54 protein-coding genes and 2 pseudogenes (1 of these 56 cut by a window edge) are annotated in these 55,984 nt (G+C 70.2%); 24 read left to right on the top strand and 32 right to left on the bottom strand.

Annotated features, from left to right (window positions below):
• Positions 1 to 2,180, bottom strand: the 5' portion of a protein-coding gene (locus tag ACH4OW_RS11005; RefSeq protein WP_398026745.1) for a GMC oxidoreductase. It extends 202 nt beyond the left edge of the window; only the first 2,180 of its 2,382 coding nucleotides appear in the window; its start codon is at positions 2,178 to 2,180; its stop codon lies off the left edge, out of view.
• A 150-nt stretch (positions 2,181 to 2,330) separates the two neighbouring features.
• Here ACH4OW_RS11005 and ACH4OW_RS11000 point away from each other — a divergent pair, with 150 nt between their 5' ends.
• The gene (locus tag ACH4OW_RS11000; protein ID WP_360132470.1) at positions 2,331 to 2,747 is read left to right on the top strand and encodes a CBS domain-containing protein; all 417 of its coding nucleotides are present in this window, start codon (positions 2,331 to 2,333) and stop codon (positions 2,745 to 2,747) included.
• A 19-nt stretch (positions 2,748 to 2,766) separates the two neighbouring features.
• Here the strand turns inward: ACH4OW_RS11000 and ACH4OW_RS10995 are convergent, their stop codons facing one another.
• A complete protein-coding gene (locus tag ACH4OW_RS10995; RefSeq protein ID WP_398026743.1) occupies positions 2,767 to 4,455 on the bottom strand; it encodes a hypothetical protein in 1,689 nt (562 codons plus the stop codon).
• Between the two features lie 350 nt (positions 4,456 to 4,805).
• Between ACH4OW_RS10995 and ACH4OW_RS10990 the strand changes: the two genes are divergently transcribed.
• On the top strand, positions 4,806 to 5,288 hold the full coding sequence (locus ACH4OW_RS10990) for a hypothetical protein (RefSeq protein ID WP_398026741.1): 483 nt from the start codon (positions 4,806 to 4,808) through the stop codon (positions 5,286 to 5,288).
• Positions 5,289 to 5,468: 180 nt separating this feature from the next.
• Here ACH4OW_RS10990 and ACH4OW_RS10985 read toward each other — a convergent pair whose 3' ends face one another.
• A complete protein-coding gene (locus ACH4OW_RS10985) occupies positions 5,469 to 7,055 on the bottom strand; it encodes a UvrD-helicase domain-containing protein (protein WP_398026739.1) in 1,587 nt (528 codons plus the stop codon).
• Between the two features lie 272 nt (positions 7,056 to 7,327).
• Here ACH4OW_RS10985 and ACH4OW_RS10980 point away from each other — a divergent pair, with 272 nt between their 5' ends.
• The 3 genes from ACH4OW_RS10980 to ACH4OW_RS10970 all read left to right on the top strand — a co-directional run bounded on the left by ACH4OW_RS10980 (position 7,328) and on the right by ACH4OW_RS10970 (position 10,263).
• Complete coding sequence (locus ACH4OW_RS10980) at positions 7,328 to 8,089, top strand: MerR family transcriptional regulator (protein WP_398026737.1); 762 nt, start codon at positions 7,328 to 7,330, stop codon at positions 8,087 to 8,089.
• A gap of 119 nt (positions 8,090 to 8,208) precedes the next feature.
• The gene (locus ACH4OW_RS10975; RefSeq protein WP_360132484.1) at positions 8,209 to 8,574 is read left to right on the top strand and encodes a DUF6479 family protein; all 366 of its coding nucleotides are present in this window, start codon (positions 8,209 to 8,211) and stop codon (positions 8,572 to 8,574) included.
• Between the two features lie 39 nt (positions 8,575 to 8,613).
• Positions 8,614 to 10,263 (top strand): cytochrome bc complex cytochrome b subunit, encoded by a 1,650-nt coding sequence (locus tag ACH4OW_RS10970; RefSeq protein WP_398026735.1) that lies wholly within the window; start codon positions 8,614 to 8,616, stop codon positions 10,261 to 10,263.
• Positions 10,264 to 10,275: 12 nt separating this feature from the next.
• Here the strand turns inward: ACH4OW_RS10970 and ACH4OW_RS10965 are convergent, their stop codons facing one another.
• The 6 genes from ACH4OW_RS10965 to ACH4OW_RS10940 all read right to left on the bottom strand — a co-directional run bounded on the left by ACH4OW_RS10965 (position 10,276) and on the right by ACH4OW_RS10940 (position 14,457).
• Positions 10,276 to 10,926: a hypothetical protein gene (locus ACH4OW_RS10965; RefSeq protein WP_398026733.1), complete on the bottom strand. Its 651-nt coding sequence runs from the start codon at positions 10,924 to 10,926 to the stop codon at positions 10,276 to 10,278.
• Positions 10,923 to 11,366 (bottom strand): hypothetical protein, encoded by a 444-nt coding sequence (locus tag ACH4OW_RS10960; protein WP_360132492.1) that lies wholly within the window; start codon positions 11,364 to 11,366, stop codon positions 10,923 to 10,925. Before ACH4OW_RS10960 ends, ACH4OW_RS10965 begins: the two co-directional genes overlap by 4 nt.
• Before the next feature lie 76 nt (positions 11,367 to 11,442).
• Positions 11,443 to 11,859 carry a cytochrome c oxidase subunit 4 gene (locus ACH4OW_RS10955; protein WP_398026731.1) on the bottom strand — a complete coding sequence of 139 codons (417 nt, stop codon included), beginning with the start codon at positions 11,857 to 11,859 and terminating at the stop codon, positions 11,443 to 11,445.
• Positions 11,856 to 13,508 carry a cytochrome c oxidase subunit I gene (gene ctaD, locus ACH4OW_RS10950; RefSeq protein ID WP_398027208.1) on the bottom strand — a complete coding sequence of 551 codons (1,653 nt, stop codon included), beginning with the start codon at positions 13,506 to 13,508 and terminating at the stop codon, positions 11,856 to 11,858. Before ctaD ends, ACH4OW_RS10955 begins: the two co-directional genes overlap by 4 nt.
• Before the next feature lie 233 nt (positions 13,509 to 13,741).
• The gene (locus ACH4OW_RS10945) at positions 13,742 to 14,023 is read right to left on the bottom strand and encodes a hypothetical protein (protein WP_360132497.1); all 282 of its coding nucleotides are present in this window, start codon (positions 14,021 to 14,023) and stop codon (positions 13,742 to 13,744) included.
• Positions 14,024 to 14,094: 71 nt separating this feature from the next.
• Positions 14,095 to 14,457, bottom strand: a complete 363-nt coding sequence (locus ACH4OW_RS10940) for a hypothetical protein (protein WP_398026729.1) — start codon at positions 14,455 to 14,457, stop codon at positions 14,095 to 14,097.
• Positions 14,458 to 14,566: 109 nt separating this feature from the next.
• On the opposite strand from ACH4OW_RS10940, the gene ACH4OW_RS10935 reads away from it, so the two are divergent.
• Together ACH4OW_RS10935 and ACH4OW_RS10930 are read left to right on the top strand one after the other, a co-directional pair.
• Positions 14,567 to 15,391 (top strand): SDR family oxidoreductase, encoded by an 825-nt coding sequence (locus ACH4OW_RS10935; protein ID WP_398026727.1) that lies wholly within the window; start codon positions 14,567 to 14,569, stop codon positions 15,389 to 15,391.
• 42 nt (positions 15,392 to 15,433) lie between these two features.
• Complete coding sequence (locus tag ACH4OW_RS10930) at positions 15,434 to 16,813, top strand: cytochrome P450 (protein WP_398026725.1); 1,380 nt, start codon at positions 15,434 to 15,436, stop codon at positions 16,811 to 16,813.
• A gap of 48 nt (positions 16,814 to 16,861) precedes the next feature.
• On the opposite strand, the gene ACH4OW_RS10925 is transcribed toward ACH4OW_RS10930, so the two are convergent.
• Entirely contained in the window at positions 16,862 to 17,194 is a 333-nt protein-coding gene (locus ACH4OW_RS10925) for a DUF6233 domain-containing protein (protein WP_360132508.1), read from the bottom strand.
• Positions 17,195 to 17,249: 55 nt separating this feature from the next.
• On the bottom strand, positions 17,250 to 18,059 hold the full coding sequence (locus ACH4OW_RS10920) for a hypothetical protein (RefSeq protein ID WP_398026723.1): 810 nt from the start codon (positions 18,057 to 18,059) through the stop codon (positions 17,250 to 17,252).
• A gap of 393 nt (positions 18,060 to 18,452) precedes the next feature.
• Between ACH4OW_RS10920 and ACH4OW_RS10915 the strand changes: the two genes are divergently transcribed.
• Positions 18,453 to 18,821 (top strand): helix-turn-helix domain-containing protein, encoded by a 369-nt coding sequence (locus ACH4OW_RS10915; protein WP_360132513.1) that lies wholly within the window; start codon positions 18,453 to 18,455, stop codon positions 18,819 to 18,821.
• A gap of 115 nt (positions 18,822 to 18,936) precedes the next feature.
• On the opposite strand, the gene ACH4OW_RS10910 is transcribed toward ACH4OW_RS10915, so the two are convergent.
• The 13 genes and pseudogenes from ACH4OW_RS10910 to vanH all read right to left on the bottom strand — a co-directional run bounded on the left by ACH4OW_RS10910 (position 18,937) and on the right by vanH (position 33,237).
• Entirely contained in the window at positions 18,937 to 20,313 is a 1,377-nt protein-coding gene (locus tag ACH4OW_RS10910; protein ID WP_398026720.1) for an FAD-dependent oxidoreductase, read from the bottom strand.
• 152 nt (positions 20,314 to 20,465) lie between these two features.
• A complete protein-coding gene (locus ACH4OW_RS10905) occupies positions 20,466 to 21,269 on the bottom strand; it encodes a TetR/AcrR family transcriptional regulator (RefSeq protein WP_398026718.1) in 804 nt (267 codons plus the stop codon).
• A 432-nt stretch (positions 21,270 to 21,701) separates the two neighbouring features.
• Complete coding sequence (locus tag ACH4OW_RS10900) at positions 21,702 to 22,118, bottom strand: hypothetical protein (protein WP_398026716.1); 417 nt, start codon at positions 22,116 to 22,118, stop codon at positions 21,702 to 21,704.
• Between the two features lie 249 nt (positions 22,119 to 22,367).
• The gene (locus ACH4OW_RS10895; RefSeq protein ID WP_398026714.1) at positions 22,368 to 23,069 is read right to left on the bottom strand and encodes an ANTAR domain-containing protein; all 702 of its coding nucleotides are present in this window, start codon (positions 23,067 to 23,069) and stop codon (positions 22,368 to 22,370) included.
• A gap of 64 nt (positions 23,070 to 23,133) precedes the next feature.
• The gene (locus ACH4OW_RS10890) at positions 23,134 to 23,874 is read right to left on the bottom strand and encodes an ANTAR domain-containing protein (protein WP_398026712.1); all 741 of its coding nucleotides are present in this window, start codon (positions 23,872 to 23,874) and stop codon (positions 23,134 to 23,136) included.
• 449 nt (positions 23,875 to 24,323) lie between these two features.
• Positions 24,324 to 25,025, bottom strand: coding sequence for an ANTAR domain-containing protein (locus ACH4OW_RS10885; RefSeq protein ID WP_360132523.1), 702 nt, complete (start codon positions 25,023 to 25,025; stop codon positions 24,324 to 24,326).
• 73 nt (positions 25,026 to 25,098) lie between these two features.
• The gene (locus ACH4OW_RS10880) at positions 25,099 to 25,839 is read right to left on the bottom strand and encodes an ANTAR domain-containing protein (protein WP_398026710.1); all 741 of its coding nucleotides are present in this window, start codon (positions 25,837 to 25,839) and stop codon (positions 25,099 to 25,101) included.
• Between the two features lie 315 nt (positions 25,840 to 26,154).
• On the bottom strand, positions 26,155 to 27,393 hold the full coding sequence (locus ACH4OW_RS10875) for a PAS domain-containing protein (protein ID WP_398026708.1): 1,239 nt from the start codon (positions 27,391 to 27,393) through the stop codon (positions 26,155 to 26,157).
• Between the two features lie 1,075 nt (positions 27,394 to 28,468).
• Positions 28,469 to 29,287, bottom strand: a pseudogene (locus tag ACH4OW_RS10870) (IS5 family transposase).
• A 543-nt stretch (positions 29,288 to 29,830) separates the two neighbouring features.
• Entirely contained in the window at positions 29,831 to 30,622 is a 792-nt protein-coding gene (locus tag ACH4OW_RS10865; protein ID WP_398026706.1) for a hypothetical protein, read from the bottom strand.
• Positions 30,594 to 31,202 (bottom strand): D-Ala-D-Ala dipeptidase VanX, encoded by a 609-nt coding sequence (vanX, locus tag ACH4OW_RS10860; RefSeq protein WP_398026705.1) that lies wholly within the window; start codon positions 31,200 to 31,202, stop codon positions 30,594 to 30,596. Before vanX ends, ACH4OW_RS10865 begins: the two co-directional genes overlap by 29 nt.
• The gene (gene vanA / locus ACH4OW_RS10855) at positions 31,199 to 32,239 is read right to left on the bottom strand and encodes a D-alanine--(R)-lactate ligase (protein WP_398026703.1); all 1,041 of its coding nucleotides are present in this window, start codon (positions 32,237 to 32,239) and stop codon (positions 31,199 to 31,201) included. Before vanA ends, vanX begins: the two co-directional genes overlap by 4 nt.
• On the bottom strand, positions 32,227 to 33,237 hold the full coding sequence (gene vanH, locus ACH4OW_RS10850) for a D-lactate dehydrogenase VanH (protein WP_398027206.1): 1,011 nt from the start codon (positions 33,235 to 33,237) through the stop codon (positions 32,227 to 32,229). The genes vanA and vanH overlap by 13 nt, the downstream gene beginning before the upstream one ends.
• 408 nt (positions 33,238 to 33,645) lie before the next feature.
• On the opposite strand from vanH, the gene murF reads away from it, so the two are divergent.
• Positions 33,646 to 35,028: a UDP-N-acetylmuramoyl-tripeptide--D-alanyl-D-alanine ligase gene (gene murF / locus ACH4OW_RS10845; RefSeq protein WP_398026701.1), complete on the top strand. Its 1,383-nt coding sequence runs from the start codon at positions 33,646 to 33,648 to the stop codon at positions 35,026 to 35,028.
• 8 nt (positions 35,029 to 35,036) lie between these two features.
• Positions 35,037 to 36,155 carry a lipid II:glycine glycyltransferase FemX gene (locus ACH4OW_RS10840; RefSeq protein WP_398026699.1) on the top strand — a complete coding sequence of 373 codons (1,119 nt, stop codon included), beginning with the start codon at positions 35,037 to 35,039 and terminating at the stop codon, positions 36,153 to 36,155.
• A gap of 48 nt (positions 36,156 to 36,203) precedes the next feature.
• Here ACH4OW_RS10840 and ACH4OW_RS10835 read toward each other — a convergent pair whose 3' ends face one another.
• Both ACH4OW_RS10835 and ACH4OW_RS10830 read right to left on the bottom strand, forming a co-directional pair.
• Positions 36,204 to 37,313, bottom strand: coding sequence for a sensor histidine kinase (locus tag ACH4OW_RS10835; RefSeq protein WP_398026697.1), 1,110 nt, complete (start codon positions 37,311 to 37,313; stop codon positions 36,204 to 36,206).
• A complete protein-coding gene (locus ACH4OW_RS10830) occupies positions 37,306 to 38,001 on the bottom strand; it encodes a response regulator transcription factor (RefSeq protein WP_398026695.1) in 696 nt (231 codons plus the stop codon). Before ACH4OW_RS10830 ends, ACH4OW_RS10835 begins: the two co-directional genes overlap by 8 nt.
• Before the next feature lie 86 nt (positions 38,002 to 38,087).
• On the opposite strand from ACH4OW_RS10830, the gene vanY-N reads away from it, so the two are divergent.
• Positions 38,088 to 38,639, top strand: coding sequence for a D,D-peptidase/D,D-carboxypeptidase VanY-N (gene vanY-N, locus ACH4OW_RS10825; RefSeq protein WP_398026693.1), 552 nt, complete (start codon positions 38,088 to 38,090; stop codon positions 38,637 to 38,639).
• Between the two features lie 112 nt (positions 38,640 to 38,751).
• Here the strand turns inward: vanY-N and ACH4OW_RS10820 are convergent, their stop codons facing one another.
• Positions 38,752 to 39,345 (bottom strand): TetR/AcrR family transcriptional regulator, encoded by a 594-nt coding sequence (locus ACH4OW_RS10820; RefSeq protein ID WP_398026691.1) that lies wholly within the window; start codon positions 39,343 to 39,345, stop codon positions 38,752 to 38,754.
• Positions 39,346 to 39,644: 299 nt separating this feature from the next.
• On the opposite strand from ACH4OW_RS10820, the gene ACH4OW_RS10815 reads away from it, so the two are divergent.
• The 4 genes and pseudogenes from ACH4OW_RS10815 to ACH4OW_RS10800 all read left to right on the top strand — a co-directional run.
• Entirely contained in the window at positions 39,645 to 40,583 is a 939-nt protein-coding gene (locus ACH4OW_RS10815) for an alpha/beta fold hydrolase (protein WP_398026689.1), read from the top strand.
• A 361-nt stretch (positions 40,584 to 40,944) separates the two neighbouring features.
• A complete protein-coding gene (locus tag ACH4OW_RS10810; protein ID WP_360132563.1) occupies positions 40,945 to 41,706 on the top strand; it encodes a hypothetical protein in 762 nt (253 codons plus the stop codon).
• A gap of 67 nt (positions 41,707 to 41,773) precedes the next feature.
• Positions 41,774 to 42,085, top strand: coding sequence for a CU044_2847 family protein (locus ACH4OW_RS10805; RefSeq protein ID WP_360132566.1), 312 nt, complete (start codon positions 41,774 to 41,776; stop codon positions 42,083 to 42,085).
• Between the two features lie 7 nt (positions 42,086 to 42,092).
• Positions 42,093 to 44,189, top strand: a pseudogene (locus ACH4OW_RS10800) (CHAT domain-containing protein); the annotation flags it as partial.
• Here ACH4OW_RS10800 and ACH4OW_RS10795 read toward each other — a convergent pair.
• From ACH4OW_RS10795 to ACH4OW_RS10775, 5 genes are all read right to left on the bottom strand, one after another.
• Positions 44,133 to 45,515, bottom strand: a complete 1,383-nt coding sequence (locus tag ACH4OW_RS10795; protein WP_398026687.1) for a beta-ketoacyl-[acyl-carrier-protein] synthase family protein — start codon at positions 45,513 to 45,515, stop codon at positions 44,133 to 44,135. The pseudogene ACH4OW_RS10800 and the gene ACH4OW_RS10795 sit on opposite strands and share 57 nt — an antisense overlap.
• Positions 45,512 to 45,772: an acyl carrier protein gene (locus ACH4OW_RS10790; RefSeq protein ID WP_360132572.1), complete on the bottom strand. Its 261-nt coding sequence runs from the start codon at positions 45,770 to 45,772 to the stop codon at positions 45,512 to 45,514. Before ACH4OW_RS10790 ends, ACH4OW_RS10795 begins: the two co-directional genes overlap by 4 nt.
• Entirely contained in the window at positions 45,742 to 46,896 is a 1,155-nt protein-coding gene (locus tag ACH4OW_RS10785) for an SDR family oxidoreductase (protein WP_398026684.1), read from the bottom strand. Before ACH4OW_RS10785 ends, ACH4OW_RS10790 begins: the two co-directional genes overlap by 31 nt.
• Positions 46,897 to 47,013: 117 nt before the next feature.
• A complete protein-coding gene (locus tag ACH4OW_RS10780; protein WP_398026682.1) occupies positions 47,014 to 47,247 on the bottom strand; it encodes a hypothetical protein in 234 nt (77 codons plus the stop codon).
• 60 nt (positions 47,248 to 47,307) lie between these two features.
• A complete protein-coding gene (locus tag ACH4OW_RS10775; RefSeq protein ID WP_398026680.1) occupies positions 47,308 to 48,246 on the bottom strand; it encodes a wax ester/triacylglycerol synthase domain-containing protein in 939 nt (312 codons plus the stop codon).
• A gap of 404 nt (positions 48,247 to 48,650) precedes the next feature.
• Here ACH4OW_RS10775 and ACH4OW_RS10770 point away from each other — a divergent pair, with 404 nt between their 5' ends.
• From ACH4OW_RS10770 to aceA, 9 genes are all read left to right on the top strand, one after another.
• Positions 48,651 to 49,013, top strand: a complete 363-nt coding sequence (locus ACH4OW_RS10770) for a hypothetical protein (protein WP_398026678.1) — start codon at positions 48,651 to 48,653, stop codon at positions 49,011 to 49,013.
• A 284-nt stretch (positions 49,014 to 49,297) separates the two neighbouring features.
• Positions 49,298 to 49,705 carry an adenosylmethionine decarboxylase gene (gene speD, locus ACH4OW_RS10765; RefSeq protein WP_398026676.1) on the top strand — a complete coding sequence of 136 codons (408 nt, stop codon included), beginning with the start codon at positions 49,298 to 49,300 and terminating at the stop codon, positions 49,703 to 49,705.
• 64 nt (positions 49,706 to 49,769) lie between these two features.
• Positions 49,770 to 50,888, top strand: a complete 1,119-nt coding sequence (locus ACH4OW_RS10760; protein WP_398026674.1) for an NAD(P)-dependent oxidoreductase — start codon at positions 49,770 to 49,772, stop codon at positions 50,886 to 50,888.
• A 1-nt stretch (position 50,889) separates the two neighbouring features.
• A complete protein-coding gene (locus tag ACH4OW_RS10755; protein ID WP_398026672.1) occupies positions 50,890 to 51,747 on the top strand; it encodes a class I SAM-dependent methyltransferase in 858 nt (285 codons plus the stop codon).
• On the top strand, positions 51,744 to 52,466 hold the full coding sequence (locus ACH4OW_RS10750) for a hypothetical protein (protein WP_398026670.1): 723 nt from the start codon (positions 51,744 to 51,746) through the stop codon (positions 52,464 to 52,466). Before ACH4OW_RS10755 ends, ACH4OW_RS10750 begins: the two co-directional genes overlap by 4 nt.
• A gap of 63 nt (positions 52,467 to 52,529) precedes the next feature.
• Positions 52,530 to 53,657 (top strand): aromatic ring-hydroxylating dioxygenase subunit alpha, encoded by a 1,128-nt coding sequence (locus ACH4OW_RS10745; protein WP_398026668.1) that lies wholly within the window; start codon positions 52,530 to 52,532, stop codon positions 53,655 to 53,657.
• A gap of 68 nt (positions 53,658 to 53,725) precedes the next feature.
• A complete protein-coding gene (gene mtnC / locus ACH4OW_RS10740; RefSeq protein ID WP_398026666.1) occupies positions 53,726 to 54,439 on the top strand; it encodes an acireductone synthase in 714 nt (237 codons plus the stop codon).
• A 69-nt stretch (positions 54,440 to 54,508) separates the two neighbouring features.
• Positions 54,509 to 55,300, top strand: coding sequence for an S-methyl-5'-thioadenosine phosphorylase (locus ACH4OW_RS10735; protein WP_398026664.1), 792 nt, complete (start codon positions 54,509 to 54,511; stop codon positions 55,298 to 55,300).
• Positions 55,301 to 55,328: 28 nt separating this feature from the next.
• On the top strand, positions 55,329 to 55,984 hold a 656-nt coding region (gene aceA, locus ACH4OW_RS10730), incomplete at its 3' end, for an isocitrate lyase (protein ID WP_398026662.1).

The following is a 55,984-nucleotide window of genomic DNA, read 5'->3' as shown; positions in this document are numbered from 1 at the left end:
TCCACGGCCAGCGTGGTCGTGTCCGCCCACAGATCGGCCCCCGGGTCGTCACCCACCTCCTTGCGGCCGGTCAGCGTCAGCGCCCGCCCCTGCGGACCGTCCAGATGCAGGTGGTACAGCATGCGCCGGCGCCCCGGCAGCCCGCTCGGCACGAACAGGTTGAACCAGCCCTCCCGTACGGGCAGCCGGCCGCCCAGCGGCTCGCACACCACCTCGCCCCGCGCGGACGCCCGGTGGTCCGGCGCGTCGACGAAGGCGTCGACGTCGTCGACGGCGATGGTCAGGCGCAGCGTCAGCTTCGGCCCGTCGGCCAGCGCCCCGCGCATGACCTCGGCGAACGACAGGGCCGTCGCGGGCGCGGGAACCGGCCAGTGCGCCCGCCGGGGCGGCCGGTTCTCCAGCAGCCGGGTGCACATCCGGTCCGCCAGCGCCGCGATCGTCAGCGACGGGTTGACACCGACCGGGCCAGGCAGCGCCGCCGCGTCCGCCACGTACAGGCGCGGGTGCCCGAACACCTCGCCGTACGGGTCGCACACCGCCTCCTCCGGCCGGTCGCCGATGGGCGCGCCGCCCACCGGGTGGACGGTGACGACCCGCCGCCACCACCAGATCGGGTTGTCCAGGTACCCCGCCCCCATCCCGGCGGCGAGCTGCCGCATCGTGGTGCGGACCCCTTCGTAGTACGCCCGGCTGGTGGCCGTGGTCCACCGGATGTCCAGCCGGCCGTCGCGCAGCCCCATCACCCCGTCGGGCACGTCCCGGCCCACTCCCAGCAGCGGCAGCACCCCGGGGAAGCCCCCGCCGGGACCGAGGAGCGCGGCGATCTCGCCGGACATGTTGCCGTCCGGCGAACCGAGGGCACGGTCCAGCGCGAGGCCGGCGGCGAACGCGGCCAGCCGGCCGGCGCCCCCGGCGAGCCGTACGCCCTCCGCCAGCCAGTTCAGGAAGCCCGGGTAGCCGCCGTCCTGGACGATGTGCCCCCGGCCCGTACCGCCGTCCGCCGCACCCGGCACACCGACCACACCGGTGATCACCGGCCCCAGGTCGGGCCGCGGCACGGGCGCTTCCCTGCGGCCGTACAGGAACGTCAGCAGGTCACCGTTGCCGCAGAACCGGGTGCCCAGCGCCGGACCGAGGCCCGGCAGCCGCGCCCGGTTGCTCAGCAACAGGTGCGCGGTGCCGTACGTGCCGGCCGCCAGCACCAGGCGGTCGCAGTCGATGTGACGCCGCGGCAGGTCGGCGGTCCGCACCGCGCCGCCGTCCAGGTCGTGCACGACATACCCCACGCGGTAACCGCCGCCCTCCAGCGGCTCCACCGTCACGGCCTGGTGCCCGGTCCGCAGATCGGCGCCGTGATGGCGGGCGGCGGACAGGTAGGTGTGGTCGAGGGTGTTCTTCGCGCCGTTGTTGCAGCCGAAGTCGCAGGCGCCGGTGAGCCCGCAGGTGCTGCGCGGCACGCCGTGCAGATTGCCGTACGGGGCGTCCGCCAGCGGCAGCCCCGGGCCGGGCGGCGCGCCGGGGCCGGGCGAGAAGCTGACGGCGAGCGGGGCCGGGGACCACGGCAGCCCGGCCCGCTCGGCCGCCTCCCGCATCGCCAGGGTCTTCGGGGTCCTGGCGTACGGTTCGGCGTCCACCGGGTACGGGACCGGGCGCAGCACCGCCTCCACCGCGTCGTAGTGCGGGTCGAGGTCCGCCCGCGTCAGCGGCCAGGACTCGTGCCCGCCGCCGGGCAGTTCCTCCCGCACGAACCAGTGCGCTTCCTTGCGGAGCAGCACGTTGGCGTAGATCAGCGAACCGCCGCCCAGCCCGCTGGAGACGAGGGAGTCGCAGCCACGGAAGCGCCAGACGTCGAACAGCCCGTACAGCCCCTCGCCCGGGTCCCACAGGGCGCGCCCCAGCTCCGCCGGCGTACGGGGGAAGCTCCCCGGCGGGTAGGCCCGGCCGCGTTCCATGACGACGACGGACAGCCCCGCTTCCGCCAGCCTGTACGCCGCCACGGACCCGCCGAAACCGGAACCGACGACCAGCACGCCGACCCGCTCGGGCGGCCCCGTCCCGCTCGCTGCCGACGCCTTGCCCACGGCCCGTCCTCCCAGCTCGGCGGCGGCCGCCGCACCGTGCGGCGGCCGGCCTTCCCAGTAGGTCCCGCACGGCGTCACTCCGCCTGCGGCACCCGGCATCCGGCCCAATCCCGGCGGCTCCACGTTAGGGATCCCGCCAGACGGGAACGCGGATGCCGGCCCCGGAGCCGGGCCGTCCGTATCCACGGACCGCGGCTTCGCGGGCACGGCACACACGCGCACGACCACCGACAAGGAAGGCGGAACCCCATGCCTGCCGCACGCGACATCATGACCCCCGGCGCGGAATGCGTCGGCGCCGAGGAGAGCGTCCTCGACGCGGCCCGCAAGCTCACCGACCTCGGCGTCGGAGCGGTACCGATCTGCGGTACCGACGACCGGCTCAAGGGCGTCCTGACGGACCGCGACATCGTCGTCAAGGTCCTGGGCCAGGGCAAGGACCCCGCGCAGACCAAGGCCGGCGAACTGGCCCAGGGCGAAGCCGTGACCATCGGCGCGGACGACGGCGCCGACGAGATCCTCGCGACCATGACCCGGCACAAGGTCCGGCGCCTGCCGGTGATCGACGGCCACCGCCTCGTCGGCATGGTCGCCCTGGCCGACGTCGCCCGCGCCCTGCCCGACTCGAAGGCGGGCGACCTCCTCGAAGCGCTCTCCACCGACTGAGAGAGCGCCGCCCGGCTGCTCAGACGCCGCCCTGCCACGGGAACCCGAGCTCCTCGGCACGCTCGCGACTGCCGCCGCACACCCGTCCGTAGGTCTTCGGATCCTCGCCGGCCAGCCGGCGCAGGGCGGCGGCGGCCTGTTCCGCGGGCGGGGCGCCGTCGTCCGGCACGACCCAGAGGAACTGGAGGGGGATGCCGTCCGGTTTCCCGGCGGCGGGGCCCGGCTCGTACCAGAAGGTCACCACAACGCTGTCCGGGTCGTCGTGGCCGCTGCTGATCCAGCCGCGGCGCAAGTCCCACCGCCGCAACAGCTCCGGCCGTGCCACCAGCCCCGCCTTGACCAGGCGGGCCACGGTGCGGGCCGGCCAGGACCAGGAGAAGTCGGTCTCCGCCCGCGCGATCTCCGCGTCGTAGGCGGCGGCGTCGAACCGGTGGACGGGCGGCTCGGGCGCCGGCTTCCCCGTCCCCGGCAGGGCCGGCCGCCGCCAGTTCTCCCACACGACCTGGTCCCCGTCGCGCCGGATGGTGACGTAGAGCGCGCCACAGCACCCTTCGGTGCAACACGCCTCCGCGAGCTGCACCTCGCGGGGCTCAGGCCCGGCCCGGAGGCGGCCGTCGTCCAGGAGGTATTCGGGGCTGTGGGCGGGCCCACGCGCGAAGACCGCCGGGACCACGGGCCGCCCGTCGACCAGAACGCGGGTCTCCACGGGGGCCCGGTCCACGGGGTCGCCCGCCACGACCTCGACGCGCAGCCCGCCAGGCGCCGAACCCGGGAGGGCGAAGGGGCGCCGCCCAGTACGCCGGACCCACCCCGCCCGCAGCCGCTGGTCCGGCTCGCCCACGCCGGTGTCCGCCGGCGGCGCCCACCGGGGTTCGGCCAGCAGCCGCCCCAGCGACTCCAGCAGCATCGCGCGTCGCCCGGAAGGCCAGTCCAGCAGCACACCCGGGCCACTGTTCAGGTCCCAGGCGAGGGAGAGCAGGGTGGCGTGGTGGTCGAGAGCAGGCGGCAGGAGCCCGGCCCGGGTGACGACCCGTTCGTACAGAGCGAGCGCGTCACGGTACTCGAGGACGTCGGTCGCCCGGTCCTGCGCACACACCATCCTGGCCAGGATTCTGCCCGCCCGGGCGAGCAATGCCGTGTCGGAGGGGTGCCGGTCGAGCAGCTCGGTCAGCCGGGTGGCTTCCGCGATCCGGCGGGCACCCGTACTGCCGAGACACCGGGGCAGTGCGGGAAACGCCTCCAGCTCCGCACGCACGGCCTGCCGGTCGCCCGCCCACAAGGCGCCTACGAGCGGCCGCAGTTCGCTACGGGAACAGACGGTGAGCCAGACGACGGCGGCGGCCTGGCGGTCGATGGCGTCGAGAGCGTCGACCACCGCGGAAGTGAACTCCCGGAACAGGCCGAGAGCGGACAGACACGGGATGTCTTCGGCCTCGCCGAGACGGGCGAGCAGGGCGATACCGGTGGCGACGGCGGGCACGGTGGTGCCCGTACGGGTCAGCCGCCGGCCCAGCGACCGGGCCGCGTCGTCGGACAGCCGACCGAGCGCTTCCCGGGACGGTGGGGCAGCGTCGGGCGTGGACGTGTCGGGGAGGCGGTAACCGCGCCGGACCGGAACCCCGTCGGGGGACTCGCGGAGCAGGCGCAGGGCGTGGCCGTACAGGGCGGGCGGAAGGGCGAGCGCGTCGCGCTCTTCCCGGGCGCTCACCAGGCGGGGTGGAACTCGATTCCGTAGATCATGGACGCAGCCTGCCATCCCGACAGCGGTTTGTCGAAGAGAAAGCGGCCCGACGGGAGCCGGGGACGTGTCTGTGTCCCAGCCGGCTCATCTGCCGTGGGGTGCGCCTTGCCCGGGGTTCATGTCGGGGGGATGCGGTAGACGCGGCGTCGACATACCGCAGCACCACCACCCTCCGACCGCCACACCATCTTCCCCGGCTGCCCGAGAGACCGGAAGACACCGACGCCCTCCGCCCGCGACCCGCACACGTCAAGATCGGCACGCAGGCCGTGCGACGATGCGTTGGCCAATAGAGCCACGAGCGGGGACGAAGGACGATGAAGTACATCAATCTGGACGCACAGGTCGGCAACCTGTCAGGAGTCCTGTCCCCTGCTCGTTACCTGGAGCAGCTGCCCTCGCTGTCTGAGGACCTGCCGGCCGGAGCGCGGCGCTTCGCCACTGCCCCGGACCACTACGACTTCACCGGCAAGCGGTGTGTGAAGGACCTGGAACTCCAGCACGTCCGGGGTGTCGGAGCTGACGACCGGCAAGTGGAGATGCAGTTCCGGCACAACTGCTGGAAACACGACGAAGACCTGGTTATCCACTACACAGGCGTCTCCAGCTTCGATGCCGGGAGCAGCGAGGGCACCGAGGACGACGGCTGGGCGGGCCTCGGGACCGTGATCCTCGACGAAATCCTGCCCCACCAGAACGGCTGCAGCCACGAGATCGCATTCTGGAACGGCTCGCTCACCGTCGTCTGCCGAGACCTCACCGCGACCTGGACCAAGACCGACTGCCCCAGCAATCAATAACAACGCCGACTGCCCCAGCAATCAATAACAAGGCCGACTGCCCCTCCGGTTCTCCGGCAGCACGGCCGTCGTAGCCGACGCGGAGCCGGCCCGCGGCCTGGTGGCGGAGAGTCGGACCTGTTGGACCCAACAGGTCCAACAGGTCCGACTCCTCCGGACGGGTCCGGTCGGAGCAGCGGCTCAATCGGCGAGCGGAGGCTCGCCAAGGCTGCCCCACGGACTGCCCCACGGACTGCCCAACGGGCTGCCCAACGGACTGGGCTTCTCCGGCGCCTTCGGCGCGGCCTGCGTCTGGGGGTGGGACTTGAACCAGGCCAGGGAACCGTTGTCCAGGTGATGGCGGGCCCGGGTGACGGCGACGTAGGCCAGCCGCGCCTCGCCGCGGGGGATGGGGCCGGGGCGTCCGAGGGCGTCGGGTTCGGGCTCGGTGAAGTCCTCGCCGATCCGTACGGAGGACCACTCACGGCCCTTGGCCTTGTGCACGGTGGAAACCGTCACCTCGCACGCCCCCTCGTCGCCCAACCGGTCGACCGCCTCCAGTACGGTCTCGGTCCCGAGGTCGTCGATGAGGTCCACCCAGGGCAGCAGGTCGGCGCCGGCCGGGTCGTTCTCGGCGTAGTCCTGGAGCTCGCCCCACGACGTGAACAAGAACAGCTCGTGGTGGCGCGTTCCCTTCCCGGCTTTCAGGTCGCGGGCCGCCACGGCCAGGCTGCGCAGCGTGGCGCCGCCGCCGGCCATTGCCACCCGGCGTCCGGAGTCCAGCTGGTGGAGCGCCTCGGCCATCGCCCCGACGTTGGTGCGGCACAAGACCGCTTCCGGATTGTCGGCCCGCGCGATGCGGGTGGCGGTGGCCTGGTGTCCCGCCAGGCGAAGAGGGGAGCCGGTGAAGGCGAGCCACTGGTTGGCTTCTTCGGCAAGGGCGGGGCCGAAGCGGAAGGACTGCGTGAGGGTGAGCTGCGTTCCGTCGAAGCCGGTCATGATGTCGCGGGCGCCGCGCCACGAGTAGATCTGCTGGGCGGAGTCGCCGACCAGGACGAGCTGGGCGTGGTCCCGTTGCAGCATCAGGACGTATTCCAGCGCCGGGTTGGTGTCCTGGGCTTCGTCCAGGAGGATGTAGTCGCCCGGGATGTACGGATCGCTGAGCTGCCAGACCTTCAGGTAGTGATCGTGGTCGACGCGCAGCTTGTCGCCGCGCGGGTTGCGTACGTCGTCCCAGGCCCGCTGGGCGTAGGGCAGTACGGTACTGACCAGGACGCGGTGAACGTGCGGGTCTTCCGCGCCGCGCTGCCGGGGAACGTGGTGCTCGGCGAGGTGCGGGTCGGCGGACTGGCAGAACCGCAGTACGGTCTCCTTGGTGATGTAGGCCAGGTTCCGCGCCTCGAAGACGACCTTGCCCACTGTCAGGCTGTGGCGCAGCCCGAGCAGTTCGGCGGTCTTCCACGCGGGAACGCGGGCCCCGCCGAAGCGGTGCTTGTAGCGGAAGCCGACGGCGCCGAAGGCCAGTCCGTGGCCGGTGCGGCAGGTGACCCGCGGTGGGAAGCGATGGGCGGCCTCCTCTTTCACGGCCCGGTTGAACGCGAGGTAGACGCCGCGCCGGTCCGTGTCCGCCGCTGCCATCAACTCCAGTGTGGAGGTTTTGCCGGTGCCCGCGCCGGCCTGCAATACCAAGTCCCGGCCGACGGCGAATGCGCCACGCGCCGCCGCTTGCTCCTTTGTCGGCTCCAGCCTCGTCAATGTCCCAACCCCTCGTACGCAATCTGGCGGCACAGCCGCGGCCACGGCAGATGCCGGGCCGACCGGAGCGTGACAGACCTCACTGACAAAGCGTGAGGAAGAAATCGCACAGGCAAACAGGGGTGCGAGAATTGATATTCACATAGGCACTTTTAGTGCTTTTATGTCGAACGGCTCCGCCTCCTGTACGGCGCCCACCGGGAAAGGTGACCCGCCGCGGGCTTGAGGTTGCCGTAGCGGAAGCCTCTACCGTCTTGGGCAGGGCGGGAGATTCCGGCCCGGTGGAGCGCGCGGGGGAGGCGGCGATGGCCTGGCCGATCGCGGAGGTCGCCCGGATGTCTGGGGTGACGGCCCGGACCCTGCGGCACTACGACGCTATCGGCTTGCTGCCGCCGGCCTGGGTCGGGGGCAACGGTCACCGTTATTACGAGGAGCGCCAACTGCTGCGGCTTCAGCAGGTTCTGGTGCTGCGGGCGCTGGGCCTGGGGCTGCCCGAGATCGGCCGGGTCCTGGCGGCGCAAGTCGACGAGCTGGAGGCCCTGCGGGGCCACCGCCGCCGGCTGCTCGCCGAGCGCGACCGGCTGGATGTCCTGGCGGGCACCGTGGCCCGCACGATCGCCGAACTGGAGCAGTCCGGGAAGGACGGTACGAACATGATCAGCATTAGCCGGCCGGAGAACCTGTTCGAGGGAATCCGGTCCGCCCAGTGCATGAAGGCCCTGCACGGTTTCCCGGAGCTGGCCGGGGCCGTCGAGCGGCATACCGCGGCGTTGGGCAGGGCCGAGCGCGAGGCCGACGAGCGCGAGCGTACGGCGCAGATGATCCGGCTGGCGGAGCTGTGGGCCGCCGGCCTGCCCGCTGACGCCGATGCGGTGCAGGCCGAGATCGACACCCAGTACCGGACGCTGGCCCGGATCCGGGCCGCCACCGCCGAGGAGTACCGCGCGATCGGTCGTTGCTGCGTGGAGAATGAGCACTGGCGCGCGGCGTACGAGTCGATAGCGCCGGGCCTGGCCGCGTACCAGCGGGCCGCCATCGATGCGTACGCCGCAACTCGGCTGCGCTGAGCCGGGGCCGGGCCGCCGCCACGGGGGTGCGGCGGCCCGCCCGGGGGCACCGGCGGCCTTCCCCACCCGATTGGCGGTGCGTTTGATGGCAATCCGGGCCTAACGGGTAATCAGCCCCCATGTCTCTCGATGCGCCCCTGCCGGTCGAACCGCCCACGGCCGCCTCCCACCTGGTCATCGGCGTCGGCCCGCTGATCGCGGGCATCGTTGTCGTGCTCCTGCTGATCGGGGCCGTGGTATACGGATACCGGCGCCGCGCGACGCGCAAGGATCGTCCGCCGCGTGCCCACACCGGGCCCCGGCACGCGAGAAGAGGGGGCCGGAGCGGCACCTCGGCACGGGCGGCGGACGGAGTGTCCCGGGAGAGCCACGAGGACAAGCCGTCCGGTGTGCGGGACATGGGCGAGTACGGGACCCGCCCAGGGAGCGCGGACGAGCCGCCGCCGTGGGACGAGGGGAAGAGCGGCTCGTTCGGCAACGGCTGAGACCGGCGGCCCGTCGTGTTCCGCCGCCGAAAAGCCCGGGTGCGGACCCGTACCGCGGCACGCGCGCTCACCGGCTTCGACGTACTCGACCGGCGCCTGCCCGCGGCCGAGGGGGCGAAAGCCCTGCTGCGCAAGGCGTTTCCCGACCACTGGTCCTTCCTGCTCGGCGAACTCGCGCTCTACGCCTTTCTCGTCCTCGTCCTCACCGGTACGTACCTGACCCTCTTCTTCGACCCGGTGACGGCGCAGACCGTCTACCACGGGCGGTACGCCCCGCTGTCCGGGCTGCCCATGTCCCAGGCGTACTCCTCCACGCTGCGCATCAGTTTCGACGTGCGGGGCGGCCTGCTGATCCGGCAGATCCACCACTGGGCGGCCCTCGTCTTCGTCGCCGCGCTCTGCACCCACCTGCTCCGGATCTTCTTCACCGGCGCGTTCCGCAGGCCGAGGGAAGTCAACTGGGTCATCGGCGTGACGCTCTTCATGCTGGCGATGCTGGAGGGATTCGCGGGGTATTCGCTGCCCGACGACGGGCTTTCCGGTACGGGCCTGCGCACCGCGAACACGATCGTGCTGTCCATTCCCCTCGTCGGCACCTATCTGGGTTTCTTCCTGTGGGGCGGCGAATTCCCCGGCACGGATCTCGTCAACCGCCTGTACGGGCTGCACATCCTGCTCGTGCCGGGAATCCTGGTCGCACTGATCACGGCCCATCTGATCCTCGTCGTCCACCTCAAGCACACGCAGTGGACCGCCCGCGGCAGGACCAACCGCAACGTCGTCGGCCGGCCCATGTACCCGCACTTCACCGCGAAATCCGCGGGTCTTTTCTTCACGGTCTCCGGCGTGCTCGCCCTCCTCGGCGCACTGGCCCAGATCAACCCCGTGTGGGAGTACGGCCCGTACCGGGCGGACCAGGTCGCCACCGGCGCCCAGCCCGACTGGTACGTCGGATTCCTGGAAGGCGCCCTGCGCCTGATGCCGCCGTGGGAGACCGGCCTGTGGGGCCACACGCTCATGTGGAGCGTCCTCGTCCCGGCGGTGATCCTGCCCGGCCTGTTCTTCCTCGTCCTGTACCTCTATCCGTTCTGCGAGCAGTGGGTGACCGGCGACCGCGGGGAGCACCACCTGTGCGACCGGCCGCGCAACCGCCCGACGCGTACGGGCCTCGGCGTCGCCGGAATCGTCTTCTACGCCGTGCTCCTCGCCGCCGGCGGCAACGACGTGACCGCCTACGGTTTCCGCGTCTCCGTCAACGCCCTCACCTGGCTCTTCCGCATCGCCCTCGTGGCGGGGCCGGTGCTCGCCTTCATGCTCACCAAACGGATCTGCCTCGCGCTGCAGGGCGAGGACCGGGACGCGCTGACGGAGGGGGAGGAGACGGGCGAGGTCACCCAGGACGTGTGCGGCGGCCTCGGCAAGGGACGGCGCGCCCTCAACGCCGACCATCGCCACCGGCTGCTCGTCCGCGACATGCCCGAACCGCTGCCACGCCCCGCCGACGCGGCGCACCTGGCGCGGCGGCAGCGGCTGCGCCTGGCCCTGAGCAACTGGTACTACCGTGACCGCGTCGAGCTGCCGGCCACTCCCGAACAGCGGGCCCGGACCGACGAGCGCGCGACGGGGAACGAGCGCACGACGGAACACGAGCGCGCGGCGGGGCCGGACCGCCGGAGCACCCGTGGGTGATCCGGCCCGCGGTCACCAGTCGGTGAGGTCGACCACGCGGGAACAGTGCGGGTCGCCGGCGTCGGCGACCGTGAGCCGCTCTTCGTCGAGCAGCGACGGCAAGGCCGCCAGCAGTGCCGTGAGGGCACCACCTGGGCGTACGTCGGCGGCTGTCGTCCCGGTAAGCGCTTCCTCGCTGCCGAGGTAGAGGCGGAGCCGGTCCGGGGCCAGGAACAGGAAGCCGCACAGGCGCGTCTGCGGGGGTTCCTCGGTGGAGGGGAAGGCGAGGCAGCGCAGGAGCGTGAGGGCCCAGTCGTCGTGGGTGAAGGGGGCCGGAGTCACGGTCGCGGGGTCCACGGTGAACAGGGTCATCCCCATGACGGTGCCGACCCTGTCGCGAGGGTAGATGTGGGTGCCCGTGTGGACCGTGCGCAAGAGGGCCGCGACGTCGTGCGGCGTGCGCAGTTCGTCGCCCGCGCGCAGGGGGATCTCGTAGGCGGTGAGCCGGTCGGCGGCGTACTCGTCCTTGTCGCCGAGGACGACGCGCACGGCCTCTGCCGTGGGGGGCACCGGCAGGACACCCCGTACGTGCTGGTCCTCGACGAGGGGTGCGTAGACGTGGTGGAGCAGCAGGCCCGTGATGTCGGCCTGCTGCTCCACCATCTCTTCGTGCTCGTACGTCACTGATTTACCCAGTTAGGGCACTTCTGCATGCCCTTGCAGTATGCGGTGATCACGCCGATCGTATTCCCCTTTCCGGCGTCGTAACGCTTGTCGTCCGTCTTTCGTGCATAACGGGCCTTGACGATGAGGGTCACCCGTCCGTACTGGCGGTTCGAGGCGACGCCCTCGTACTGGAGGTTGGCCCCGTCCTTCTTGTCGACCTTGCCGCCGATGGGGATGTTCAGCAGATCGCACTTGCGGATGTTGTGCCGGCCGGTGAAGTGGTTCCAGCCGAACTCGGCGTTGCCGATGCGCGTCGGTATCTGCCGGCCGTCGGGGTCGACCCCGCTGCACCTTTCCTTCTTGCTCCAATACGGTGCCGCGTTCGCGGGCGCGGCGGCTCCGGCGAGGAGGATCGTTGCTGCTGCGACGGGCGACATGAGCGCCGTGATCTTCTTCATGATCCGACTGTGACATGTGTATCTGCCGGCTGCCACGTGCTCCCTGTCGCCAAATACCCGGCATTCATGGGGCATTTCACGGGGGATTTCGTGGGGCGTTGTGTCGAGCGTCACGGACCGGGAACTCCAGCACCATGCCGACGACGCCCGCCACCAGCAGGCCCGCCCCGATGACGAACAGCCACAGCCCGAAGACGACCCCCAGCGCCGTCAGCGCCACCGCAAGGCCGGTCAGCGGGGGATAGCCGCTGCGGGGCGGGAAGAAGCCCAGCCCGCCGCAGCGGTCCCGCACCTCGGCGTCCTTGCGGTCCTCCGGCCGGTCCCCTCTTTTGCGGTGGTTCACCGTGCAATAGCCGCTCACCAGGAGGGACATCAGAAAGGAGACGGCCAGCGCCGCCGTCCCGGCCGGTTCCTCCGACAACACCGCGTAAACCAGACCGGCCACGAAGAAGAAGCCCGCCACACCCGCGAAGAGCAGTGCCTCGATCCTCATGCGCCACGCTCCCCGTGCGGATCGGGCGTCGGCCGGGTCCTGCCACGATCCTGGGCCGGCAGCCGCCGTGCCTCCGGATGGTGCAGGTCGAAGGCGGGGGAGTCGGAACGTACGCGGGGCAGCGCGTGGAAATTGTGCCGGGGCGGCGGACAGGAGGTCGCCCACTCCAAGGACCTGCCGTACCCCCACGGATCGTCCACCGGCACCTTCGGCGCCCACCGCGCCGTCCGCCACACGTTGTAGAGAAACGGCAGCGTGGAAATCCCCAGCAGGAACGCGCCGATGGACGAGAGCGTGTTCAATACGGTGAACCCGTCGGCGGCCAAATAGTCGGCGTAACGCCGCGGCATCCCGCTCGAACCCAGCCAGTGCTGCACCAGGAACGTCAACTGGAAACCGGCGAACAGCGACCAGAAGTGGATTTTCCCCAGCCGTTCGTCGAGCATCCGCCCCGTCAGCTTCGGCCACCAGAAGTAGAAGCCGCCGAACATCGCGAAGACCACCGTCCCGAACAGCACGTAGTGCAGATGCGCCACGATGAAGTACGAGTCGGTGACGTGGAAGTCCAGCGGCGGTGACGCGATCAGCACACCGCTCAGGCCGCCGAGCAGAAAGGTGACCAGGAAGCCGCCCGCCCACAGCATCGGCGTCTCGAACGACAGGCTGCCCCGCCACATGGTGCCGATCCAGTTGAAGAACTTCACCCCCGTCGGCGCGGCGATGAGAAAGGACATCAGGGAGAAGAACGGCAGCAGCACCGCCCCGGTGGCGAACATGTGATGGGCCCACACGGTCGCCGACAGCATGGTGATGGCGATGGTCGCCGCCACCATCCCGACGTACCCGAACACCGGTTTGCGGCTGAACACCGGGATGATCTCCGTGATCACGCCGAAGAACGGCAGCGCGACGATATAGACCTCCGGATGCCCGAAGAACCAGAACAGGTGCTGCCAGAGAACCGCGCCGCCGTTGGCGGGATCGTAGACGTGCGCCCCGAATTTCCGGTCCGCCTCCAGGGCGAGGAGCGCGGCGGTCAGCACGGGGAAGGCGAGCAGCGCCAGGATCGACGTGAACAGCACGTTCCAGGTGAAGATCGGCATCCGGAACATGGTCATGCCCGGGGCGCGCAGGCACATGATCGTGGAGATGAAGTTCACCGCGCCCAGCGTGGTGCTCAGGCCGGACACCACCAGTCCCATGGCCCACAGGTCGCCGCCGGCGCCCGGGGTGCGCAGGGCGCTGTTGAGCGGGGCGTAGGCGAACCAGCCGAAGGACGCGGCGCCCTGCGGGGTGAGGAACCCCGACACCACCATCAGGCCGCCGCAGAGGAACAGCCAGTACGTCAGCGCGTTGAGCCGGGGGAAGGCCACGTCGGGCGCGCCGATCTGCAACGGCATCACCGCGTTGGCGAAGCCGGCGAACATCGGCGTCGCGAAGAGCAGCATCATGATCGTGCCGTGGATGGTGAAGAGCTGGTTGTACTGCTCGTTGCTGACGATCTGCAGGCCGGGCCTGGCCAGTTCGGCGCGCATCACCATCGCCAGCGCGCCCGCCAGCAGGAAGAAGCCGAACGCGGTGACGAGGTAGAGGTTCCCGATCACCTTGTGGTCCGTCGTCGTCAGCCAGCGGCGCACCGCGCGGCCCACCGTGTCGCGGGGCGCCGCGGCGGCCTCCGTACGCGTGCTCTGCTGAACCTGGACCACCGTGACCTCCGCCCGGCCGGGGTTGTGACGCCGGCCCTCAGCCTGGCATCAGCCCGGCCGGAATCCCGGGGCCCACGGGGCAGGGCGGGCCGCCGCCACCCGGAAGGGTGCACCGGTGTCCCACAGCACCGGTGCGGCGGCGGGCGCCCGGCCGTCGCGGGGGCGCCCGCCGCGACTCAGGCCCGGCGGGTCTCCTCGGCGGTCGCCGGAGCGCGGCGCAGGGACAGCAGCCGCAGCAGAATGCCGGGCCCGCTCCTCGCGGCGGGCGCGGGCGCCGGCGCGGAGGCAGGAGCGGGCACGGAGCGCTCAGGCTCCGCGGTCCCGGGCTCGGGCCCGGAACCGGGCTGTGGTGTGCCGACAGGGCCGGCGGCGGGCTCGTGTTCCGGCCCGAGGTCGTGCGAGGAATAGCTCAGGGCGCGCACGTAGCCTTCCAGCGCGCGTTGGGGATCGATGGGCATGACGCACCTCTCCTGCTGGTCGTTGCTGCCTGTGGCGGGAGCGCCCGCGCCGGTGCGGGGCGCGGTCCCGGTCAGCAGCGCAGGACGGTGTGGTGCGCGCGGGAGTTGGCGGCGTTGCGTACACCCGGCCGCAGCGCGGCAGGGCGGCCGGGAGAACCGGCAGCACGAGCGGTGTGGCGGGGAGGCGACGGCGTGAGGGGCCGGGCCGCGGGGGAGCGGTCGGTAAGGGCCGCCCGGTTGGTCCGGGGCCCGGTCGCCTGGGCGAAGGTGTCGTCGGCGGTGAGCTCGGCCGGCATGGATACGGAACTCTCGGGCCCGGTGGCGGGTTCGAGGGCCACGGGCAGTGAACCGCACAGGGCGACCAAGGCGGCGATCAGCGCCAGGACGCAGGCGCGCGCCATCGGCCGCCGCAGCCCGCATCCCCCTTGGTTCATGCACAAAGGGTAACGATTCGACTACTGTGCGCGCATGTCGTCGAACGGGTGAGTTTCCCGCCCGGAACGCGTCACCACACAGCACCACGCCCACGGAAGGGTCCCTGTCATGGCCGGCAGCAAGCGCATCCTCATCACCGGAGCGGGGTCCGGCTTCGGCCGCGACGCCGCCCTGCGGCTCGCCGGGCGCGGGCACCACGTCATCGCGGCCGCCGAGAACCGGCCCCAGATGACCGGGCTGATCGCCGAGGCGGACCGGCGCGGTGTCCGCCTTCAGGTGGAGAACCTGGACGTCACCAACGCGCTCCACCGCGACCAGGCCCACGCCTGGGACGTGGACGTGCTGTTCAACAACGCCGCCATCGGCGAGATGGGCCCGCTGGCCGACATCCCGATGGCACTGTTCCGGCAGGTCTTCGAGGTCAACGTCTTCGGCAACCTCGCGCTGGCCCAGGGCTTCGCCCGGCAGATGGTGCGGCGCGGCAGCGGCCGCATCGTCTGGCTGTCGTCCATCGCGGGCCTGACGACCAACCCGTACCTGGGCCCGTACTGCGCGTCCAAGTACGCCATCGAGTCGATCGCCCAGGCCATGCACGACGAACTCAAGCCGCTGGGCGTCAGCGTCTGCACCATCAACCCGGGCCCGTACCAGACCGGGTTCAACGACCGGATGGGTGATTCGCTGCGGGTCTGGTTCGACCCGGAGAAGTCCGCCGCCGCGCGGCACTTCACCACGGACCTCGGCGTCGAGGTCACGCTGGCCGACGACTACGGCCGGATGACCGGGGAGAGCCAGAAGGACCCCGAGGAGATCGTCGAGCTGTTCGTGCGGGTCGCCGAGGAGGACTCCGGCCTCTTCCGCAACTTCCTCCCTGCGGACCGTATCGAGGGAGCGAAGCAGCAGCAGGCCGCCATCTGGGACCTTCGTCAATAGACCGGGCGCCCGGTACCGGACGTCCCGACACCTGGAGGAACCATGCAGGCGCCGACCGTTCCGCTCCGCCCCGTGCCCGGCCCGCGAGGTCTGCCGTGGCTCGGAAACCTGCCCGCCTTCGGCAGGGACCCGCTGGCCTTCCTGACCCGCATGCGGGACGAGTACGGGGACGCCGTGACGTGGTTCCTGGGCCCGCGGCGTGCCCTGTTCCTCTCCCACCCGCAGCACATCGCCGAACTGCTCGGCGCCCGGGACCGGACGTTCGGCCTCCTGGAGATCGGCTGGTCGTTCAAGCAGATCGTCGGCGGGAGCGTCATGCTCAGCAAGGGCGCCGACTGGCGCCGCAAGCGCGGCCTGGTCCAGCCGGCCGTCCGCCCGCGCCAGGTGCGCGCCCACGCCCGCACCATGATCGACAGTGCGCTCGCGGCGGCCGCCCGCTGGCGCGACGGCGAGCGGATCGACGTCCACGGCGAGATGGCGACGATCACCCAGCGCATCGTCCTCCGCGCGCTGTTCGGCAACGACCTCGGCGACCGGGCCCGCGCGCTCGCCGGCGCGATGGCGGTCGCCGAACGGGAGATCGCCGCCGAACTGCGCGGCGTCGCCCTCTTCCTGCCCGACTGGGTGCGCACGCCGTCCAGGCGGCGCCTGCTCGACGCCGTCGCGATCATCGACGCGGAGATGCACCGGCTGATCAGCGCCCGGCAGAAGAGGCCGGAGGGTACCGGCGGCGGTACGCACGTACCGGACGACGACCTGCTGACCCGCCTCCTCGAAGCCAGGGACGAGGAGGGGCGCCCCCTCACCGCCAAAGAGGTACGCGACGAAGCGGTGACGCTCTGGGCGGCCGGCCACGAGACGACCTCCACCGCGCTGACGTGGACCTGGTACCTGCTCTCGCGGTCACCGGAAGCGCGGGCCGGACTGGACGACGAACTGGACCGGGTCCTGGACGGCCGGCCGCCCACCGCGGACGACTACGAACGGCTGCCCTGGGCCCGGCAGATCGTCAAGGAGGCCCTGCGGGTGTACCCGCCGGCCTGGGTGATCCCCGCCGTGGCCGAGGAGGGCGCCACCCTGGGCGGGAGCGCCGTCGCGGCCGGTACGACGGTGTGGTGCAGCCCGTGGACGACCCACCGGGACCCCCGCTGGTTCCCCGACCCCACGGCCTTCCGCCCCGAACGCTGGGGCGCCGATGCCCCGGACGTGATCCCCGACCACGCCTGGTTCCCGTTCGGCGGCGGCCCGCGCGGCTGCCTCGGCGCCCGGTTCGCCCAGGTGGAGGCGGTCCTCCTGCTGGCCACCCTGGCGCAGCGTTTCCATCTGGACGTCACACCGGAGGAAGCGCCCCACAAGGCCGGCCTCCTGGTCCAGCCGGCCGTGCCGCTGATCGCGACCCTGCGCGCGCGCCCGCGGCCGTAGCGGACGCACCGCTACGAGCGCGACCGGGCCGTGGCGGGCCCGCACCGCTCAGCCGAGAATCCCCAGCTCGGTGTCCGGACGGCAGCCGTAGCACGCCTCCACCCCCCGGCCGAGGGCGTCGACCGCCTGCTCACGGCTGATGGCCCGGCCGCGGGCAGCCTGTCCGCACCCGCCGACGTGCACGCGGACGGCGCGCCCGTCGCGGCCGCCGAGACGTTCGGTCTCCAGCAGCCAGTCGGGCCGGGGCGGCCGGACCGGGGCGGGCCGGTCGCGCTCCTGCTGTTCGAGGTGCTGGATACGGGCGCGAACGTTCGCGAGCTGCAGGCGCAGCCACGTCTCCAGGGTGCGGAGGCGCGTCAGATCCGGAGGCAATTCGCTCACGCGTTCGAGTCTAGTCGTTCGTCCCACCGGGAGCGCCGGGCCCGCCCCGCCGGACTCAGCCGTCGCGTCCCACGGAGGCCGGCGCCGGGGACGGGGCGGCGGCGCGGGCGGGGGAACGGCACGCCACCGCGGCGAACAGGAGCGCGGCGGCGATGCCGCCCAGGTGGGCACGGCTGGAGAGCGTCGAGGTCACGACGCTCTCCAGGGAGAAGGCCAGCACCGTACCCACGAGCAGTACGGGCGCGCGGCAGGTCCAGCCGAGACAGATGAGCAGCCCCACCACGGCGGCGGACGGACCGGTGTCGGCCAGCAGCGATTCGGTGGGGGAGACCGCCAGCGGATGGTGCGGCGCGAGGGTGAGGACGAACCGGGCGAACAGCGTCGCCGCGGCCGTGACCACCAGGGATACGGCCGCCGTGCGCACCGTCCCGAGGACGCACTCGGCCACCCCGAAGATCACCACCACCTGGGCGAGCGCACCCCACCACGGAAGCCCCGGCGCCGGGGCGAACAGCGACAGCGGCAGGCGCAGCAACACCAGCCACAGCGGTACGTCGGCCCGCACGCCGCCGAGCGCCCACACCAGGCGCGAACCGGCGTCCGTCGTGGCCAGGGCGTGGCAGACGACGACCAGGACCGTGGACACCACCGTCAGCGGTACCGCGGCCGAACGGCGGCGGCACAGCGCGGCCCAGGTCGGACCGGCGACCCGGTGCCACTGCGCGAGGAGGGCCCGGCCCGTACGGAGCGGCAGTCCCGGCGTATGTCCCGGAGCGGTGGCCGCGCGGTCCGGGCCCGGCAGGCACCGGGGGCGGCCCGGCAGCCTCCGCTCCCGGCGCGGCAGGGGCCACCATGCGCCGGTCATGAGCCGGTCCTGATCTTCATCGAGCCTCCGACGGGAGCCGGCGACGGCGTCGCGGCCGCGGCGATCGTGGTCAGTCGTCCCTCACTCGTACCTCACGCGTTCCCCATCCGGCCCCCGTGGCCCGTAGGCGTCCACCAGTTCACTCCTTCGCCACGAGTGCCCCGACGAGGTGAGGGCATGTCAGCAGCCCGAGCGGAAGCCGAAGGCAGGGCGGCCTGCGGGCGACGCCCGGTCGACGGACTGACGGGCCTACTGGCCGCCGGACCGCTCCCTTCCGTGCCGCGGAACGGGGACGTCGGATACGGAACGGAGATGTCAAATTACGACGTCCCTCGTACAATGGAGTTCCCAGGCTGGGAACCGACCGTCCGGCGCCGACTTCCAGGAGCTGCCATGCCGCCCACCACGACGACAGCGACCGACCGGCCCGGCGCCCGGGTCCTGGACCACCCGGACCGCGCGGCGATCCGCCTCGAAGACGTCCTGCACGCGCTGGCCGACCCGATGCGGATGCGCATCGTGCGCTGTCTCGCCGCGGCCCAGGGTGAACTGTCCTGCGCGGACGTCCACCTGCCCGTCAGCAAGTCGACCTGCACCCACCACTACCGGGTGCTGCGCGAACACGGCGTCATCAGCCAGATCTACCGCGGTACGGCCAAGATGAACGTGCTGCGCCGCGCGGACCTCGACGAACTCTTCCCCGGCCTGCTCGAACGGGTCCTGGAAGCGGCGCAGCTCCAGGAAGAGCGCGGCGAGACCTGACCGACGCCCGGCACCGGCGCCTGCTCCCGACGCCCGGCCCCGGCACTGCCCGGCACCGGCTCTGGCACTTGGCCCGACCCCGGCACTCGGCCCGGCTCTGGCACTCGGCTCCCGGTCAGCGCTGCCCGCGCGCGGCCGCCACCAGCAGCCCGGACCAGTCCGCGATCTTCACGGCGGCCGTCCGCCCCAGCTCCCGGCCGAGCGCCGCCTCCGCCGCCTCGATGCCCAGCCAGCCCGGCCAGGAAACGGGCCGCTGACCCGCCCGCCGCAGCGCGACCAGCGGATCGTCCGGCACGGGCCCGCGCGCCAGCTCGCCCGCGTCCGCCAGCAGGGCGGCCGCGGTCTGCTTGGCGCACGGCCGGTTCGTACCGATCACACCGGTCGGCCCCCGCTTGATCCACCCCGCCACGTACTCGCCGGGGGACGGCACGCCGTCCCGCAGCACCCGCCCCTCGGCGTGCGGCACCGTCCCGGTCGCCGCGTCGAACGGCAGACCGGGCTGCGGCGTCCCCTTGTACCCGACCGACCGCAAAACGAGCTGCGCCGGGATCTCCTCGTACTGCCCGCTGCCCGTGACGCCGCCCAGCCCGTCCGGCACCGTCCGCTCGAACCGCACCGCGCGCACTCCCGACCCCGCGTCCCCGACCAGTTCGACAGGCCGCAGGAAGAACCGCAGGTGTATCCGGCGCGGCCGCTCACGGCCGCCGGCGGCCCCTGCCGCCGCGCCGCGCTCGGCCCAGCCGCGCAGCACCTCCACGTTGCGCCGGTTCACCGCGGGCAGCCCGGCCGGATCGCCGTACGCGGGGTCCAGCGCCAGCTCCTCGGGCCGTACGGCCACGTCGGCGCCGGGCAGCGCGCCCAGTTCGCGCAGTTCCTTGGTGGTGAACTTCGCCTGCGACGGCCCCCGCCGCCCCACCATCCACACGTCCTCGACGCGGCTTTCCGCCAGTGCGCCGAGCGCCCCTTGCGGCACGTCCGTACCGGCCAGCTCGTCGGCCCGCCGGGCGAGGACGCGCGCCACGTCCAGGGCGACGTTGCCCACCCCGATCACCACTGCCGACCGCGCGTCCGGCCGGAAGCAGCGGCCCGCCGCGTCCGGGTGCGCGCTGTACCAGGAGACGAAGTCGGTGGCGGAGTGGCTGCCGGGCAGGTCCTCGCCCGGGATGCCCAGACGACGGTCCTTGGCGGCCCCCACGCAGTACACGACGGCATGGAAGACACGCCGCAGCTCCCGCGGCCCCAGCCCGTCGGCCCCCACGTCGACATTGCCCAGGAAGTGCACACGCGGATGCTCCAGCACCGAACGGAGATTGTGCTGCAGCGACTTGATCTTCTCGTGGTCGGGCGCGACACCGTAGCGGACCAGTCCGTACGGGCACGGCAGCCGGTCCAGGACGTACACCTCCACGTCCGGCACCGCCTCCTGCCCGACCAGCGCCTGAGCGGTGTAGACACCACTCGGTCCCGAACCGATCACTGCGACACGAAGCACGAGAGGCCCCTTCCCGCGGAGTACTACCAGAGTCGCACTGGTGTAGGGGAAACGGGAGGTGTGCTACCGGAGTTGCCCCCAGGAGTGAACCTTGCAAACCGCACGGCCTTCACTCGCCAGAGTGATTGTTTTCGCCCTCGGCCCCAGGCCAATCACCCTGGCAACACGGCCCCGTCCCCCAACGAGGACGCCCCGGGAGGCTCCTCCTGCAACGAGGAAGGTTCCTCGTCCTGCAACGAGTGCGGCACTTGCCGCAACGGAGACGGCCCTTCCCGCAACGGAGGCGGACCCTCCGGCAACGGAGACGGCCCTTCCCGCAACGGAGGCGGACCTTCCAGCGGGGGTTCCGGCCCCTCACTCGGCGGGACGCCCAGCTCCCAGTCCAGCCCGTACCGCTGGAACAGCTCCGCCCGCAGCCGCGCGGCCGGCATCGGCGCGCCGGGTAGCAACACCGCCACCACCGACCCCATCAGCAACGCCCGCAACAGCCGGTAATCCGTGTCCGCGTCCTCGGTGCCGTACCTCTCCACCGTGTCACGCAGCAAAAACGCCAGCCGCTGCTGCTCGGGACACTGGATGAAACCTTCCGCCGTCAGGATCCCGGCCATATGCGTACGCATCAGCAGCGGACGTTCCTGCGCCAGCCCCAGAATCGCGTCGATGGCCCGCGCCAGCCGCTCCCGGCCCGCGTCCTCACCGGCCGGCACGGGCTCGCGTTCGAGCGCAGCCTGCAACGAGTGGTGCATCAGCCGATGCACGGCGGACTGCAGCAGCTGCCGCTTGCCCGGAAAGTAGTACGAGATCAGCCCGCGCGCCGAACCGGCGCGGCAGGCGATGTCCCCAAGCGTCGTCGCCTCGTACCCGCGCTCGTCCACCAGCTCGACGGTCGCCTGCAACAAGCGCTCCCGGGAACGCCGCCGCAACTCTTCATTGACCGAGGGGCTGCGGGGGGACATGCTGTTAACTCCTGCGTTGACTGGCTGGGAGCCAATATACTCAGCAGGTCTCCGGATGTCCGCACCACCACGGCGCAGACTCCGGCCAAGCTGCCCGGGTCGGGCGACGCGGGGGATCGTCCGACCCGGGCGGGCGTGGTGTCGGCCACACCCCCGTGACCTGCTTCTTTGCAGGTCACAGGAGGTGCGGAGGGTCGGGGCGGGTGTGCAAGTTCGATCTCCTCTGGCCACCTCTGGTCGTACTGATGCTGTCTCAATGCCGACTTTCCTGATGGGGCGTCAGGCCCTAAGTGGTCACGCTGCGTGTTGACTGCGACGGGGTCCCTCTGGGGCCGGGGGCGTAGGGCGAAAGCGGCTCACGAGAGAGAGCCACGTCCCGTCGCGAACCGATGAAGGCGACTGCCGACCGCGCACGAGTTTCTCGGACTTCGTCTACCGCATCGGGGGTAGGGCGCTTTTTTTGGCGTCCACCTTGCGGACGCGGGCGCCCATCCACTCGCCGATGTAAAGGTTGCCGTCGGCGTCGGCCGCCACGCCCGTGGGAAAGTTGAGCTGGGCAGCGGCGGCTGGTCCGCCGTCGGGCGTGGACCCCGCAGTGCCGGTGCCGGCGACCGTGGTGATCAAACCCTGGGGGCTCACCTTGTAGACCCGGTGCCGGGGCCGGTCGGCGAAATACAGGTTCCCGCCCTTGTCCACCGCCAGGTGCTGCGGACCATCGATCAGCGACTGTGCGGCGGACCAGTCGTCCCAGGCGTATCCGACCTGCCCGGTGCCCGTCACCGTGGCGATGGTGCCCTGCTCAAGGCCCGCGAACCACGGGCCGGTCCCGGACGTACTCGCGTCTCCCATGGTCCGCGTCCTCCCCAAAGCCGTACTGCCGGCAACTTCGTACGCCCGCGGGCTGGAACAGGAGCAGGTGCCCTCCGCCACCCTGGGGCGCCGGTCGGGTCAGGGTCGTGCCCAAACGTTCCGCACTTTCGGTCGCTCCCGCGTCGGAGTGGACCTGAGTCTCCCGGCTTGTGCGGCGGGCCGAAGGGGAGTGATTCCGGGCCGGTGGTGACACCGGTCCGGGCGAATCCCGTCGGCCACGGCGCGCTGTCAGGGGTCGGGGTCGAGGTGGAGGCGGCCGGTGATGAGGGCTCGGGCGACGTGGAGCAGGGGCAGGTCATAACGCCAGGCGTGGGCGCGCAGGCGCAGCAGTGCTTCGTCGATGCTGACGTCGAGGTGGACGCTGAGGATGCCGGCGGCCTGGTGGACCGGGGCCCGGTGCAGGTCGGGGCCGTCGCTTCCGGTCGTCAGGCTCAGGGGTGGGGTGTGCAGCAGCAGGTCCAGGGCGATGCGGGCGAAGCGGGTGAAGTCCTGGCGCTGACCGGTCGGGAAGGGGCCGGGGGTGGTGCGGTAGCCGGTCAGGATGCCGGCGGTGGCGACGCCCAGGCGCAGGGGTTCGGCGATGACGGCGCGGGCCGTCAGGTCGCAGGCGGCGGGGGTGAACAGCGGCCAGCGGCCGGCGGGGGCGGCGCTCAGGTCGGTTTCGGTGACGGTGCCTCCGGTTGTGGCGGCGTCCAGGGTGGGGCCTTCGCCGAGGGTGTATTGCAGATCGTCCAGCACCGGGCCGAGCGGGTCGGCGGGGTCGGCCCACAGCAGTTCGAGTGCGCCGCGCCTGGAGCGCAGGGCCAGGGTCAGGGCGTCCAGACGCAGCAGGCGGGCGGCGTCGGCCGCGGGGGCGGCGCTCAGGTCGCTGCCGGTGCGGGCGGCCTGACGCAGGCCGTCCAAGAGGTCGGTGAGCTCGCCGTTGCTCATCACTGGTCACCCCCGGGGCCGGTCTCGGGAGACTGCCGTGCGGCCCGTGGGGACGGGCGCGGCCTCACGGGGTGGGGTCGAGTAGCTCGGCGGGCACTTGGCCCCGGGCGACCTGGGCCGATAGTTCGGTGAGTTGGCGCTGATGGGAGCGGGCGTGGGCGCGCAGGCGCTGGAACGCCTCGTCCAGGCTGACGTTGAGGCGCACGGACAGGGCGCCTTTGGCCTGTTCGATGACCAGGCGGCTGTCCAGCGCGGTCTGCAGCTGGCCGAGCACCTGTTCCATCTCGGCTATCTCCTGCCGGAAGGCCAGGGCCGTGCTGGTGGCGTCGGCCAGCACCTGGGCCAGGCGCAGGTCCCTGCTGCTGGGATAGGGAGGCTCAGCCATCAGCAGGTTGAGGGCGCCCAGGGGAACCTGCGGCAGGCGCAGGGGCACCGCGGCGACCGCCATGATCCCGGCCCGGCGGGCGCGGGGTGCGAAGCGCGGCCAGCGGAGGCTGCCCGGCGGACCGGTCAGCGAGAGCACCGGCAACGGCCGCTGGGTACGGGCGCTGTCGAGGCAGGGCCCCTCGTTCAGCTCGCCCTGGTCCTCCTCCAGGGCCAGGCACAGATCGTCGGAGGCGGTGACGTAGACAGCGTCGTTGCCCTCACGGTCCAAGACGGTGATGCCGGCGCACCGCACCGGCAGTAGGGCGACCGCCTGGGCGGTCAGATCGTGCAGCAGTTCCAGCGGGTCGAAGTCCGCACGGCGGTGGGTGAGCTCGAGGACGGCGTGGGCGATACGGATTTCTCGGTCGGTGGTGGACATACGGCGCCTGCCATCGGCTGGCTTCCGTCCCCGACAGCGGCAAGGTCAAGGCTGCGTTGGGCGGCGGGAAATGGGGCGGCTCCGCAGGGAGCCAGGTCATGCCCGCTGACAGGGACTTCGCTGCTCGCCTCGCATCCTTGGCCAGCCTGTCCAAGGCCGTCACACCGGCCGGTTCCACCCGGTCCGGACGGCCCTACGGTACGCCTCCACGCTACTCGCCCCGCGGAACTCGAAACAGAGGCCGAGCCCCCGCTTGTGTCCGTGTCGGTCCGCGCTCGCGCGGCGTTTCCCCTCGCGTTCGCCTCTCCGACTGCGTGACGGCCCGTACTCGTAGCACTCTGCGCTCCCGGCGCATCGCCCTCCGGCAGGCTGCTCACCCGCCCGTACCGCTGACAGTGACGGCACGGACGCTTCCCTGAGCCAGCCTTTCGGGGACCGAAAACGACCTCTCAGGTGTGGGGGGCGAGGCGCAGGCGGCCGGTGATGACGGCGCGGGCGACGTCGGGCAGGGCCTGGTCGTGGTGCCAGGCGTGGGCGCGCAGGCGCAGCAGGGCGTCGTCGATGCTGATGTCCAGGTGGACGGTGAGGACGCCGGCGGCCTGGTGGACTTCGGCGCGGTGCAGGTCGGAGCCGCCGGCTCCGGTGGCCAGGGCGTGGGGTGGGGTGTGCAGCAGCAGGTCCAGGGCGATGCGGGCGAAGCGGGCGATGTCCTGGCGCTGGCGGGTGGGCAGGGGGCCGGGGGTGGTGCGGTAGCCGGTCAGGACGCCGGCGGTGGCGACACCCAGGAGCAGGGGGTGGGCGATGACGGCGCGGGCTGGGGTGTCGCAGGCGGCGGGGGTGAACAGGGGCCAGCGGTCGGCGGGCGCGGCGGACAGGTCGGTTGCGGTGACGGTCTGGCCGGTGCGGGCGGCGTCCAGGGTGGGGCCTTCGCCGAGGGTGTACTGCAGGTCCTCCAGGGTGCGGCCGAGGTCGTTGGCGGGGTCGGACCACAGCAGTTCCGGTGGCCCGCGGGTGGGCAGCAGGCTCAGCGTGACGGCGTCCAGGTGCAGCAGGCGGGCGGCGTCGGCGGCCTGGGCGGCGGACAGGTCGGCGCCGGTGCGGGCGGCCTGGCGCAGGCGCTGCAGAAGACGGGGGAAGCTATCGCCGGCCATCACTCATCTCCTCCCCCCCCCGACTCGGGTCGGGTGGGAGGCTGTGGTGAAGTGCCCGGTGGCGGGCACCGGGTCACCGGCTGGGATCGAGTAGCTCAGCGGGCGTGTCGCCCCGGGCGATCCGGGCTGAGAGCTCGGTGAGTTTCTGCTGCCGGGAGCGGGCGTGGGCGCGCAGCCGCTGGAAGGCGTCGTCCATGCTCAGGTGGAGACGGGCGGAGAGCACGCCCTTGGCCTGTTCGATGACCAGGCGGCTGTCCAGGGCCCGCTGCAGCTGGTCGAGGACCGTGTCCTTGTCGATCATGTCCTGGCGGTGGGCCAGGGCCACGGCGGTGGCGTCGGCCAGTGTCCTGGCCAGCCGCAGGTCCTGGTCGCCGACGTCGGCCGGGTGGGTCATCATCAGGTTCATGCCGCCCAGGGCCATCTGGGGCAGGCGCAGGCTCACCGCGGCGACCGCGGTGATCCCCGCCTGGCGGGCGTGGGGTGCGAAGCGCGGCCAGCGGACGGTGCCGGGCGGGCCGGTCAGTGAGACCACTGGCAGCGGCCGCCGGGCGCGGGCGCTGTCGATGCAGGGGCCCTCCCCGAGAGCGGACTGCTCCTGTTCCAGATCCAGGCACAGTTCGTCGGAGGCGGTGACGTGGACGGGCTCGTGAGTGTCCCGGTCCAGGACCGTGATGCCGGCGCAGCGCACCGGCAGAAGCGCGACCGCCTGGCCGGTCAGGTCGTGCAGCAGTTCCAGCGGGTCAAAGTCCGCCCTGCGGTGGACGAGGTCGAGGACGGCGTCGGCGATGCGTGCTTCGTGGTCGGTGGTGGGCATACGGCGCCTGCCGGTCGGCTGGCTTCCGCCCCGGTGCCAACGGGGTCCGGGTCTGCTTAACGGTGGCGAAAGGGGGACGGTCTCTTCGGGAGGCCCGGTCATGCCTGCAGACAGGCAGTGCTCCGGCTCGCCTCGCTTCCTGGTACGCCTGCCAAGGCCGCCGCGCCGGCCGGTCCCACCGGCAGGCAAAGCGGCCCCACAGCACATGGTGCGCCTACCCGCGCAGCGGACCGCGAAACAACAGATTCCCTTCCATGGGGTGTCCGCGGCGGCCTTGCCGTGCTGCCCGGCCGCGCACGACGACTGGCACCACCGTCACGGAGGGCTGTCCGGGTGCTGCGAAGGCCGGGCGAGCAGGGAACGGGCCAGATCGACGACGGACACCCGCTGCGCCCGCGCCCTGGCGCGCAGCCACTGGAGGGCCTCGCCCGTGCCGATGCCCCGGGTCGCGGCGACGATTCCGACGGCGACATTGAGGTCGTCCTGGTCGGCGGTGGTCCTGACCTTCTCGATGATCTCGCTGTCCATGTCGGCCAGCAGCACCGTCGTGGTGATCTGGGCGAACGTCTCCGCCTCCGCGGGCGGCCCTTGACCGGGGGTGCCCCGGCGCCTTCGGTACAGGGTGAGAGTGCCGAGGGTGGCGGTGGCGGTGCGCAGGGGGTAGGCGAAGGCGGCGCCGACGCCCAGGCCGCCCGCGGCCTCGGCGAACAGCGGCCACGCGGTGTCGGGCCGGTCGAGATCGGGCACCAGCACGCGCTCCCCGGTGCCGAACGCGGCCAACGACGGGCCCTCGCCGGTGACGTACTGCACCTCCTCGACGCGGCGGGCCCACGAGGAACTGACGGCCAGCTGGTCGGGCATCCGCCCGCCGCCGTGCAAGGTGATCGCGGCGGCGTCGGTGGCGGGCAGGTCCCGCACCGCGGCGGCGCACACCGCGGCGGCGCAGCCGCCGGAGGGAGCCCGGCGGGCAGCGTGCACCACGGCGTGCCACAACGCGTCGCGCCGGGCGATGTCCGCGTACGGCACGGTACCGGCCCGCACCACATCCCCGGGGGTCGCCTGCCCGGCGGCCACCGCCCGGGCGGCGCGCTCGTACCGGGTGACAGCCAGCATCGCGCGGCGTACCAGCGTGGCCGGCTGCCGTATCCCCGTCCCGGCCGCGCCGTTGCAGGCGTCGCGCAGCGCTTCATGCACCGCGGTCACGTCCTCAACGTGATGCAGGGCACCCACCACACGGCCGTCGGCATCGGCCAGGGGCGAGTTGACCGGACTCCAGACCCTGCGGCGGAAGACACCGCAAGTCCGTGGGACGGGGATGTTGTAGCGCTGGATGCCCATGTCGTCGGATGCGCCGCGGCGCAGCACCCGCTCCAGGGAAGCGGACAGATCGCGCACACCGGTCGCGGTGGCATCCCCGGGATCGTCCGGGAACGCCTCGAACATGAACGCGCCGATCAGTTCGTCGCGCGACCGCTCGGTGGCACGCAGGTAGGCCGCGTTGACGCCCCGGATGTGCCACTGCGTGTCGAGCACCACATACGGAGCCGTGGTCACCTCGAACAACCGGCTCCCGGACGTTGCCCTCAGCACCTCATGCACCGGCACTCACCCCCAGCCGTACTCGGCCCTACACGGGTGCCTGTTCGCAGAGTAACGCCCCCACCGAGCGGCTGACAGTGGATGTCTGGCCGCCGCACGCCCGGCACGCCTCTCACCAACAACGGCCCTTCACACGAATACGATCGGCACCGGTCCCCGCCGGTTCCGGGCCGCCGGGCCCCTGGGCCGCCAGCCCCCGCCGGTCCCGGATCCGTCCGCAGAACCCGCTCTCGCTCAACAGCGGGACGGCCCCCCTCCCCAGACTCGCCTGGTGCGAAGTTGCAGGCCCATGACGGGCCCGCAACAGGTCTCGCCGCCCGACCGGTCGGGCGCGGACGACATCGAGCAGCTCGCCTGTCCGAAGTGTGATGCACAGCCGGGCTCGCCGTGCCGCTGGCGCGGAGGCGCGGTCGCCTCCGGATTGACCGCGGTCGGGTCGGTCACCACTGTCAGCAGTGGGCCGTCTCCGTCGAAGAGGTTCGGCTCCATCACCTTCCCGCACCGGTCGCCGTCGATCAGTCAAGGAAGGCCGTCGTCCTCCTCGTCCCACTCGTCATCCGGTGATCCGGGCTCCATACTCGGCCCCTGTCCCGCATCCGAGATCGACAGCGGTGCACCACCTGCGGCCTGCCGGCGGCGGCCCCCACGGCCGCCGTTCCGAACCAGCGGGAGCTGCCCTGCCGAGACGGCGGCCCAGCCGAGCGGGCCCCCGCCCAGCCACCGTCCAGCGAAGGGCATGCTTGCGCAGCACGACAGATCACAGCAAGCAGACATTCCGCCGCCGGGCATGACCGCATCGTGCGTTCGCGGCATCAACTCCCGCAGGGACCAGGCGGAATCAACCCTCCCTACGAAGATGCCCAAACGAACAAGGCCAAGCAGCGGTTTCGCTCTTCCGCGACACGAAGCCGACCAAGCGCCGACTGAGAGACCGCCCTCCGGGGCGACGGCCGTCACAGGGTTGAGACACAGGCTCTTGCCTTGTTCCTTAACCTCCGACCCGGCCGAATCGTCACTCTTAGACGTTGTCCTATGTGGTGAGGCGGAGTAGTTGCTTGTAGCAGCACAGGGTGGCTGCCCGTCCGAGGAAGGCCAGGTAGTTGGAGGGGTGGCGTTCGTAGCGGGGGTGAGGCGGCGGTAGCCGGTCAGCCATGACAAGGTCCGCTCGATCACCCACCTGCGCCGCCCGAGTCGTTCGCTGGATTCGATGCCCTTGCGTGCGACACGGACGCCGATGTGTTTGCCCCAGAGCCATCGCCGCAGGATGGGGACGTCGTATGCCTTGTCCGCAGGGAGGCGTTGGGGCTTGAAGTAGCGGCCGCGGTGCGGGTCGTGTTGCGTGTGGAGTCCCGCCACCGTCGGCTTCAGTCCGTCGCTGTCGTGGATGTTCGCCGCACAGATCCCGACGGCCAGGGGCAGTTTGTTCGCGTCCGACATGAGGTGCATCTTGGTACCCGGCTTGCGCCGGTCCACAGGGCTCGGACCTGTGTGTTCGCCCCCCCCTTGTAGCGCGGACGTGGGCGGTGTCGAGCACCACGCGGGTGACGTCGATAAGGCCGGCGTCATCGAGTTGGTGGGGCACGGCCTCGTGCAGCCGGCCCCGGACGCCGGCTTTGGACCAGATCAGGAACCGCCGATGAGCAGTCGACTTCGAGATTCCGAAGCAGGCCGGCAGGTGCCACCAGGCGCATCCGGTGACAAGCACATAAACGATGGCGGCGAACAGCGTCTCATCAGGTGCATCCGAGGTCCCGCCGCCCTGCGGCCGCACTCTCGGCGGCGGGAGCAACGGCTTCGCGATCTCCCACAGCCCGTCCGGAACGATCCAACTCCACGTTCCCTGCCCCATGTTGAAGTACTACTCCGCCTCACCACAATCATCGGACAGCCCTACGCAGCATCTCTGCGCGAGGACGAGCTTGACGTCCTGATTCGCCCCATCCGAGACGCCCTTGATGTGTACGACCTGGGGCCGGACCCGGACATAGCGGTCCGCCCACGCGGTCCGCAGCCGGGAGGGGTGGTTGACGCTCGCGAGTTTCTACGACGTTGCTGCCAAGCTCGGGTATCAGTACCTTCGCGCGTTGTCGTACCTGCAAGAAGGCAACTTCCGTACCGGCAGACGCCTCGTCACCATAAGGCTCGCCACGCTGGAGCAAGCGGAGGTGTCCTACGAACGGGGAGGTTGTTATCGGACAGCTCCACCTCGGGACCGCCGTGATGGCTGGACGAGCCCACGACGCGGAGCGGGCCACCTTCGTCTCCTGGTCAGTGCTGGAGCGTTCACCGGTGGCTGGTGCGAACCTGCTGCTGATGCGCTGCAATGAGGCCGGCTGGCCGCGACGCCCGTATCTCGGGAAGGCTCCGCCCGCATGCTAGGGCTCGGGGCAGGTCAGGGCGGGTCGGCAGGACCGATCACCTCCGGCCGTCTCCGGCCGCACTGAAGCTGACTCGATGCCGACTCCCTGCAGCGATCCCCGCCGGCCGACGCGGGGTGGCGGTTCGCCTGGCCGCATGATGTCGCGCTGATCAGGATCCCCCGTCTTGCGTGGAACCGCTCGAATATGCGCATGGGCAGCGATGCGGAGTCTGCGTTGTGGGAGTAGCCCGACGGATTGTGGAACCGCACCATCCGGCCATGGACCGCATGAACCAGCACAAGGTGCCCTCCCCGTCGCGGTTCGTAGGTTCTCGGGTCGCGGATCTCAGGGGAGACCGAAGCGATCAGGACGTGCCCGGGGCGCACTGCCTGGGCGGATTCTTGAATCGGTGTGTTCTCGACCAGTTGGCAGGTGAATCCGAATTGAGAGCTGACCCATGCCATGAACGGTCGGTAGATCAGTCCTTGGACCTTGCCCCGGGGTTCCAGCACGTAGCAGCCCCAGTCGAGGGCCAGCGCAAGGAGTTCACGCATCGGCAGCCGGACGTCCGTCCAGCCGTGGAGCAGGGACTGCAGGCACGCCAAACCGCAGACTTTGCGGGACCAGAACAGGTACTCCTCGCGCGAGTGGTATCCGTCGGAGGCCCAGTCGTGCAGTTGCGATGGATCGGTGCGCCTCAGGAAGACGTCGAGACCCGATGGGGCGGCACGCCGCATGACGACCTCGTCGTTCCGGTCCAGGCTCCCCCACTGTGAGACGTAAGGAAGGCTTCCATCATGCGATGGGAAAGTCGAAATAGACATCTGCATAAGGCTCGCTTTTCAGCGTGTAGTGCCACCACTCGCAGGCGTAGCGGGCAAATCCGCAGTTCTCCATGATGGAGCAAAGGTGCTCGCGGTTTCCGGCTTCGGTGGGCGTCAGTCCGCTTGCTCCGTGATGTGAGATCGGGTCCATGAGGTCGTGGCCGCCGCCCATGCGGGCGTTTTCTCCGGTGGCAAGGCTGTAGAGCGTCAAGTCGACGGTGCTGCCGCGGCTGTGGCCCGACTTGGCGGCCACGTACCCCTTGCCGACAAGCTCGGGCCTGTCGATATTGGGGTAGTGGCGCTGTTTCGTCCGACCGTCCTCCGGCTGTTCCGACCAGTGCAGGAAGCAGTCGACGGCGCGTTGCGGACGGTAGCCGTCCCAAACAAGCAAGCCGAAGCCGAGGGACGCGGCTTCTTCTTGCGCCCGCCCAAGGGCTGCACACAAAGCTCTGGTGCCGACTATCCGGTTGGCCAGGTATCCGTCTACCGGCTCTCCGGTGAAGTTGTCCCGGGTGGCGTACTTGGCATCCCAACGGATGCCGGGCACCAGCTGGTCCAGGTACACGAAGTCGTCGTTCATCGCTTTTTCCGGTGCAGTGCCATGGACACGAGCCGGTCGATCACGTCGGGAAGCGGCAGTCCTGCGGCGGCCATCATCCGGGGGTAGCGGCTGTAGGAGGTCAGGCCGGGCAGGGTGTTGACTTCGTTGAGTACCACTTGGCCGTCCTCCGTGAGGAACATGTCCACGCGGGCAAGCCCCTGGCACCCCAAGGCGCGGTAGATGGTCTTGGCGCTCTCTTGGACGAGCCGACGCGATGCTTCGGAGATGTCGGCGGGAACGATGAACGTCGAGTTCTCCGAGCCGGTCTCGGGTGAGTCCTCCTGATGGATCCTGAAGAATCCGTGTGAAAGGGCTACGCGGTCCACCTCGCCCACGATGGGGGAGGAGGGGTCCCCCAGGATTGCGCAGCCGACCTCGCTCCCGGCCACGGCCTCTTCGATCAGGATCTTCGAGTCGTACTGTCGTGCCGCGTCCAGCGCACTCGGCAGGTCCTCTTCTCCGGCGACTTTGCTGACGCCGAAGGACGAGCCCGAACGGGCCGGCTTCACGAAGACGGGGTAAGGAAGCCGGCCGGCGTCGACCTGCCCGTTCCCCGTGACCACCCGGAATTTCGGCGTGGCGATTCCCGCGCTCTTGGCGACGGTGTAGGTCAGGGATTTGTCCATGCAGATGGCGGAGCTCTGGATGTCGCAGCCGGCATAGGGGACGCCGGAGAGCTCCAGCAGGCCCTGGATCGCGCCGTCTTCGCCGAGTGTGCCGTGCAGAACGGGCAGCACGAGGTCCAGGCGGATCACTTCGAATCGTTTCTGCGCCAGGACGAGCAGTCCGTGGACGCTTCGGTCGGGCGACAGCATGACCGGGCGGGCGCCGTCGTTTTCCCAGTCCGCGCCGGGGAAGGCACAGAGCTTCCAGGCGCCGGACTGCGTAATGCCGATCCAGTACGGTTCGTATGTATCGGTGTTGAGGTTCTTTGCGACCTCTTGGGCGGACTTTACGGATACGGGGTGTTCTTCGGAAGAGCCCCCGAAGATGATGCCGATCTTCAACCTGTGCATGTTTTTCCGCTTTCAAAGTCGAGGCAGTTGATGATGCTGTTCCTGATGGTGTCGCGCAGCGCGTGGTCGGTGTAATAGGCCGTGTGCGGGCTGATGAACACATTCGGCAGCTCTTGCAGGCGCAACAGCGAGCGGTTCGCGATGGGTTTGTTTCGGCAGTCGGTGTAGAAGATGCCTTCCTCGCCGTCGAGAACGTCCAGCGCCGCGCCGCCCAACTTGCCGCTCTCCAACGCCGGAAGAAGGGCTTCGGTGTCGATGAGCGGCCCGCGTCCGGTGTTGACGACGAACGCGCCGCGTTTCAGCTGCTCGATACGCCGGCGATCGAGGAGATGGCGGGTTTCTGCGGTGAGCGGGGTGTGCAGCGTGACCATGTCGCTGTGCCGGAGCAGCTCGTCGATCGGCGCGTAATCGGCGGCGGTTCCGGGGCGGTTGTCGTAGGCCAGTACGCGGCAGCCGAAGCCGCGCAGCCGGTCGATGACTGCCGTGCCGATACGCCCCGTGCCGATCACTCCGACCGTCAGGTCGCGCAGCTCTCTGCCGCGTATCTCACTCAGCCGGTAGTCATGGGCATCGGCGCGACGGAGGGTGGCCTTCGCGTGGCGCACCGCCATCAGCATCAGCATCAGCGTGTAGTCGGCAACGCTGTCGGGAGAATACGTCACGTTGCCGACGGAGATACCGACGCTCTCCGCGTAGCTCACGTCGATGTGGTCGCATCCGACGCTTCGTGTGGAGAGATACTCCACACCGGCGCGGCTCAGTGCGGTGAGCGTGGCGCGGGTGACGTGCGTCTTGTGGCCGACGCTGATGCATCGGTTTCCGGCGGCCAGGCCGATATTGGCTTCAGAGACCGCTTCCTTCGTGATGGTTGGCACCACGCCGAAGCGAGGGGCCATTTCCCGGAAGAGAAGGGCCTCATCCTGCTCGCACCCATAGACCGTTATTCCTGTTGTCGATACAGCCCGTGAGGAAGGCGCCGGCGCTCGGGTTCGGCACATCGCCGCTCGTGGGGTTCCGCTGGAACTCATGCGGGCCAGTCAAGGGAGCGTGGTGTTGCCGGCACGTATGCACTTCTTGATACGCGGACGATATGTTGACGGCCGCTGCACGCGCAGGACGATGCTCGTCTTGACCGTCAAGGACGAAGCCCCGACCGCGCTCGGGCGGGCCGGCGACGCTGCTGCCGGCTGCCACATTCATGCTCTCGCGGGATGTTGGCCGGCCACATATCGTCGACGTATCGAAAACCGCATACGCGCCGGCAACATCATCCCCTCTTGACTGGACGGCATGAATTCCAGCAAACCAACCTCTGCCGCCCTCTACATCGCCGGCCCGACCCCGTCCGCCCTCGCCGCGCTGGGCGGGTTGTCGATGCGCTGCGCCGATCCTTGCGCGGTCGAAGCGTGATCCCGCTCAGCCTCGGCGAGATCGCCGCAGTGGTCGGCGGGAGGGTCGAGGGCGACGGCGGCGTGACGGTGACCGCGCCGGCCGTGCTCGACGGCCGGCAGGCCGAGCCGGGCGGCTTCTTCGTCGCCTTCGCCGGCGAGCACGTCGACGGCCACGACTACGCCGTCCAGGCCGGCCGGGCCGGCGCGGTGGCCGCGCTCGGCTCCCGACCCACGGCGCTGCCGACCGTCGTCGTCGAGGACGTCACAGCCGCGTTGCAGGCGCTCGCCGCTCACGTCGTGGCACGGTTGCGCGAGGGCCTGACCGTCGTCGGGGTGACCGGGTCCCGCGGCAAGACCAGCACCAAGGACCTGCTGGCGGCCGTGCTGTCGAGCGCCGCGCCGACGATCGCCACGACCGGTTCGCTCAACAACGAGCTCGGCGTGCCGCTCACCATGTTGCGTTCCCATGCGGCCACCCGGTTCCTCGTCCTGGAGATGGGCATCCGCCGCATCGGCGACATCGCCAGGCTCACCGGCCTGGTCGCACCCGACATCGGTGTCGTCCTCAACGTCGGCCAGGCCCACCTCGGCCATCTGAAGTCGCGCGCGGCGATCGCCCGGGCCAAGGGCGAGCTGGTGCAGGGCCTGGCGCCCGGCGGCACCGCGGTCCTGGGCGCCGACGATCCTCGGGTAGCCGCGATGCGCTCGCTCACCGACCGCCCGGTGCTGACCTTCGGCCGGTCGGAACACGCCGACGTACGCGTACTCGACGTGGTGCTGGACCGGCTCGCCCGGCCGTCCTTCACCCTGCGGACCGCCGCCGCCCGCGCTCCGGTCGCGCTGCCGCTCGTGGGCGCGCACCAGGCGCTCAACGCGGCCGCTGCCGCGGCGGCGGGGCTGGCGGCCGGCGTCTCCCTCGATGCGGCCGCGGCGGCGCTGCCCTCGGTCTCGCTGTCGAAGTGGCGCTTGGAGCTGCGTGCCCTCGCCGGCGGCGCGACGCTGCTCGACGACTCCTTCAACGCCGACCCCGACTCGACCCGTGCCGCCCTGGACGCGCTGGCGGCAATCGAGGGCAAGCGCCGCATCGCCGTCCTCGGCGAGATGCTCGAACTCGGCGACGGCAGCGAGGCCGAGCACCGCGCCATCGGGGAGTACGCCGCCGCCCGGGCCGATGTGGTGGTCGCGGTCGGCAGCCGGCCGCTCGCCGACGGCGCCGGAGAGCGGGCGGTGGCGCCGGCCGACAACGCCGCGGCCGTGCAGTGGCTGCGCGGTCGGCTCACTGCCGGCGATGTGGTGCTCGTCAAAGCCTCCCGCGGGGCGCGCCTCGACGAGGTCGCCGCCGCGCTCGTCTCCGGGCCCCACGGTGTGCTGGTAGATCGCCTCATGGACGACAGGTAGGAGCGGCTGTGGCTTTTCGGGTACGGACCATCACGGCGGGCGATCACGTCGCGTTCAACGCGTCCCGACCTGCGGTGAGTTTCCTGCAGACCCCGGCCTGGGCGTCGGTGAAGAGCGCGTGGGGGTCGGAGTCGCTGGGCTGGTTCGACGACCGCGACCAACTGGTCGGTGCGGGCCTGGTGCTGTACCGACGGCTGCCGGGGGTCAAGACATCGCTGGCGTACTTGCCCGAAGGGCCGGTGATCGACTGGTCCTCGGACGATCTGGCCGGCTGGCTCGGCCCGTTGGTGGACCACCTGAAGCGCTCCGGCGCCTTCGCCGTACGCATCGGGACGACGGCGGTGGCCCGCACCTGGAGTGCTGCGACGATCAAGGCCGCGATCGCCGACCCGGAGATCACCAGGCTCGGAAACGTGCCGCCGGACACGGTCAACGACGCCGCCGCCCGGGCACGTATCCAGCTCCGGCGTCTGGGCTGGCGCCCGCCGAAAGAAGACGGAGGATTCTCCGCCGGGCAGCCGCGCTGGGTTTTCCAGGTCCCGCTGGCCGGCAAGAACGAAGCGCAACTCCTTGCGGGGATGAACCAGCTCTGGCGGCGCAATATCAAGAAGGCCGGCAAGGCGGGCGTCATCGTGACCCAGGGCGGTGTCGAGGACCTGTCCGACTTCTATCGGATCTATCTCGAAACCGCGAAACGTGACCACTTCATCCCGCGGCCGTTCGGCTACTTCCCGGCCATGTTCGAGGCGCTGCTGGCCGAGGACAAGGACCGGATCCGGCTCTACCTCGCCCACCACGAAGGCGATCTCGTGGCCGCCGCCATCTGGGTCCGGGTCGGAGAACACGCCTGGTACAGCTACGGCGCCTCCGCCACGGCCAAACGGGAGGTACGCGGGTCGAACGCCGTGCAATGGAAGATGATCACCGACGCTCTAGCTGCCGGATACACGGTCTACAACCTGCGCGGCATCACCGACACCGTGGACGGGAACGACCCGCACCTGGGCCTGATCCAGTTCAAGGTCGGCACCGGTGGCGAAGCCGTGGAGTACCTCGGCGAATGGGATCTGCCGCTGAACCGTCTGCTTTACAAGGCGTTCGACGTCTACATGTCCCGTCGAGGCTGAGGCCGACGGTCGGTGGCGGAACGCGGCGGGCCGGGCAACTCGTTCGCGTCACACCTGGCGCCCGTGCGCTGACGCGGCGGGCAGTTGCACCGTGACGCGGAGCCCGCCGGCGGGGCGGGGGGTGAGGGTGAGAGTTCCGTCGTGTGCTTGGGCGATGCTTTTGACGATGGCCAGCCCGAGGCCGACACCTGCGTGGCCGGTGTGCAAGCGTTCGTTGCCGCGCTGGAATGGCTCGGTGAGTGTCGAGACCAGCTGAGAGGTGAGCTTCTCGCCGGTGTTCTCGACAGTGAGCACAACAGAGTTGGGGCGGACGCTGGTATGCACCCATACGATGCCCTGTTCGGGCAGGTTGTGGCCGATCGCATTGTGCAGAAGGTTCGTGGTCATTTGCAGCAGGAGCGCCCGTGAGCCGATGGTGGCGCTCGTGTCTCCGGAGGTTTCGATGGTGACGTCATGCCTCTCCGCCAAGGGGAAGAGCGTTTCAGTGGCTTCTTCTGCCATGAGGGACAGGTCGACGTGTTCCCTGGTGAACGACCGCTGGTTGGCGCGGCTGAGGAGAAGCAAAGCCTCGGTGAGGTCGATGGCCCGGGTGTTGACCACGCGGAGGCGCTCGACGAGCTCGCAGGCGTCGTGATTCGGATCGTTGCGGGCCACGTCGAGAAGCGCCTGCGTGACCGCCAGCGGGGTGCGCAGTTCATGGGAGGCATTGGCCGCGAATCGCTGCTGTTCGACGACGTGGGCTTCGAGCTGCGCGAGCATGGTGTCGAAGGAGTCGGCGAGTTCGCGGAACTCGTCCCGGCGGCCCGGCAGGCGAATCCGGTGGGACAGCGGTCCGTTCGCCACCCTGCGTGTGGCGTCGGTGATGCGAATCAGCGGGGCGAGCATCCGGCCGGCCAGAATCCACCCGCCCACGAGACCGAACACCAGCAGGAACGCCAGCACCATAATTCCCGCCGGGACGAAGACGACCGGGCCGAAATTGCTGGGGTCGAAGACGCGCAAAAAGTCGGCCGGGTCGGAGACGTTCAGGCTTTGCGACCGTCCTCGCAGGAGAAACACCCACACGGCGGCGAGCAGCAAGGCGCCCGCGATCATAAGGAACCCGGCGTAGCTGAGGGTGAGTTTGAGGCGGACGCTCAACCCCTGGCGCCTATCCACGCTCCGCTCCCCGGTCATCGGCGTCCGGTCCCGTGTCGATGCGATAACCGACCCCGGGCACGGTGGCGATCAGCCAGGGCTCGCCGAGGCGTTTGCGCAAGGCCGAGACCGTGATGCGCACGGCGTTGGTGAACGGGTCCGCGTTCTCGTCCCACGCTCGCTCCAGCAACTCTTCTGCGCTGACGACACCGCCTTCGGCAGCGACGAGGACTTCGAGCACGGCGAACTGCTTCCTGGTGAGCGCGATGTAGCGGCCTTCGCGGTAGACCTCGCGGCGGAACGGATCCACCCGCAGGCCCGCGATCTCCCGCACCGGCGGCCTGCTGTGGGCGCGCCTGCGGTCGAGTGCTCTGAGCCTGAGCACGAGTTCTCGCATCTCGAAGGGCTTGGTGAGGTAGTCGTCGGCGCCGAGTTCGAACCCGCTGGCCTTGTCGTCGAGCCGGTCGGCCGCGGTCAGCATGAGGATCGGCATGCCGCCGCCGGAGGTGACGATGCGCCGGGCGATCTCGTCACCGGTCGGTCCGGGGATGTCCCGGTCCAGGACGGCGATGGCGTATGCGTTGGTGCTCAGCAGCTCCAGAGCGGTGTCACCGTCACCGGCGATGTCGGCCGCGATCGCCTCCAGGCGCAGCCCATCGCGGATGGCCTCTGCCATATAGGGCTCGTCCTCGACAACTAACACACGCATGGCCAGATGCTACGAGCCGGTGCATATCGCCGGCATATCGAAAACCGGATACGGGCCGGCAACACCACGCCCCCTTGGCTGGAGGCATGAGCGAACCCCACGTCATCCCACCCCGGCCCCGTGACCGGCTGTTCGCCGTTCTTGCGGTCGCGCTCGCCGTGCTACTGCTGCCCGTCGCGTTCGTCCGCCGTCCCGGCCGCGCCCGCGAACTGGCCTGCAGCTGGGCGCTGGGGTTCCGGTTTCCTGCCGAGGAGCTCACCGGGCTCACCGACAGTGCCAGGGCGGCGTTCACCGCTGCACGCGCTGAGGCGCTCTGGCGCCATGGCCAGCTCATCGGTCTCACCTCGGGATACCGCGATCCCCTCGTCCAGCAACGGCTGTTCGACAAGGAGGTGCGCCGCGCCGGCTCACCGGCCGCGGCCCGGATGCTCGTGCTGCCACCGGCGGAATCCCAGCACGTCAAGGGCATCGCGCTGGATGTGCGCCCGTTCGAAGGCGCGCGTTGGCTGGAGGAACACGGTGCCCGCTACGGCCTCTATCGCATCTACGACAACGAGTGGTGGCACTTCGAATACCACTCGGACGCCGGCCTGCCGCCAACGGCCCAGGAGATTCGCAATGCTCTGCAAACTCGTTGACGAGGAGCAGCATGCCGGGCGCCTGGAAGGGCGTCTCCAGGCCGCGAGGCAACGTGCCTTCGACGCGGGGCGTGCCTCTCTTCGCACCGCTTCCCGGCTGACGCTGTCTGCCTCACCGGCCACCTGCGCGCAACGCGTGCGAGAGCGCGTCAACGGTCACGCCCACTACGGCCAGGAGCTGCGCCGGGCTCGCCCCGGCTCTGCTCATGACGGCGAGCGACTGGTTCACGGCCGCCGCGTGTTCAGCGAAGGCATCGGCGTCCCGGTCGGTCAGTCGCCCGGCCTTCAGTGCGGTGCGCAGGCGCAAACGCTGGAAGCCGAGTGCCTCCTTGGCGTGTGCCGCGACGGCCGGGCTCAGCACCGGAATCGCCATGGCCGACTGGGCAATCAGGCACCCATCGGGCAGTTCGGGGTCGGCGATGCGCTCAAGGGTGACATCGAAGAACGCGCGAACAGCTGCAAGGGGTTCCGAGGCTGCGCACGACAGGGCGGCGTCGTACTTGTCGCCGTAGCGCGCGGCGTAGAGATCCAGGCAGCGCAGGAAGAGCGTGTCCTTGTCGCCGAGCGAGGAGTAGATGGAGCTGCGGTTCAGGCCGGTTGCCCGTGACAGGTCGTCCAACGAGGTGTCGGCGTAGCCGGCGCGCCAGAACTGGTGCATCGCGGCGTCGAGTGCCGTGTCCATGTCGAACTGCTTCTTGCCTGCCACGTGGCGCTTCCTTGCCGATGTGTCGCTGTCCATTGGGCCGTGCGGCACACCATTCCATCTTGAACTGAATAGTTCAAGATGTGTTACGTTGCAGACGTGACCATGACCGTGGGCGCCCCGCAATCCTGGGAAGCGCCACGGGCATGCCGCCTGGACCAGGCGGCCGCCGCCGTCCTCATCTTTGAGCCCGTCACCACAGCGAGTTCTCGCGACCGCCACCGCCACCGCCGCCGCGCTCGCGGGCCCGGCCCTGGGGCGTAGCGCCGAACCAGCACACCCCGTACCCACGGAGGATTCCCATGACCGACCCTGCAACCACCACTCAGCATGTCTCCGAAGCCAACCCCGTCCGCGACCTGCCCCTGCACGACCTGGACGGCTTCACCCACCGCTGGGTCGACGCAGACGGCATCCGCCTGCACGCCGTCGAAGGCGGCCAGTCGGCCGGCCCGGCTGTCGTCCTGCTCGCCGGGTTCCCGCAAACCTGGTGGGCCTGGCGAAAGGTCATGCCCGGTCTCGCCGACCGGTACCGCGTCATCGCGATCGACCTGCCGGGCCAGGGCCACTCCGAGCGCCCGGAGCGCAGCTACGACACCCACACGGTCGCCGCCCACGTCCACGCCGCCGTGCAGGCACTCGGAGTGTCGGCGTACTGGTTGGCCGCCCACGACATCGGCGCCTGGGTAGCCTTCTCCCTCGCCCTGAACCACGAGAGCCGGCTGCGTGGGATCGTCCTGCTCGACGCCGGAATCCCCGGCATCACCCTCCCGGAATCGATTCCCACCGACCCGGCCCGGGCGTGGAAGACCTGGCATTTCGCGTTCCACCTCGTGCCCGACCTGCCCGAGACCCTGCTCGCCGGCCGCGAACGGGACTATGTCGGCTGGTTCTTGGAGACGAAGGCCCTTTCGCCCGGCGCGTTCGACGATGCCGACCTCGACTACTACGCAGCGGCCCTCGCCGCCGACGGCGGCCTCCGCGCCTCCCTCGCCTACTACCGAGACGCCGCCGAGTCCGCGCGCAAGAACCACCAGGCGCTCAACCGGCAGCACTTGACCGTGCCCATCCTCGGAATCTCCAGCAGCCACGGCTCCATCCCGGACATGGCGGCCTCCATCAGCCCATGGGCCGACAACATCACCGGAGTCGTCGTGCCCGACGCCGGGCACTTCATCCCCGATGAGCAGCCCGAAGCCGTCGCGGCCGCCATAGCCGGCTTCATCGCCGACGGCGACTGACGTACGGGCTGCGTCATCCTCGGCGGGCTACGGCACCACTGCTGCGGTCGTGGGCACGCTCTGCCTCGCCGAACCCCTCGCGGCGTCCTTCCTCGGTGTTCTCGCCCTGCACGAGCACCTCGCCGCAACCTGCCTCCGCGCCGCGTCCGCGCCCCGCCCCCGGTCACCCTTGTCACTCGCCGGGCCGCCCGCCACAGCACTTCGCGATTCTCTGGAAGAGCATCATGCGCGACATGACATGCGGTAATTGCAGAGGGTGTGCTTACGTACGTGGAAATACGCCTTCCGGGAAACTCCCGCGTATCGTGTGGAATCGCTAAGGTTGAGCGATACTTCATCGGCTCAGCTTTCGGGGGACGACATGCCGATGTCCATCAAAGTTATCATTTTCGCTTTAGGCGGCCTGATGATCTTGGCCGCTCTCCTGGGGAGCGGTTTCTCCGTCCGGGAGATCTCCTTTCCGAGGATCAGCCCGGTGATACGGGCCGCGACCGTTGTGCTCGGCGTCGGCCTCATCATCACCAGCATCATCCTCTTGGCCACGGAATCCAAGACGCCTGTCGCGCAGCCGCAACCGCAGCCGTCACCTTCGACCAACTCCCCTTCGTCAGCCGCTCCGACCACTCCGGCACCGGAAACCACGCCGCCGTCCACCGACGCGTCCACGCCGACGCGGGGCTCGGAGGCGGCGGCCAACGAGTTGCTGACGCATGTTCCCTCGGCGGTGCGCGGGGGGTGCCTTGCCATCGACGCCTCGGATCTCCCCGATACGGCGACCGCCGGGCTGCGGTGCTCAAGCGACGACGGCTTCAATACCGACTACTGGCAATTCTCCGACTCCGGCAGCATGCAGAGTGAGTATGCGAAGGCCCTCAAGGGTTACGAGTTCACCAGCAAGTCGTGTGCGAGTTCGTCCGACCTCAACGGGCAGAGTGATTTCACGTACAGCGGCGAGACCGCCGGGTCCATGTCGTGCTTCCTGGACAGCGACGGTTACGCGAACATCATGTGGACGTACGACGAACTGGCCATCGTCTCGCTGACCTATTCCCCTGAGGCGAACTACGGGGCGCTCAGGCAGTGGTGGGCGCAGGCCGGACCGGTACCCGGTTCCACTGTGTAAATTCCACTGCGTAAAGGGGTATGAGCTCGTGAAAGTGCTGGAAATACCACTGGAGCCGGGTGGCAGCATGGCGGTCGAAAGCGTCGATACGCCCTACGGGGACGTGGTGACGCGCGGCATGTCCGTACAGGCGGCAGCCGAGCGTGCCCAGCAGACCTTCGAAGCCTCCCTGGACGCGATCCGCACCGTAGCCGAGACGGTGGTCGCCCAGCTGAGCGGACTGCGCGCGCGGCCGGACAGCGCGACCGTGGAATTCGGTGTCGCGCTGACCGCCAAAGCGGGAGCGGTGGTGACGGCCGGCGCCGCCACCCACCTCCAGGTGACCCTCACGTGGCAGGCGGTGGGCGGCAGCCCGGACGCCGCGGCAGGACGCGGGTAACGCCGGCATGCGGGACACCAGCGACTTCGTCCTGGAGATCAGCGGCCAAGCCGGGCGCTACATGGTGGACGTGTCCTCCCGCGCCGGTGAGGGCAGCGTGCCGGTCGACCTCGACGCCCAAGCGATCAGCTCCCGCCTTGAGGAACTGCAGGCCGTGGTGCTCGCTTCGTCGGCGACACCCCGTGCGGTGGCGCTGGGCCTGGAGCGCCCGGTACGGGATGTGGGCGCCCACCTGTTCGAAACCATCTTCCCCGGCCAGATCCGCGGCCTGTACCTGTCGAGCCGGCAACGTGCCGTGGAGAACGACGAGATGCACCGGCTGGTGCTGCGTATCCGCGCTCCCGAACTCGCCGCCCTGCCGTGGGAACTGCTCAACAACGCCGAATTGGGCGGCTACCTCTGTATGCGGGAACCGGTGGTCCGTTACGTCGACATGCCGGAACCCGTGGTGGCGTTGCCCATTGATCCGCCGTTGCACGTTCTCGGCGTGATTTCTCTCCCGGGAAACCGTGCGGCACTGGACGCGGACAGCGAACGGGCGGGGCTGGAGATCGCGTTGCGCCCCCTGATACGCAAAGGGCTGGTCCGACTGGACTGGGTGGACGGGCAGACCGCCGACGACCTGTCCCGAAGGCTCCTGGAGGGCTGTCACGTCCTGCATTTCATCGGCCACGGGGCCTACGATCCGGCGCGCCAGGAAGGCATGATCGCGCTGGCCGACGGCAACGGCCACGAGCACCTGCTGCACGCGACCGCGCTGTCCGACCTGATCAGCCTGGCCCGGCCGAAACCGCAGCTCATCGTGCTCAACAGCTGCCAGAGCGGCATGGGCAATTCCGACGACCTGTTCTCCAGCACGGCGGCGGTCCTGGTGCGCAACGTGCCCGCTGTCGTCGCCATGCAGTTCGCCATCACCGACAAGGCCGCCCTGCGGTTCGCCGCTTCTTTCTACGAAGCGCTCACGTTCGGCAGGCCGGTCGACGAGGCTGTGCGCGTCGGGCGCGTAGCTCTCGTGGTGGGCAAGGACGACAGTCTCGAATGGGCGACCCCCGTGCTGTATCTCCGCGGAGGCAATACCCACCTCTTCGACATTTCCGCAGCCGTGACCGAAGACGTCCTTTCCGCTTCCGATGCGACGGACGGCACGCACGGCACGCACGGCAGGAACGGGACGCACGGCTCGGACCATACGGATCGTACGGACGGCAATGGGAATTCCTCGACCGGTGCGGCTCGTTTCGTGTCCGGGCCCTTGCCGCCCAAACCCGACTTCCTCCCGCACGCGACGGGTCATCCCACCGCGCCCGCCCGGGTGATCCGTACCGGCCAGTGGGTCCATTCGGTGGCCTTCCATCCCGACGGCAGGCGGCTGGTCACCGGTTCGCGCAAGTGGGTGCGCGTCTGGGACGCGCAGACCGGGAACCGCATCTGGGAACAGGCGATCGGCTGGGTCTCCACCGTGTTCGCGACGGCGTTCAGCGCCGACGGGTACCGTCTGGCCACCGGCGGTGCCGACAACTCCGCGCGCATCTGGGCCTCCTCCGACGGTGAGCAGCTCTTGTGCGTCCGTCACGACCACGTCGTCTTCGGGATCGATTTCAGTCCGGACGGCCGGTACCTGGCCACCGCCTCCGCCGACCGGACCGTACGCCTGTGGGACACCGCCAGCGGGGAACCGCTGCTGAGCATCCCCCACGACCAGGTGGTCCGAGGCGTGGCTTTCAGCCCGGACGGCTGGTGCCTGGCCACCGCCTCCACCGACCGTTCCGCGCGGGTGTGGTCCACCAACGGCGCCCTGTTGACGCGTATGCGGCATCCTCACGCGGTCCGGGCCGTGTCCTTCGCCCCGGACGGCAACACCTTGGCAACCGCAGGCGAGGACGGCACGGCCCGCCTGTGGAACACCCGCACTGGTCATCAACTGCTGCTGATCCGGCACGGCGGCGCCGTCAAGAACATCACGTTCAGTCCGAACGGCAAGTGGATCGCCACCGCGAGCGCGGACCGCACCGCGGGCATCTGGAGCGTGGCCGACGGCAGCCGGGCCCTACGCGTCCAGCATGACCATGTGGTCTTCGGCATCGCGTTCAGCCCGGACAGCCAGTGGCTCGCCAGCTGCGGGGAGGACAAGCTCGTCAAGCTGACGCCCGTGCCGCTCTCCACTCTCCCGCACGGCAACGGAGGGACCGACACGGTCATGGAATGACGGCACATTCGTGAGTACGGCGACGGCGTTGTGGCCGCCGAATCCGAACGAGTTGCTGACGGCTGTGGACAGGGGCAGCTTCCGCGGGGTGCGGTGGACAACGTCCAAGTCGATGGCGGGGTCCAGGCAGTCCAGGTTGGCCGTGGGCGGGATGAGGCCGTGTTGGAGGCTGAGGACGGTGCAGGCCGCCTCGACGGCGCCGGTCGCTCCCAGTGAGTGGCCGAGGGTGCCTTTCAGGGACGTGACGGGAGGCACGCGGGGGAAGACCTCGTGGAGCGCGCGGGATTCCGTCAGGTCGTTCTCGTGGGTGGCGGTGCCGTGGGCGTTGACGAAGTCGATGTCCCGGGGGGACAGTCCGGCGTCGTCGAGTGCGGTGCGCAGGGCCTGGACGGCGCCCCGGCCTTGTGGGTGGGGGATGGCGATGTGGTGGGCGTCGCAGGAAGCCCCGTAGCCGGCGAAACGGGCGCGGGGGGAGGCGCGCCTGGCGCGGGCGTGGGACGCGCGTTCCAGGACCATGAGGCCGGCGCCCTCGCCCAGGACGAAGCCGTCCCGGTCCCGGTCGAAGGGCCGCGATGCGGCCGCGGGGGCGTGGCAGCGGCGCGAGAGGGCTCTCATCTGGGAGAAGCACACCGCGGGAATGCGTGTGCAGTTGGCTTCGGCGCCACCGGCGATGGCGATGTCACAGCTGCCCGCGCGCAGCAGGTCGCGCGCGATGCCCAGGGCAGTCGTACCCGACGCGCACGCTGTGGAGACCGCCAGGCTCGGACCGCGCGTCTGCAGGTCCAGGGCGACTTCCCCCACGGTCATGCTCGATACGCTGCGGACGATCAGCAGCGGTGAGACGCAATCGAGCCGGTCTTCGGCGAGCTTGGCGAACTCGCTCTCGTACCGGTCGAAACTGCATGACCCGATGCCGATGACCACGGCCACCCGCGCCGGGTCCCATGCGCCGCCCGCCAGGCCAGCGTCCGTGACGGCCTCCCGGGCGGCGACGAGGGCCAGCTTCGTCACGCGGTCGAGACGCAGGTCCAGGCGGCGGCCCAGGAGAGCGGCGGCGTCGAAGCCGGGCACGCGGCAGGAGATGTCGACGGGCAGGCCGGCCAGCTGCGGATCGGTGGCGGCCGTCGACTCCGCCACGAGGAGACGTTCCCACGTCGCCTGTGTGCCGACACCGGCGGGCGTCACCAGGCCCAGTCCGGTGATCACGATGTCGTCGGGTGTCACGGGAGCTTACGAGCCGTGTCGGGCGTGAGCCGGGCGGCCATCGCCTCGGCCGTCTGGGCCAGGGTGTGGTCGGCTGTGAGGTCGTCCAGACGGCATCCCGTCACCTCTGCGACGGTGACGGCGAGCTCCGCCAGAGCGAGGGAGTCGAGCCCGAGTTCGTAGAACGTGGCCTCCGGACGCAGCTCGTCTTCCGGCAGGTCGAAGGTGCTGGACAGGGTGGCGGTGATCAGCTGGTATGCCGCAGGTCGCTCTGACATGGTGCCTCCTGGTTCGGTGGACGCGGCGGGTGGGCGGCAGTCGTCGGGCGGAGGGCCTGGCGCAGGTAGGCCATGTCCAGGCCGGAGGGCGGGGGCACGGCCGAGGGGAGGGCCCGGTGCAGCAGGGTCCGGTCGTAGCGTCGGTGCACCCGGCTGTACGCGGTGACGCCTCCGGTGATGTCGGCCAGGGCGCGCTGGGCCGGCCCCAGGTGTGTGCAGGCGGGATCGAGACGGACGTCCAGCCGGGGCCACAGCTGCCGGGCGGCGGCCAGGACCCACTGCACGGGGGTGTCCTGGGGGTGGGTGAGGTGGAAGGTGTCGGTGTACGTGAGCGGGGCGCGGCCGAGCAGGCGGCTCATCACCTCGGCGGCGTACTCGACCGGCAGCAGGTTCACGGTGGCATCCGGGCGGCCGGGGAAGCGAAGAGTGCCTGATGCCGCGGTGACCGTGGGCCAGAACGTCCGGCTGCGGCTCAGCAGGGACAGGCGCGCCCCGATCTCGGAGAGCGGGTGCCGGGGAGCGGCGCACGGGCGGCGACGGGACGTGACCAGGACGGCCGGGCGCAGGACGGTGACCGGCCGGTCGTGGCGGTGCGCCCAGGCCCGGACGAACTCCTCGGCGAGGTACTTGGTGTGCTCGTACGGTGTCAGGAAGCCGTGCCGGTCGCTGAAGTCGGTCTCCTTGACCAGCCCTTCGAGCCGCCCGCCGGCGACGAAGGCGGTGCTGACGTGCACCACGCGCCCCCGCGCGCCCGAACGGTGCAGGAAGTCCAGAAGGCGGCGGGTGCCCTCGACATTGACCGGGTGGAGCGACCGGAGGTCCGCGGCCAGATCGATCACTGCGGCGCTGTGCCACCATTCGTCGACCGTCGCGGCCAGTTCCCGGCGGACCGGCGCGCTCAGGCCCAGCCCGGCCCTGGCCAGGTCCACGGTACGCAGCCGGACGCGACGCTCCCGGTCCGCCGGCAGCGGGATGCCGGTGGCGTCGAGGGCACGCCACAGGCGGCGCCGCCCGCAAGGCCCGTCGTCACGGACGAGCGCGACGACGTCGGCTCCCCGGGCCAGGAAGCGGGCCACCAGGTGGGAGCCGAGGAATCCGGTGGCACCGGTCAGGGCGATGAGCATACGCCGGACCCTTCGTGTGGTTCCGGTGCCGTCACTGCGGCCTCGGGCGGAGTGCGGCCCGCTCCGCACCGCCCAGCGTGACGGCGCGCGTGCCGGCTGCTGCTCGTGACGTTGGCATCATGGAGTGGCGCGTCCTCCTTCCGGTACGTCCGCCGGGCTGTCGGCAGGGGGCCTGGGGGCGGGCGGAGACGGTGACGCCGCCTCCCACAGCCGTGCCGCTTCCTGCTGCCACAGCACCGGGATACGGTCGGCGCCGGGCACCGCCACGTCGCTGACCACGGCGATCTGGGCGGTCGAGCCGTACGTCGTCAGACCGGCGTTGAACGGATGCCCGGGAGGCAGCAGGGTCATCGGCAACAGGCCGGTCAGCGACGGCGGTACCGCCGCCGCGTCGTCCCCGCACGGTACGTACTACGAGAGGACCGGGGCGTAGCGGGGGTCCAGCGCCCGGCGGAGCGCGAATTCCACGAGCCGGGCCGGCGAGCCGTACAGCAGGTCCTGCGCGGTCTGCCGCACCCGTGCCGACTTGAGGCCGGTGGTTGCCTTCACGGTCCGCGACAGCCGAAGCCGCGCGTCACTCTCCTGGCACGGCAGCCACACCCGACGCATAAAACACCGGTTGCCCCAGGACGACGACTCCTCGGGGCGCCTGACGTTGAGCGGGACGGCGACCGCCAGCGGCGCGGGAGACCTGCCCGCCTCCAGGCACCAGGTGCGCACCGCTCCCGCCAAGGCGGCCAGGTGGACGTCGTGGACCGTCGCCCCGGCAGCGCGGGCCACCGTACGCAACCGGGGCAGCGACGCCGTGGCGGTCGACACCCGGCGCCGGCCGGAAAGCTGCCACGGCCCGCCCAGCCCGGTCGGCGGAAAGCGCCGGTACGCGGCGTACATCGCCACCGCCGAGCCGACCGCCCGCAGGACCCGGCCCGTGCCGGAACCTTCACCGGCGGGCGGCCGCGGGGCAGGGCCCGGCCCCGCCGGAGCGAGGAGCGCCTGCAGCGTCCGCGCGATCGCCACGCCGTCCTGCCGGGCGTGGTGCACGCGGTACGAGAGAGCCCAACCGTCCCCCGAGGAGGGCCGTACCAGACGCATTTCCCAGCCGAGTTCCAGCGGGGAGGTCCCGGCCCACGCCTGCTCGGCCTCCTCCGCCACACACGTACCCGCCTCGTCCGGCACGATCGTTTCCACCACATGCCGGGCCACGTCGACATCGGCAACCGGCGCCCAGGCCGCGGCCGATCCGCGCAGTTCGTATGACAGCACCGGCAACTCGCGCAGCGCCCCGCGGACCAAGCGCCGCAGATCCTCCAACGCCGGCGCCTCGCCGCCCAGATAGACGATCGCTCCCACATCCAGGCAGGCATGCGGAGTGCTGCTCCCGAATGCGTGAAAAGCCCGGTCCAAGGCCGAATCCCGAGGGGAAGGCGGCGAGCCGGATCCCCGCACGCCATTCACCGGTGGCCTCGCCGGTGTACGGGGTGGTTCGTTCGCATCGTGGCACCTCCCGGTACGAAGGGACTCTGCTCAGCGGCCGCACCGGCACGGCACGGGCCACCCGTGATCTGCCCCTCGTACACGCCTTTTGCGCCCCTGAAAGGCATAAACCACCTGGCACAGTGAACCCACGGCTTCGTGGAGTTCAGGGCAGAGGTCCGGCCCTGTCGCTCGTTGGTTGGGTATCGGCGGCCGAAGAGCGTGGGGTGGCGAGGCCGGGGTATGGCGCTGGCGAATCCGACGCCTACGGAAGGAACAGCATGCCGAAGCAGCACCCCCGCCCCTTGTTGATCGGCCTGATCGCAGGAGCCGTCCTGGCCGCCGGAGGTGCATTCGCCACACCGGCCGCGGCAGCACCCTCGGTCAACGTCCAAGCCAACGGCTCGACGGTGACCGTCACCACGCCGAAAAGCGCCCGGGGCTGCATGAAAGGCGCGGTCGCCGAATGGCACAGCAAAGCCGGTAAACCCGGGAGCCGGGGCAGCGCCAAGATGACGCGGAAGCGCAGGTCCTGGATCGCCACTTTCACCGGCCTCAAGTCGGGAAAGTACACCGCCTACGTGCGGTGCGAGGGGGGCGGTTCAGCCGACCCGGGGTCGAGGGAGTTCACCGTCTTCGACTGAGGCCGTGGGACGGGGGCCGTGGGGCTGGGGCCGTACGACGCCCCGCCGGCCGATCCGGGAGCCGACGCGCACAAAGGCCGACTCCCGGATCGCGCTGGGGGGCGGGAGGGTGGCCTCTTGAGCGGTTCGTTAGGGGAAAGTGAGCGCTTCGGTACGGCAGTGCGCTTCTGTGGAGATGCAACACGAAACCTCTGGCACACGGAAGGGGTGGGGGCTTTAGCGCATGACGCCCCGGTCCCTTGTCAGCGCATGGGTGTGTGCGGAGCACAGCAAGAGGAGGAAACGTGTCCGTCATCTCTGATCCCATGGTGCATGCGCCGGGAGATCTCCGGATCGATGCCTATGGCCTCTCCTACGCCGGGGTGCACATCACCTTGGACCTGTGGGGCGCATCGTCGCTCGACGACGAGCAGGTGGTCGGAAACGCCTTGCGAAAGGCCGTCGCGGCCTGCGGGGCGCACTTGCTGGAGTTGAAGATGCACCGCTTCGCTCCCCAAGGTCTCACCGGTGTCGCCATCCTGAGCGAGTCGCACATGTCGATTCATTGTTGGCCGGAGAACAACTACGCCGCCATCGACGTCTTCACCTGCGGTGAAGCCGACCCGCGCAAAGCCATCCCGATTCTGCGGGACGCATTCAGCCCGGAGCATCTGCAGGTGACGGAGCTGAAAAGGGGGATCAAGCCGGAGTGATGAGTGGGTAAGGCGCGGGCCGGAAGGTGACAGCAGGTACGTTCATCGGAAGGGGAGTACTGCCATGGCAGAGAAGAGTGTTTCCATCATCAAGGAGACCCGGGCCGGCGAGAAGCGCGTCATCGTCCTTCCGGAGCAGGCCGCGGAATTCGCCCGCGCCGGCTTCGAAGTCCTGGTGGAAACCGGTGCGGGCGTCGGCACGAAGGCTTCGGACGACGACTACATACGTGCCGGTGCCCGCATCGTAAGCACCGAAGAGGCTTGGCGAGGCAGTGACTTCGTACTCAAGTACAAGGCCCCCGGGCCCCATGAGTTCACCTATATGCGGCCGGGTCTCCGTCTCGGCGCCTTCTTCCACGCGGAAGGGAACCCGGAACTGACGCGCGCCCTCCTGAACTCCGGCACGCAAGCCTATGCCTACGAGTTCTTCAAGACGCCGGACGGCGCTTACCCGCTGGCCGTACCGGACAGTGAGATATCGGGCAAGCTGGCCGTTCTGTATGCGGCGTACCACCTGCAGAGCCATCTGAACGGTTCGGGTGTCCTGCTGGCGGACATGCCCTACGTGACGCCCCCGAAGGTCGTCGTCATCGGCTACGGGAACGCCGGTGCCGCGGCCGCCCGCACGGCCCGTGCCCTCGGTGCCGACGTCACCGTCCTGGGGACGGACCGGCACCGCCTGCGCCGGTTCGCCGCCTCGGCCCCGGGCGTCTCCTGCCGTATCAACACTCCCGAGGTGCTGGAGCACGAGGTGCGGGAAGCCGACGTGGTGGTCGGAGCGATCCTCATATCGACCTACGACACTCCGCCGATGATCGGCGAAGACCTGGTGCGCCGGATGAAGCCCGGCTCCGTGATCGTCGATGTCACGGTCGGCTACGGCAGCGGCTATCTGCCGACCTTCGACCGGCAGACCGTCCACACGGAGCCGGTGTACGAGCGCTTCGGTGTGCTGCACTGCAAGATCGACGCCATGCCCGGGTCGGTGCCCTACACGGCGTCACGGGCGGTCAGCCCGCTCATCACGCCGTATCTGATCGAGTTCGGCAACAGCCTGCAGTACGGCCGGCCGGCTCCCACGGCCGCCAACGGCATGATCACCGACGGGGGCCGGATGGCGCACCACGAGATCGAACGCCATATGGACCGCGCGTTCGGCGCCGAGCCGGCCCGGGTGCACTGACGTGGCGGGCTCCACGGCGAGCGGACTCGGGACACCGGACGCGGGGTACCGGCGCCGCGCGCGCTTCTACGACGTCGAGTACCGGACCACCGAGGACCACGGCTACCTCCGTAGCCTGGTCACCGACCGGGTGCGTTCGATCCTGGAGATCCCCAGCGGATCCGGCCGCAACGCGGACTGGCTCATCGCCAGTGGCCGGCGGGTGGTCTGCGCCGATCTTGAACCCGGCATGGTCGACCAGGTCCGCGCGCGGATCGAGAAGGCCGGGGCACCGGAGCGCGTCACGGCTGTCCAGGCCGACATGCGGGAACTGGACCTGCCCGAGCGCTTCGATCTGATCCTCGTGCCCCAGGAGGCCTTCCAACTGCTCCACGAGCCGGGGGACGCCGAACGGGCCCTGCCCCGGCTGGCGAACCACCTGCGGCCCGGCGGAACGATCCTGCTCGACCTCTACACCTTCGACAGCGACGGCAGCCAGGAAGGTAAGCGGACAGGAGACGCCTCGCCGCCGCCGGACTACTTCGACCCACGGCTGGCGGAGGGCCGGGTCGTCACCGAATGGCGGCGACCGGTGCCTCCGACGGGCTGGCTCGAACGGGCACGGAGCCAGCACGGCGAAGGAAACCGGATGCGCATCGTCTACGACTACCGGTTCGGCGAGGGAGACCGCGAACTCGACCGGTGGACCTCGTCCATCAGAATGCGGCGCTACACAGCGGACGGGATCGCCGGCCTGGCCGCCCGCAGCGGATTGCGTATCCGGCGCATCGCGCACGACTACGACGGCACACCGTGGGTTCCCGGTGCGGCACGAATGGTCACACACCTGTGCGCCGCGTCGGAAGAGGAGGAACGATGACGACCCGGCCGCCGCACCTCGATGAAGACCGGCTGGCCTATTACCGGCAGTACTTCGCCGACTTCTTCGACGGCGACTTCAAGCCCGGTATGGGCACCGAAGACATCCTGGACACCCTGTACGCCTCGGAGGCCGGTGGCGACTGGCTGGACCTCGGATGCGGGCCGTGCACACTGTTCTGGTCCATCGCCCTTCCGGAAACAATCCGCTCGATCCGCAGCGTCGATGCTGCGGAGGAAGCCTTGGCCGTGCTGCGCGAAGCCAACAACGGGCCCGGCGTTCCTCGCGCTTACCAGCAGGTGTTGCGGCGCTACGGACGTGATGCCGGCCACCTGCACGAGATGAAGTCCCGCATGGCGGGCTTCCACGCCTTCGACGCCATGGCGCCCTGGCCGGCGGAATTCGACGGACAACGGTTCGACCTCATCACGGAATTCGGCCTCTTCGGTCTGTCGCCCGATGCCGAACGCTACCGCCGGTGCTTCCCGTCCGTGCACGATCACCTTCGCCCCGGGGGAGTCGCTGTCGGAGCGGACTGGATTCGCAGCGCCGAGTACGTCGCCGAGGAAGGCCACGACAACACCTACCTGACCGAGGCCCTCGTCTCCTCCGCCATCAAGGAAGCCGGCCTCACGCCCACCCGGCACCGGCTGTGTCCCATCGAGGGGGACACGCTGTACGACGCGCTGATCGTCTGGTCGGCCGAACGCACGCCCTGAATGCGGCGAGCGACGTGCGCGCCGACCGGCCCCGGCGATCCCGGATTGCAGAAAGGAATGGTCATGTCGACCCCGAGCCTTCCCCCGAGCTTCCTGGCCACCCTCCCCGGGCGCTATTACCATGCCCCCGACATCTTCGAACTCGAACAGGACCGGCTGTTCCAGCAGTACTGGTACGCGTTCACACACGTCTCGGACGTACCACAGCCGGGAAAGTACCGCACGGCACAAGTAGGCAAGGAGAACGTGCTCGTCGTGCGCGGCAACGACGGTGAGCTGCGGGCTTTTCTGAACGTCTGCCGGCACCGTGGGACCCGCCTGTGCACGGACGAGTACGGCGAGACGAAGAAGAACTTCCGGTGCACCTACCACGCGTGGACGTACGGCCTGGACGGCGGACTCGTGGCCGCCCCGCACCTCGCCAAGATGCCGGACGTGGACCGGGCGGAGTGGGGCCTCAAACAGGTGCATCTGCGCGAGTACCTCGGCTATGTCTGGGTGTGTTTGGCGGAGGAGCCTCCGTCGTTCGAAGACACGGTGATCAGCCCCGTTTCCGAGCGGTTCGGCGACGCGCAGGCAGTGGACAACTGGGCGATGCCGGAACTCAAGGTCGGGCGGCGTATCACCTACGACGTCAAAGCCAACTGGAAAGTCATCGTGGAGAACTTCCTGGAGTGCTACCACTGCGCCACCATGCACCCCGAGTTCCTCGGCGTCATACCCGAATACGCCGAGGGGTACGCGGCCCAGTATTACGTGGGCCGTGGCGTGAAGTTCGGTGAGGACGTCGAAGGGTTCACCGTCGACGGGAAGGGCGGCTTCGGAAAGCTGCCCGGACTCACCGAAGAGCAGGACCGCCAGTACTGGGGCGTCCTCATCAATCCGCAGTTCTTCATCAGCCTCGTACCGGACCACGTGATCGCCCACCGGATGTTCCCGGTCTCGGCGCACCGGACGATCGTCGAGTGCGACTGGCTCTATGCCCAGGACGTCCCCGACGAAGGGCCCGAGCTGGACCGGTCCGTGGAACTGTTCCACCGCGTCAACCAGCAGGACTTCGCCGCCTGCGAACGGTGCCAGGTCAACATGGCATCCAAGCTCTACGAGCCCGGTGGCGTCCTGGTGCCGCACGAACACCAGATAGCCAGTGCATTCCACGACTGGTTCACGAAGGCGTTCGGAGAGCCGTGATGTCCGGGGGGCCGGCGCGCGGAGCGCCACGACACCACCGCCGGCAATGTGCCGGACCGGAAGGCGGCATGACCGCGGCTGTCGTCCTGGACGTCGAGGGAACCACGAGCGCGACCTCGCACGTCTACACCGAACTCTTCCCGTACGCGCGCAGCCGGATGGCCGAGTGGGTGAGCCGGCACGGTCACGAACCGCAGACCCGCGCCATACTCGACGAAGTCGGCCGTCGGTGTGGCCGCTCGGCACAGTGGGATGACCGAGCCGCAGTGCGCACGCTCATGGCGTGGTCCGACGAGGACGCGAAAATCGCGCCGTTGAAGTCCCTGCAAGGACTGATATGGCGCCAGGGATACGCCAGCGGTGAGCTGTCCGGCCACATATACGCCGACACTCTCCTCGCACTGCGCTCCTGGCTCGACCGCGGGACCAGCGTCTATCTGTACTCATCCGGCTCGGTTCAGGCGCAGCGCGACCTGTTCGCCCACACCCAGTTCGGCGACTTACGCGATCGGCTGAGCGGATACTTCGACACGACGTCGGCCGGTGGGAAGCACTGTCCCGACTCCTACCGAATCATCGCCCGAAGGGTCGGCGCAGTGGAAGGGCAAGTGCTGTTCGCCTCCGACTGCGTGAAGGAACTCGACTCGGCGCGGTCCGCCGGTTTGCGTACGGCTTGGGTGAAGCGCCCGGAGGAAACCTCCAGGGCTGCTTCCGCGCAAGGGACCCACCCGCACGCGCTCTACCGCAACCTCATCGCTGTGGCGGAGGCGCAACCCGGTTGATGCCTGTCCGCGCAAGTCGGTTCACCCGCCATGCCCCACCTGTTTCGCACGCACGTGCAGGAGCTTTTCATGGAACACACTCAGGCAGCTATCGGCATCATCGGGGGTACCGGCCTCTACTCGTTGTTCACAGACGGTACGGAGGAATGGCCCGACACCCCCTACGGCAAGGCCGGCGCACCGCTGACGGTCGGGAAGATGTCGGGCCGAACGGTTGCGTTCCTCCCGCGGCACGGTCGCCGTCACGAGTACGCGCCGCACAACGTGAACTACCGCGCCAACGTGTGGTCTCTCGAAAAGTGCGGTGTCACGCGTGTGATAAGCGTCGGCGCCGTCGGCAGCCTCACTCCGCGCATTCCTCCCGGGAGCCTCGTCGTCCCGGACCAACTGGTGGACCGGACAACCGGCCGTGCGCAGACGTACGTTGACGGCCCCGGTGTGGCCCATGCGCCGTTCGCCGATCCCTTTTGCCCGGCAGGGCGCCAGGCGGCGCTGCGCGCTGCCGAGCAGGCCCGCTGGCCGGCGGTGAACGGCGGCACGCAGGTCGTTGTCGAAGGGCCCCGGTTCTCGACGCGTGCCGAATCGCAGTGGTACGCCGGTCAGGGGTGGACCACGATCGGTATGACGGCCCATCCGGAGGCCGTACTCGCCCGGGAACTCGGCCTGTGTTACGTCCCTTTGTCCATGGTCACCGACTGGGACGCCGGTGTTCTGCCCGGCCATGGGGTCACTCAGGACGACGTCGTCGAGGCTTTCGCGGCCAACGTGGTCCGTATGCGGGACGTCCTCGCCGCATTGGTCGAGGCGTTGCCCACCGAAGACGAGTGCAACTGCAGGGAACTGAAGCCCAGCGTTTTATGAAGCGCTCTTTGAGAGGGGAGTAGAAGCCATGACGACAAGTCCGAAGGAACGCACGGCGGCCGAGGAGTTGGCCCGGCGGTGGGCGACCGATCCGCGGTGGCGGGGCACCATCCGTACGCACAGTGCCGCGGATGTGGTGCGGCTGGCGGGCAGTGTCCGCGAGGAGCACACCCTGGCGCGGCGGGGCGCCGAGCGGCTGTGGCGTCTGCTGCACGAGCGGGACTACGTCCACGCGCTGGGCGCGCTGACCGGTGGGCAGGCGGTGCAGCAGGTCAAGGCCGGGCTCCAGGCGGTCTACCTGTCGGGCTGGCAGGTCGCCGCGGACGCCAACCAGGCCGGGCACACCTACCCCGACCAGAGCCTGTACCCGGCCAACTCGGTGCCTCAGGTGGTGCGCCGCCTGAACAACGCCCTGCTGCGCGCCGACCAGATCGCCACCGCTGAGGAGGCCGGGGACAGCACCGACTGGCTGGTGCCCATCGTCGCCGACGCCGAGGCCGGCTTCGGCGGCCCGCTCAACGCCTTCGAGCTGACCAAGGCGATGATCGAGGCGGGCGCGGCCGGCATCCACTACGAGGACCAGCTCGCCTCCGAGAAGAAGTGCGGCCACCTGGGCGGCAAGGTGCTGGTGCCGACCGCCCAGCACATCCGCACCCTGGGCGCCGCCCGCCTGGCCGCCGACCT

It is taken from the genome of Streptomyces sp. NPDC017056 (assembly GCF_044332485.1).
Classification (GTDB): Bacteria; Actinomycetota; Actinomycetes; order Streptomycetales; family Streptomycetaceae; genus Streptomyces.
The sequence above is the reverse complement of the archived record's forward strand: the minus strand, read 5'-3'. Positions and strand labels throughout refer to the sequence as shown.

Bases quoted from the DNA above. Each gene is read 5' to 3' on its own strand.
- ACH4OW_RS11000 (WP_360132470.1), top strand. From the start codon at position 2,331: ATGCCTGCCGCACGCGACATCATGACCCCCGGCGCGGAATGCGTCGGC.
- ACH4OW_RS10990 (WP_398026741.1), top strand. From the start codon at position 4,806: ATGAAGTACATCAATCTGGACGCACAGGTCGGCAACCTGTCAGGAGTC.
- ACH4OW_RS10980 (WP_398026737.1), top strand. From the start codon at position 7,328: ATGGCCTGGCCGATCGCGGAGGTCGCCCGGATGTCTGGGGTGACGGCC.
- ACH4OW_RS10975 (WP_360132484.1), top strand. From the start codon at position 8,209: ATGTCTCTCGATGCGCCCCTGCCGGTCGAACCGCCCACGGCCGCCTCC.
- ACH4OW_RS10960 (WP_360132492.1), bottom strand. From the start codon at position 11,366: ATGAAGAAGATCACGGCGCTCATGTCGCCCGTCGCAGCAGCAACGATC.
- ACH4OW_RS10955 (WP_398026731.1), bottom strand. From the start codon at position 11,859: ATGAGGATCGAGGCACTGCTCTTCGCGGGTGTGGCGGGCTTCTTCTTC.
- ACH4OW_RS10945 (WP_360132497.1), bottom strand. From the start codon at position 14,023: ATGCCCATCGATCCCCAACGCGCGCTGGAAGGCTACGTGCGCGCCCTG.
- ACH4OW_RS10940 (WP_398026729.1), bottom strand. From the start codon at position 14,457: ATGAACCAAGGGGGATGCGGGCTGCGGCGGCCGATGGCGCGCGCCTGC.
- ACH4OW_RS10935 (WP_398026727.1), top strand. From the start codon at position 14,567: ATGGCCGGCAGCAAGCGCATCCTCATCACCGGAGCGGGGTCCGGCTTC.
- ACH4OW_RS10930 (WP_398026725.1), top strand. From the start codon at position 15,434: ATGCAGGCGCCGACCGTTCCGCTCCGCCCCGTGCCCGGCCCGCGAGGT.
- ACH4OW_RS10920 (WP_398026723.1), bottom strand. From the start codon at position 18,059: ATGACCGGCGCATGGTGGCCCCTGCCGCGCCGGGAGCGGAGGCTGCCG.
- ACH4OW_RS10915 (WP_360132513.1), top strand. From the start codon at position 18,453: ATGCCGCCCACCACGACGACAGCGACCGACCGGCCCGGCGCCCGGGTC.
- ACH4OW_RS10905 (WP_398026718.1), bottom strand. From the start codon at position 21,269: ATGTCCCCCCGCAGCCCCTCGGTCAATGAAGAGTTGCGGCGGCGTTCC.
- ACH4OW_RS10900 (WP_398026716.1), bottom strand. From the start codon at position 22,118: ATGGGAGACGCGAGTACGTCCGGGACCGGCCCGTGGTTCGCGGGCCTT.
- ACH4OW_RS10895 (WP_398026714.1), bottom strand. From the start codon at position 23,069: ATGAGCAACGGCGAGCTCACCGACCTCTTGGACGGCCTGCGTCAGGCC.
- ACH4OW_RS10890 (WP_398026712.1), bottom strand. From the start codon at position 23,874: ATGTCCACCACCGACCGAGAAATCCGTATCGCCCACGCCGTCCTCGAG.
- ACH4OW_RS10885 (WP_360132523.1), bottom strand. From the start codon at position 25,025: ATGGCCGGCGATAGCTTCCCCCGTCTTCTGCAGCGCCTGCGCCAGGCC.
- ACH4OW_RS10880 (WP_398026710.1), bottom strand. From the start codon at position 25,839: ATGCCCACCACCGACCACGAAGCACGCATCGCCGACGCCGTCCTCGAC.
- ACH4OW_RS10865 (WP_398026706.1), bottom strand. From the start codon at position 30,622: ATGTCTATTTCGACTTTCCCATCGCATGATGGAAGCCTTCCTTACGTC.
- vanX (WP_398026705.1), bottom strand. From the start codon at position 31,202: ATGAACGACGACTTCGTGTACCTGGACCAGCTGGTGCCCGGCATCCGT.
- vanA (WP_398026703.1), bottom strand. From the start codon at position 32,239: ATGCACAGGTTGAAGATCGGCATCATCTTCGGGGGCTCTTCCGAAGAA.
- vanH (WP_398027206.1), bottom strand. From the start codon at position 33,237: ATGTGCCGAACCCGAGCGCCGGCGCCTTCCTCACGGGCTGTATCGACA.
- ACH4OW_RS10830 (WP_398026695.1), bottom strand. From the start codon at position 38,001: ATGCGTGTGTTAGTTGTCGAGGACGAGCCCTATATGGCAGAGGCCATC.
- vanY-N (WP_398026693.1), top strand. From the start codon at position 38,088: ATGAGCGAACCCCACGTCATCCCACCCCGGCCCCGTGACCGGCTGTTC.
- ACH4OW_RS10815 (WP_398026689.1), top strand. From the start codon at position 39,645: ATGACCGACCCTGCAACCACCACTCAGCATGTCTCCGAAGCCAACCCC.
- ACH4OW_RS10810 (WP_360132563.1), top strand. From the start codon at position 40,945: ATGCCGATGTCCATCAAAGTTATCATTTTCGCTTTAGGCGGCCTGATG.
- ACH4OW_RS10805 (WP_360132566.1), top strand. From the start codon at position 41,774: ATGGCGGTCGAAAGCGTCGATACGCCCTACGGGGACGTGGTGACGCGC.
- ACH4OW_RS10790 (WP_360132572.1), bottom strand. From the start codon at position 45,772: ATGTCAGAGCGACCTGCGGCATACCAGCTGATCACCGCCACCCTGTCC.
- ACH4OW_RS10785 (WP_398026684.1), bottom strand. From the start codon at position 46,896: ATGCTCATCGCCCTGACCGGTGCCACCGGATTCCTCGGCTCCCACCTG.
- ACH4OW_RS10780 (WP_398026682.1), bottom strand. From the start codon at position 47,247: ATGACCCTGCTGCCTCCCGGGCATCCGTTCAACGCCGGTCTGACGACG.
- ACH4OW_RS10770 (WP_398026678.1), top strand. From the start codon at position 48,651: ATGCCGAAGCAGCACCCCCGCCCCTTGTTGATCGGCCTGATCGCAGGA.
- ACH4OW_RS10760 (WP_398026674.1), top strand. From the start codon at position 49,770: ATGGCAGAGAAGAGTGTTTCCATCATCAAGGAGACCCGGGCCGGCGAG.
- ACH4OW_RS10750 (WP_398026670.1), top strand. From the start codon at position 51,744: ATGACGACCCGGCCGCCGCACCTCGATGAAGACCGGCTGGCCTATTAC.
- ACH4OW_RS10745 (WP_398026668.1), top strand. From the start codon at position 52,530: ATGTCGACCCCGAGCCTTCCCCCGAGCTTCCTGGCCACCCTCCCCGGG.
- mtnC (WP_398026666.1), top strand. From the start codon at position 53,726: ATGACCGCGGCTGTCGTCCTGGACGTCGAGGGAACCACGAGCGCGACC.
- ACH4OW_RS10735 (WP_398026664.1), top strand. From the start codon at position 54,509: ATGGAACACACTCAGGCAGCTATCGGCATCATCGGGGGTACCGGCCTC.